A 55,706-nucleotide genomic window follows, 5' to 3' on the forward strand; every position below is an offset into this window, starting at 1 on the left:
TCAAGACCGGCACCCTCTACGACGAGGCAACCGCCTGGTCGCGTCACACCGAGTCGCTTGCTGCTTGACAACTAAAGCTCCTGGGATGTCTTTCCGGTGGCGGCAGACGTTGGGAGACGGGAGGTCTGCCGCCGGGGAGGACAGGCCGGTTCGGAGAGGAGACCGGCCGGTCCGCGATGGTCAGCGCTGGTTGACGGCCACGTTGCTCGGCAGCGGGATGTACGGGAACGCGGGCAGCGTCGGCTTGTCGTTGGCGTCCACCTTGTCCGTCAGGCCGGCCACCAGCTTGCCGGTCTGCGCGGCCCCGGCCACGGCCTGGAGCGAGATGTCCACGACGTCGTCGGTGAGCCGCCGGCCGTTCGGGAAGCCCTGGAGGTCGCCGCCGAGCACGCCGAGCCGGTTCGGGTCCTTGGCAGGCGGGATCGACATGTTGAGCCGGAGCATCTCCGCGGGCCGCAGCTTGCCGGCGTCCTTGTTGAGCACCTGCGAGTTGAGGTCGGCCTTGATGGGGCCGTTCTGCTTGGCGATGCCGGTCAGGAAGATCTCGACGAGGTCGGCGCGCGGGGTGGCGGGCGCCTTGATGCCGTAGACGGCCTGCAGCAGCCTGGCCGCCTCGGGGTCGGTGACGCGGTCCACGAGCGCCTTGACGCCCGCGTCCTTGGACGGGTCGAGCGCGTTGTAGGCGTCTTTCAGCCCGGCGGAGGCCACCAGCTCGTTGACCAGCGGGTTGCACAGGCGGGAGACCTGCACGTACGAGCTGCCGTTGTACTTGTCGGTGGTGGAGCAGACGCCGATCACGGGGTTGCGCTTGGGGTCGCCCTTGAGCGCGACCTCGGCGGCGGGGACCTGGACGGCCACGGTGTTGACGTTGTAGCCCTTGAGCGTGTCCTGACCGACGAGGGACAGGTTGCCCCCGTACAGGAAGTCGAACACGCGCAGGTCGAGGAAGAACGCCTCGTCCGACTGCCCGGCGAAGCTCTTGCCGCCGCCCGGCAGGGTCTTGACGGCCTGGTCGCGCAGGGCGCCGTAGTCGGGCATCGAGGCGCGGCCGACGTTGCTGGGGGCGACGACGCCGTCGGAGACCAGCGTCCTCGTGCCGCCCTGGGTGATCCGCTTGAGCGTGTAGCGCTGGCGGAAGAGCAGATTGGGGTCGTCGAGCGAGGTGACGGGGCCGTTGTTGTAGAGGAACGTGGTGGTGCCGCGTCTGTCCTCGTTGCGGAACGTCCATCGGTAGGTGATGTCCGTCTTGGCGTCACCGTCGTTGTCGATCTTTATGTTGTACCGGGACCTGGTGGCGAACGGGTAGAAGTTCGGGCCGCCGTTGGGCTCCTCGAACGGGATCCAGTTCGCCATCAGGGTCACGGTGCCGGCTTTGTCGGGGCTCACGAACGCGTACACGTCGGTGTTGTCGTGCTGAGGGTCCCCCGAGATCATCGGGGCTTCGCGGTGCGAGGAAGCGTCGCCGGAGTCGGTGCGGAACGCGGCCAGGGACGACGCGGCGACCGCTGCGGCGAGGCCAAGTCCGACTAGAGCGCGCCGGTTGATCCGGAGCTCCATGTTCGGTCCTTTCGAAGGGCTGATCGTGACGTACGAGGGATCCGGCCGGGTTCCTCGACGCCCTATTCGTCCGGCGGCGGCTGTTGGATGCAGGAGATTTCAGCTCCTCCTCAAGGAGGAGGAGTCAACCAAAGTTGACATACTCAGGTCGTCAATTTAGGTTGACCCGTGTCGGGGGTGCGGTTCGCGTGGTCCCGTTCGTTGGGCAAGTCGAGAAATGTCGTGAGAGGAGATGTGGTGGTCAAGGAGTTGCTCGCCTACCTGCGCCCGCACAGGAAGATCCTTCTTGCGGGCGGGCTGCTGGGCCTGATCGGCTCGGCGGCGGGCCTCGCGATGCCGTTGCTGGCGAAGTACGTCGTGGACGCCTTCGGCCAGAACGGCTCCCTGGCCGGGCCGTTACTCGGGCTGACCGTCGCGGTGCTGGTCGGCGCCGTGGTCTCGGCCGGAGGCGGTTACCTGATGGAACGTACGGGCGAGGGCATCGTGCTCGGCGCCCGTCGCAGGCTCGTGGACCGGATGTTGCGGCTCAGGGTGGCCGACGTGGACCGGCTCAAGCCCGGCGACCTGCTGTCGCGGGTGACCGGTGACACGACGTTGCTCCGCTCGGTGCTCACCAACGGCGTCGTGGACTCGGTCAGCTCGGTGTTCATGCTGGTCGGCGCCATCGTGCTGATGGCCGCCATGGACGGCGTGCTGCTGCTCGTCACCCTGCTCGTCGTGGTGGTGATCGGCGGGCTGGTCGCGCTCATCATGCCGCGCATCCAGCGGGCGCAGACCCAGGCCCAGGAGGCCGTGGGCGAGATGGGGGCCGTGCTGGACCGGGCGCTGCAGGCGTACCGGACGGTCAAGGCCAGCGGCGCGGAGGAGCGGGAGATCGCCGAGGTCGGCGTGGCCGCCACGCGCGCCCGCGACCGCGGGCTGCAGGTCGCCGGCTGGACGTCGCTCGCGGGGGTGGCGACGTGGATGGCGGTGCAGATCGCGTTCCTCGCCGTGCTGGGCGTCGGCGGCGCGCGGGTCTCGTCGGGCACGCTCGAGGTCTCGTCGCTGATCGCGTTCCTGCTCTACCTGTTCTACCTGGTGCCGCCGATCGGGCAGCTCGTGCAGGGCGGGGTGCAGCTCCAGCAGGGGCTGGCCGCGTTGCGGCGGATCAAGGAGGTCGAGGACCTGCCGGCCGAGCCCGCCGGCGTCGCCCCGCGCGAGGACGCCAGGCCGATCGGCGTGCAGTTCCGCGACGTCGTCTTCCGGTACGGCGACGACCGGCCCGTCGTGCACGACGGCGTCACCTTCGAGGTGTCGCCCGGCGGCCTGACCGCGCTGGTGGGCCCGTCGGGAGCGGGCAAGTCGACGGTGTTCGCGCTGCTCGAACGCTTCTACGAGCACCAGGGCGGGCAGATCCTGGTGGACGGCCGCGACATCCGCGACTGGCCGCTCGGCGAGCTGCGCGCCGCGCTCGGCTACGTCGAGCAGGACGCCCCCGTCCTGGCCGGCACGCTGCGGGAGAACCTGCTCTTCGCCGCACAGGACGCCACCGAGGAGGAGCTGCGGGCGGCGATCGCGCGTACCAGGCTGGACGACCTCGTCGCCCGGCTGCCCGACGGGCTGGAGACCCCGGTCGGCCACCGCGGCGTGCTGCTGTCGGGCGGCGAGCGGCAGCGCGTGGCCATCGCCAGGGCGCTGCTGCGCAAGCCCAGGCTGCTGCTGCTCGACGAGGCCACCTCCCAGCTCGACGCGGTCAACGAGCTGCGGCTGCGCGAGGTCATCGCCGAGGTCGCGGCGGAGACCACGGTGCTGGTCATCGCGCACCGCCTCTCGACGGTGACGGGCGCCGACCGGATCGTGGTGATGGAGGGCGGCGGCGTACGCGCGGTCGGCAGCCACGACGAGCTGGTCGGCTCCGACGAGCTGTACAGGGAGCTGGCTGCCACCCAGTTCCTGGTCGGCTGACGGCACCTGACCAGGGAAAACGTGACCTATGGGGAGTGGGTGCACGGGAGGGCGGGATGAGAACGGCGGGTCCCGTGCGTTGAGGGTGGCGTGGCGGACGGATATCACGGTGGGCTTGAGATGCTGCTGGATGGCCGGAGGCTGTCGCCCGTACAGCACAGGATCGCCGACTACCTCAGCGAGCACCTCGACGAGGCGATCTTCCTGTCGAGCGTCGAGCTGGCCGAACGGGCCGGGGTCAGCCAGCCCTCCGTGACCCGGTTCGCGATGGTGCTGGGCTTCACCGGCTACCCCGAGCTGCGCCAGGCGCTGCGCCCCCTCGTGCTCGGCGGGGGTGCGGAGTCGCCGCATGAGAGCCTGCTCCGCACCGCCATCGACTGCGAGATCCGCAACCTCGCCACGATGAGGGAGCGCCTGTCCCACTTCCCGCTCAAGGAGCTGGGCGAGCACCTCGCCGCCACCGAGCCGCTGCCGGTGCTGGGCCTGCGGGCCTCGTGCGGGCTGGCCACCACGTTCGCCTACTACGCCCGCCGCATCCACCCCGACGTGCGGCTGCTCGTCCACGGCGGCTCCGAGCTGGCCGAGGGCTTGCACGCCGCCCAGCGGGCGGGCGCCGAGTGGGTGGTGGCCGTGGTGCTGCCGCGCTATCCCGCCGAGACGTTGCAGGCCCTGGAGTACGCCACCAAGCTCGGCCTGCGGGTCGCCGCCATCACCGACAGGGTAGGGCTGCCCGCCGAGGTCGTGCTCGACGCGCCCGTGGGCGACGGCTTCGTCTTCAACTCCCACGCCGCGCCGCTGATGCTGGCCATGGCGCTGGTGGAGGCCATGGCCGAGGCCGTGCCGCTGCGGACGCGGGCCAGGCTGGAGGAGTACGAGCGGATGACCGAGGAGACCGGCACCTTCCTGACCGGCGACCCCGCCTGACCCGGCGGCGGACCGGACCTCAAGGCCCCGTGCCCAGCCCGCAGTGCCTCCGCGTGGCGCTCAAGGTCAATAAGCTGCCGCTATGACTGAACGACCGAAGGCGCTGGTCACCGGCGCCTCCCGAGGGGTGGGCGCGGCCGTCGCGCGGGCCCTGGCCCCCACCCACGACGTCCTGCTCGGCGGCCGTGACGAGCAGGCGCTGTCCGCGCTCGCCGCCGAGCTGCCCGGGGCGCGGCCCTGGCCGGTGGAGCTGACCGGGGTCACGCAGGCCGACGTCGCTGACATCGACCGGCTCGACGTGCTCGTCCACAGCGCCGGCGTGGCCACCCTCGGCCGCATCGCCGATCAGAGCGCCGACGTCTGGCGGCGCACGTACGAGGTCAACGTGGTCGCCGTCGCCGAGCTGACCAGGCTGCTGCTGCCCGCGCTCAGGCAGGCGGGCGGGCACGTCGTGTGCGTGAACTCGGGCTCCGGGCAGCGGGCCAACCCCGACTGGGGTGCGTACGCGGCCAGCAAGTTCGCCCTGAAGGCGTTCGCCGACGTGCTGCGGCTGGAGGAGCCCCTGCTCAGGGTCACCACCGTCTATCCCGGCAGGACGGCCACCGACATGCAGCGGGGCGTGCGGGCGTACGAGGGCGGGGAGTTCGAGCCCGAGCGCTACCTGCGGCCGGAGAGCGTGGCGCGGGCCGTCGTCGCGACGATCACGGCAGGGCCCGACGCGCACCTCACCGAGCTGACCCTGCGTCCCAGGGGCGGTCCGGTGAACTGAGTCCGCGCGCGCGGCCGTGGGGACGTAGGGTGGCCCCGGCGTCCCCTCCCGGCAGGGCCGGCCCGGCCCATCCCTCGTTCACCAGGGGTTTCAGCGCCCTCTCCTCCTTGAGGAGGACATCCAGAACCCTCCCGCAGACGTAGTGCTTTAGGGAATCTTTGCTTCTGGTCGGACGTTGGCCGGATATAGAACGCAGCTGCGGAACGAGGTGCCAGGGGATGGCAAGGCCTACGGGGAGTCGCACGCAGGAGCAGCACGTCGCCGAGCGCGATCTGCTGGGGACCTACCTGGCCGAGATCGGCCGGGTCCCGCTGCTCACGGCGGAGGAGGAAGTGGAGCTCGCCAAGCGGATCGAGGCGGGTCTGTTCGCCGAGCAGCTGCTCGACAGCGGGGGCACGGAGCCGCGCATCGGGGACGCGGCCGACGAGGAGCTTGAGCGGCTGGCCATTTCCGGCCGGCGGGCGAAGGAGGAGTTCATCCAGGCCAACCTGCGCCTGGTGGTGGCGGTGGCCAGGAAATACTCGGGCCGGGGCATGCCGCTGATCGACCTCGTCCAGGAGGGGAACCTGGGCCTGGTGCGGGCGGTGGAGAAGTTCGACTACCGGCGCGGTTACAAGTTCTCGACGTACGCGACGTGGTGGATCAGGCAGTCCGTCGGCCGGGCCATCCACGAGCAGGCCCGCCCGGTGCGGCTGCCCACCCACGCGGGGGAGCAGATGACCCGGCTCATGCGGGTCCGGCGCGACATGCTGGCCGAGTTCGACGCCGAGCCGACCGACGACGATCTCGCCGGCATCCTCGACCTGCCGATCGAGCGGGTGCGCGAGTTGCGCCGCTGGGCGTCCGACCCGGTGTCGTTGCAGCTCGGCGTGGGTGACGAGGACGAGACCGAGCTGGGCGACATGATCGCCGACGAGACGTGGGCCGATCCCGAGCAGCAGGCCATCGACATCCTGGAGCGTGAGCGGCTCGACCAGTGGCTCACCGGCCTTGAGGGGCCGACCAGCGAGATGCTGCGCTGGCGCTACGGGCTGGTCGACGGGCGCGAGCACACGCTGACGGAGGTGGGCGAGCGTTACGGCATCGGCCGCGACCGCGCCCGCCGCATCGAGCGCGACGCGTTGGCCCGCCTGCGCAAGATGGCCACGGCCGCCGCCTGACGACCGAGCTGACGACCGAGCTGACGACCGAGCTGAGGGCCCGCTGACGTCCCGGAGGGGGAGGCGCGTCGGCGGGCCCTAGGCTTTTGTGCATGCATGTGGAGATTCTGCGCCGCTATCCCGTGAAGTCGATGCTGGGCGAAGAGCTCGCCGAGAGCGTGGTGAGCGAGCGCGGGCTGGCCGGTGACCGGGCGCGGGCGGTGCTCGACGTGGCCACCGGGAAGATCGCCAGCGCCAAGAATCCACGGCTGTGGCGGCGGCTGCTCACCCTCGAAGGCGCTCGGGTGCCCGGTGACGCCGAGCTGTCGGAGCTGCTCGGGCGCGAGGTGCGGGTGATCGACGTGCCGCCGGAGGGGGCCGAGCTGGAGCGGTCGGTGCCGGAGCGGGTGCTGGCCGAAGGGATCGAGGCGGAGGTGCCGTACACGGTGGGGACGCTGGGGGCGGGCGCTCCCGCGGGCACGTTCTTCGACTTCGCGCCCCTCCACCTCATCACCACCTCCGCCCTCGGCGCGATCGGCGCGCACGGGCCGCGCGGGCGGGTCGAGGACGTGCGCTACCGCCCCAACCTGGTGATCGCCACCGAGGGGGAGGGGTTCGTCGAGAACGGCTGGGTGGACCGGCGGCTGCGCGTCGGCGACGAGGTGGAGCTGCACGTCATCGTGACCAGCCCGCGCTGCGCGGTGCCGACGCTGGAGCACGGCGCGCTGGCCCGCGACACCGACGCGCTGCGCACCGTGGCCAGGCACAACCGGGTGGCGGTGTTCGACATGGGGCCGCAGCCGTGCGCCGGGGTGTACGCGCGGGTGACCCGCCCCGGCCGCGTCAGGAAGGGCGACCAGGTCACCCTCATCTGAACGCCCGGCCCTCCGGCCGCCTCGAACGCTCGGCCCTCCGGCCGCCTCGAACGCCCGGCCTTCCGACCGCCCTCGAACGGCCGGGCCGCCTCCACCTTCGGGGTCACGCCAGCGGGGCGAGGTGCTTGTCGAGGTCGTCGAGGATCTTGCCGGCGGCGGTGACGCCGATGCCGGTCATCCAGATCTCGTCGTCCACGTTGTGGGCGTTGCCGGACTTGACCGCCCCGAGGTTCTTCCACAGGGGGCCGCCGGTGACCTCGGCCTGCGCCTTGGCGGCGTTCTCCCCGTACGCGCTGTAGAAGATCGCGTCACCGTCGGCCTTGGCGATGTTCTCCTGGCTCAGCTTGCCGAAGCGCCGGTCCTCCTGGTCGTTGAGCTGCTGCGCCTCGGGTCGCGGGATGCCGGCGTCGCCGACCACGATGCCGCTGAACGACTGCGGCCCGTACATCCTGATCTCGGTCGGCATGAACCGGACGATGCTGACCTGCAGCTTGGCGTACTTGGCGCCGACCTCCTTGGCGCGCGTCCCGTACGCCGTCAGCAGCTGCTGCGCCTGCTCCTTCTTGCCCAGCGCCTCGGCGTCGAGCAGGAAGTTCTCCTTCCAGGTGATGCCGACCCGCTCGGTGAACACGGTCGGGGCGATCTTGGAGAGCTTGTCGTAGAAGGCGGCCTGGCGGAACTTCGAGCCGAGGATGAGGTCGGGCTTGAGCGCGATGATGGCCTCGATGTTCGGCTGCTGGAGGGTGCCGACGGGCTTGGTGCCGGCCAGGGCGGAGCCGAGGTATTCGGGCCAGGTCTGGTTCTCCTGGGCCTGGGCGGCTCCGACGGGCGCGAGGCCGAGCGAGACCATGGAGTCGAGCTTGTCGGTGTCGAGCACGACAACCCGTTTCGGCGTCATGGGCACCTTCGTCTCACCCATGGCGTGCTTGACGGTACGGGTGGGGCCCGCGTCCTCGGCCGTGGTGGACGTGCCACAGGCGGCGAGGGCGAGAACGGGCAGCATGGCGGCGATGGCCAGGCGTAGGCGCATGGGCGTTCCTTGATCGTTAGGTAAGGCAAACCTAAGTATGGCACGGACGATATCGCCGTGCTCAAAAGCGTTCTGTGAGACGTCCGAAACGCGTGCGAAACACCTCTGCGCTGAGATTCACGAATGTGAAACACACCTGGTCGAGCCACGAAACTCCGGGCGAACACGCTGTGGCCACACGTCACATGTAAGGAGGGTCGCGTCGTGAAGATCGACAGCGGCACGACTGCCTGGATGCTCGCGGCCACCGCATTGGTGCTGTTGATGACACCGGGCCTCGCGCTTTTCTACGGGGGCATGACCAGGGCCAAGAGTGTCCTGAACATGATGATGATGTCGTTCGGCGCCATCGTCGTCGTGAGCATCACCTGGATGCTCTATGGCCACTCACTCGCTTTCACGGAAAACCCCAGTTCAGCGCTCAACGCCTTCGTCGGCGGCTTCGACGCCCTGGGCCTGCAGAGCCTGGTGGACACCGCGACCAGTGACGACGGCACCGGCATGCCGAGCCTCGTCTTCTCCGCCTTCCAGATGACGTTCGCCATCATCACCGTCGCGCTGATCAGCGGTGCCATCGCGGACCGCGCGAAGTTCGGCGCGTGGATGCTGTTCGGCGTCATCTGGGCCACGATCGTCTACTTCCCCGTCGCCCACTGGGTGTGGGGCGGCGGCTGGCTCAACTCGATGGGCATCGAGGACTTCGCGGGCGGCACGGTCGTCCACATCAACGCGGGAGCCGCGGCGCTCGCGCTGGCGCTGGTGCTGGGCAAGCGCCAGGGCTGGCGCAAGGAGCCGATGCGGCCGCACAACCTCACGCTGGTGCTGCTCGGCGCGGCCCTGCTGTGGTTCGGCTGGTTCGGCTTCAACGCAGGCTCCGAGCTGGTCGTCGACGGCATCGCCGGTCTGGCCTTCATGAACACGCAGGTCGCCACCGCGGTCGCGGTCGGCGCCTGGCTCACGGTGGAGAAGCTGCGTGACGGCCACGCCACCAGCCTCGGCGCGGCCTCCGGCGCGGTCGCCGGTCTGGTCGCCATCACCCCGGCCTGTGGTTTCGTCGACCCCTGGGCGGCCATGCTCATCGGCCTGCTCGCCGGCGCCGTCTGTGCCTACGCCGTGGGCCTGAAGTACAAGCTCGGCTACGACGACTCCCTCGACGTGGTCGGCGTGCACCTGGTCGGCGGCGTGATCGGCGCCGTCGCGCTCGGCTTCGTGGCCGCCTACCCCGCCACCGACGAGCAGAGCCAGGGCCTGTTCTACGGCGGCGGCTTCGGCCAGCTCGGGCTCCAGGTGCTCGGCCCGGTGGCCGTGGGCCTCTACTCCTTCGTCATCACGTGGATCATCGGCAAGATCATCGACAAGACGATGGGCTTCCGCATCAAGGCCGAGGACGAGGTCACCGGCATCGACATCACCACCCACGCCGAGACCGGCTACGACCTCGGCACCGTTCACGCCTCCGGCGTGAGCTCCCCCAACGGCCCCGTCACGGCTCCCGCCACGAAGAAGGTGGACGCATGAGGCTCATCACCGCGATCATCAAGCCCTTCAAGCTCGATGACGTGAAGGCCGCGCTCGAACAGTTCGGCATCAAAGGCATGACGGTCAGCGAGGCCAGCGGCTACGGCCGGCAGCGCGGCCACACCGAGGTCTACCGCGGCGCCGAGTACCAGGTCGACCTGGTGCCCAAGGTGCGCCTCGAGGTCCTCATCGAGGAGGACGACGCCGAGGACGTGATCGACGTCATCACCAAGGCGGCGCACACCGGCAAGATCGGCGACGGCAAGGTCTGGTCCGTCCCCGTCGACACCGTCATCCGGGTACGCACCGGCGAACGGGGTCCGGAAGCCCTGTGATGAAACCGCGGCGAAGCGCGGGCACCCTCCCGGGGGCGTCCGCGCGGAGCGAGGCCCGACCGGCCGACGACGTCCGGCGGGGGGTTCACAGGGGGAAGGACCCGAGGCGAAGCCCGGACGAGGGCGTCCGAGCGGAGCTCTGCAAGGGGGCACTGCAGTGAGGGGAGAGGCCCGTTCGTACGCCGCGGCCCGCAAGGAGCGGACCGCGGACACCGACCGCTGGCTCAAGGATCTCTTCCGCACGGCGAGCGACGGCGACCAGGTCTCCCTGGTCGCCGTCGGCAGCCTGGGAAGGGGGGAGCCGGCGCCGGGCAGCGACCTCGACCTGGTGCTGCTCCACACCGGCCGGGCCGACGTGGCGAGGATCGCCGACCGGATCTGGTATCCGATCTGGGACGCGGCGGTCGGTCTCGACCACTCCGTGCGCACGGTGGAAGAAGCGGTCTCGGTCGCCAGGCAGGACCTCAAGGCCGTGCTCGGCCTGATCCAGGCCAGGCACGTGGCCGGCGACCCCGACCTGACCAGGAAGGCCAGGGAGGCGGTGCTGGCCGAATGGCGGGCCGACTCGCGGCGCCGGCTCGGCGAGCTGCGGGAGGCCGCCGACCAGCGGGCGCAGGCCAGCGGGGAGCTGGCGTTCCTGCTGGAGCCCGATCTCAAGGACGGCCGTGGCGGGCTCCGCGACGTCCAGGCCATGCAGGCGGTGGCCGCCGCATGGGTCGCCTCGGCCCCCGGACCGCGGGCGCGCGAGGCGTACGAGTTCATCCTCGACGTGCGGCACGCGCTGCACGTCGTCACCGCCCGTGGCACCGACCGCCTGGTGCTCCAGGAGCAGGACGCGGTGGCCGGGCTGCTCGGCCTGCTCGACGCCGAGGCGCTGATGCGCCGGCTGGCCGAGGCGGGCCGCACGATCTCCCACGCCTTCGACGCGACCTGGCGCACCGTTGACAGGCTGGTGTCAGGCCCGGCTCCACGCGGGCGCCGCCCGCTGGCCGACGGCGTGGTGGAGCACGGCGGCGAGGTGGTGCTCGCCAGGGGCGTCGATCCGCGTAAGGATCCCGTCCTGGTGCTGCGCGCCGCGGCCGCCGCGGCCGACTCGGGGCTGCCGCTCGCGCCCGCGACCGTCTCCGTGCTCGCAGCTCAGTCGGCGCCGATGCCGGTGCCCTGGCCCGAGGAGGCCCGCGACGCGCTGGTGTCGATCCTCGGCGCGGGCCGCGCCGCCGTGCCCGTGTGGGAGGAGCTCGATCAGGCGGGCATCATTGTCAAGTTGCTTCCTGACTGGGAGCGCGTACGCCACCGCCCCCAGCGCAACCCGATCCACCGGTTCACGGTCGACCGTCACCTGATCGAGGCCGCGGCCAACGCCGCCAGCCACACCCGCGAGGTCTCCAGGCCCGACCTGCTGCTGATCGCGGCGCTGCTGCACGACGTCGGCAAGGGCTGGCCCGGCGACCATTCGGCGACCGGCGAGGTGGTGGTCCGCGACATCGCGACCCGCATCGGCCTGCCGTCCGCCGACGTCGAGACGCTGGCCACCGTCGTACGCCACCACCTGCTGCTGCCCGAGACCGCCACCCGCAGAGACCTCGACGACCCCGTCACGATCGAGAAGGTCGCGGGCACGGTCGGCTCGCGCGAGGTGCTCGACCTGCTGGCCGCGCTGGCTGTCGCCGACGGCATCGCGACCGGCCCGGCCGCCTGGAACTCGTGGAAGGCCGGCCTGGTGGCCGACCTCGTCCGCCGGGTGCGCTCGGTGCTGGCCGGCTCGCCCCCGCCCAAGCCGCCGACGCTCTCGCCCGAGCAGGCCGGTCTCGCCCGCCATGGAGGTGGGGCCGTCCGGGTGCACGGGGGAGCGGTCACGGTCGTCGCGCCCGACCGGGTGGGCCTGCTGTGGAGCGCCGCCGGCGTGCTGTCGGCGCACCGGCTCGTGGTGCGCTCGGCGTCGTCGGCGTCCGCCGGTTCGACGGCGGTGATCGAGTTCTCCGTCATCCCCGAGTACGGCTCCCCGCCGGACCCCGCGACCCTCGAAGCCGATCTCCGTCTCGTCCTTGCCGGCCGTCTTGACATAGAGCAACGACTGGCCCGCCGCGCGAGGGCCGTCAGGCCGCCTCGCGTACCGGTCGCTCCGCCCCGTGTGACCTTGGTGGATGACGCCTCGGCGACCGCCACGGTGGTCGAAGTCAGGGCCCATGACAGGCCGGGGCTCCTGTGGCGCATCGGGCGGGCGTTCGGTGAGTGCGGTCTTGACGTGAGGGCCGCTCGCGTGGAGACTCTCGGCGCGGAGGCGGTGGACGTCTTCTACGTTGTGGACCGCGCTGGTCGCCCCCTCAGCGACGACGCGCAAAGGGCCCAAGTCCGCGATCAAGTCCTTGCCGCACTGCGATAACCAACAACACACGACAACCGGTCACGTTTGTAACGATTGTGTCCGATATGCCTGTTAAGTCAGATGCTGCGGATACCTTGTGGTCGGTCTGACGACCCGTTGCGGACGGGACGATTGAGGGGTAGCGGGAGCGGTGACTACGGGGAATTCGGGCAGCGGCACGGCCGCGCAGCCAGGCCGCGCGAAGCGGCTGCTGCAGCGGCTCGGCCTGCGGAACTGGCGGGTGCGGTGGCGGCTCACCGCGCTCATCCTGGTGCCGACCATCGCCGCAGTCGTGCTCGGGGGAGCGCGTGTGGTGGGCTCGGTCCAGAGCATCGCCGTCTATGACCGCACGGCCACCGCCGCCGAGCAGGCCGGCCGCATCCGTGACCTGGTGCAGGCGCTGGGGCTGGAGCGCGACACAGGCGGCTGGGTCGGCGCGAGCCGGGCCATGCGCAAGAAGCTCGCCACGCCGCTCGCCCAGCGCAAGGCCGCCGTGGACACGCTGGTCAAGGCCGTCCGCGCGGACCTCGACACCATGGACGAGTCCTACGGTCCCCGCGTGGTCAAGGCCGTCGAGCAGGTCAGGTACGACCTCGGCCGGCTGCCCAAGATCAGGGAAGAGGGCCAGAGGAACACCATCCGCTACGACTTCCTCACCGACACCCTGATCAAGCTGCACGACGAGCTTTCGCTGATGTCGGACGACTCGCAGATCGTCGGCCAGTTCCGCGGCCTGAGCGCGCTCGTCGCGGCCAAGGAGGAGATCTCCCGCCAGCGCGTCCAGCTCCTGCAGGCGTCCTACGACGCCGCGAGCGTGGACGCCAAGGAGGTCGAGCAGTTCATCGCCTCCAACGCCCGCCAGCAGAGCGACATCGCCACCGTGGGCGCCGAGGCCGGCGTCGAGGTCGGCCTGGAACTGTCCAAGGCGCTGGCCTCCAAGCCCGAGTACGTCAACATCCAGCTCACCAAGTCCCGGGCGATCGCGCTGGTCAGCGGCAAGGAGCCGGGCGCCCGCATCGTCGACAACCTGATCTCGGCCAGGGCCGAGCGGCAGGAGTGGTTCGACAGCAACACCGCCGCCATCGACCTGCTGCACGGCATCGAGAAGGGCCTGGCGGACAAGGTGAACCTGCGCAGCCAGGAGCTGCGCTCGCAGGAGATCCGCAACGCGATCATCGCGGGGATCCTCATCCTCGCGCTGCTCGCGGTCGTGCTGCTGCTCACCGTGGCCATCGCCCGCTCGATGGTCGGCCCGCTGCGGCGGCTGCGCACCGAGGCGCTGGAGGTGGCCGGGTTCCGGCTGCCCGACGTGGTGCGCCAGCTGCGCGTCAGCGGCGACCCCGCCTCCGTGCGTGAGGTGCAGCCCATCGCCGTGGACGGCGACGACGAGATCGGCGAGGTGGCCAGGGCCTTCGACCAGGTGCACCGGCAGGCCGTCCGCCTGGCGGGCGAGGAGGCCGAGCTGCGCAGCAACATCAGCTCGATGTTCGTCAACCTCTCCCGCCGCACCCAGACCCTGGTCGAGCGGCAGATCTCGCTCATCGACGGCCTGGAGAAGGGCGAGCAGGACGGCGGCCGGCTGGCCGACCTGTTCAAGCTCGACCACCTGGCCACCCGCATGCGCCGCAACTCCGAGAACCTCCTGGTCCTCGCCGGCCACGACGCCACCCGCCGGCGCAGCCAGCCGGCCAAGCTGGTCGACGTCGTCCGCGCCGCGCTGTCGGAGGTCGAGGGCTACGAGCGCGTCCAGGTGCGGGTGCACCGCGCCACCTCCGTGCTCGGCAGCTGCGCCAACGACCTCGTCCACCTGGTCGCCGAGCTGGTCGAGAACGCCATCCAGTTCTCCCCGAGCAACTCCCAGGTCATCGTCACCAGCAGCCTCATCGAGGGCGGCGGCGCCCTGCTGTCGGTCACCGACAGCGGCATCAGCATGACCGAGGAGGAGCTGGCCGAGGCCAACCGCCGGCTGGCCGAGCCGCCCGTCGTGGACGTGTCGGTCTCCCGGCGCATGGGCCTGTTCGTGGTCGGCCGCCTGGCGCTGCGCCACGGCATCCGGGTGCAGCTGCGCAGGGGCGAGGGCAGCGGGCTGATCGCCATGGTGCTGCTGCCGCCGACGCTGATCGCCGACGGCACCCAGCAGCAGCCGCTGCCGCAGCGGCCCGCGTTCGGTGGCGGGACCGTGCCGTCGCAGGCGGGCGCGCCCGCGCAGAACGGGTCGTTCCGGTCGTTCGCCAGCTTCGACTCCTTCGACGCGGCGGGGCCACGCGCGGGTTCCTTCGACAACGGACACCGGCCTGGACCTGCCGCGTTCGACAGCGGCCCGGCGCGGCAGGGTCCCTCGACGTTCGACAGCGGTCCCGTGCGGCCCGGCGCCCCGGCGTTCGGCGGCGGTTCCGCGCCGCAGGGCCCGTCCGCGTTCGACAGCGGTTCCGCGCCGCAGGGTCCGTCCGCGTTCGACGGCGGGCCAGGCAGGCAGGGGCCTTCGTCCTTCGACGGCGCTCCCGGCCGTCCGGCCGAGGGCGGGCCGGCGCACCCCGTGAACGGGCCCGTCAACGGGCCCGTCAACGGTGGCCACGTCAGGCCGGGCGGCCTGCCCAGGCGCTCGCCCGGCTCGTTCGACGGCGCGCCTGGACAGGGGCCGAGGTCCTTCGACGGCGCGCCGCCGCAGGCTCCTCCGGCGAACGGCGGCCCTGCGGCCCCCCAGACCGGACCTCAGACCGGGCCTCAGACCGGGGCGCGGTCGTTCGACGGCGGGCCCTCGTACGGATCGTTCCCCTCCGACCCGGGCCGTGCCGGGGTCAACGGCTTCACCGCCGACACCGACGGCGGCGCCTACCGCAGGCATCAGGGGACGTACGACTCCGGCGCCTACCCCTCGTACCCCAGTGCTCCTCCCGGCGCATCTGGTAATGGCGCGTTCCAGACGCCGCAGCCCTCGTCCTACTCGACCAACGACGTGCGTACGCCCGACCCGGCCCCCTCGGCGGACACCCCGCCTGAGCAGGGGCGGGAGGACTACCTGCCGATCTTCGCCGCGGTGGAGTCGGCCTGGTTCCGCAGGCCGCCGGGCGAGGCGGCGGAGGGGCCGGGAGAGTCCACGGCCGCGCACGCCGTACCCTCTGGTGAGGAAGCGTGGCGGACGGCCGCGGACGCCGGCTGGCAAGCGGCGAAAGCGGCCGCCGAGCCAAGCCTCGGTGGCATCACCGCCGCCGGGCTCCCCAAGCGCACCCCCAAGGCCAACCTGGTGCCTGGCACGGCGAGCAGCCGGCCCGCGCAGGCACCGCAGCAGCAGGAGCAGCGGCAGGCACCGCCGCCGCCTCCGGTCTCCGCTGACCGGATCCGCAGCAGGCTGGCCAGCTTCCAGCAGGGTGTGCGCAGGGGTCGCCAGGAGATTCGTGGACAGGAGGACAAGAGTGAGTAAGCGTCCCGCCGGGGAGGATGCGTGACAACCCTTAGCAGTGAGGCCAACAGGTTCGACTGGCTGATCACCGACTTCGTCCGGCACACGCCCGGAGTGGCCCATGCCGTCGTCGTCTCGGCCGACGGGCTCTGCCTGGCCGCGTCCGAGGGGTTCCCGCCGGACCGGGCCGACCAGCTCGCCGCGGTCGCCGCGGGGCTGCTGAGCCTGACCGTGGGCGCGTCGCGGGTGTTCGAGGGTGGCGCGGTCACGCAGACCGTGGTCGAGATGCAGCGCGGTCTGCTGCTCGTCATGGCGATCAGTGACGGCTCGGTGCTCACGGTTCTGGCGGGTCCTGATTGTGACATGGGACTCGTGGCGTACCAGATGACGTTGCTGGTAGACAGGGCTGGACAGGCACTGACGCCGGCCCTGCGCGCGGAGCTGCAGGCCGCCAGGACCCGGTGATGTGATGGAACTGATGGGAGCGGGCCGTGTACGGCGCTGACGGAATCGGGGAAGAGGAGCCCCTGTTCCGTCCTTACGCGGTGACGGGCGGCAGGTCTGAGCCGCGCTACCACCTCGCGATGGAGACGTTGATCTCGTCGATGTCGATCCCGGACGACGAGATGGCCATGCTCACCCCCGAGCAGGAGGCCATCATGCAGCTGTGCAGGTCGTTCCGGTCGGTCGCCGAGATCTCGGCCCTGCTCCGCGTCCCGCTGGGCGTGGCCAGGGTGCTCGTGGCGGACATGTCAGATGAAGGGCTCGTCCGCCTGCACCAGCCACGCCTCAGCCAGGGACAGCCAGACCTCAACATGCTCGAAAGGGTGCTCAGTGGACTACGCAGGCTCTAGCCCCGGCCTCACGTCGACGAAGATCGTCGTCGCCGGTGGTTTCGGCGTCGGGAAGACGACTTTCGTGGGGGCGGTGTCCGAGATCCTCCCGCTCACCACGGAAGCGGTGATGACCGACGCGTCCGCGGGCATCGACGATCTCGGCCTGACCCCGAACAAGCAGACCACGACCGTGGCGATGGACTTCGGCCGGCTCTCACTCGACCGTGACCTGATCCTCTACCTGTTCGGCACGCCCGGGCAGCACCGGTTCTGGTTCATGTGGGACGACCTCGTCCGCGGCGCCATCGGCGCGGTGGTGCTGCTCGACACGCGCCGCCTGGCCGACAGCTTCCCCGCCATCGACTACTTCGAAGAGGCCAAGCTGCCCTTCGTGATCGGGGTCAACGGCTGGGACGGCCAGTTCCCGCACTCCGACGGCGAGGTGAGGGAGGCGCTGGCGCTGTCGCCGCAGGTGCCGATCGTGCGCACCGACGCGCGTAACCGCGAGTCGGTCAAGGCGACGCTGATCTCGCTGGTCGAGCACGTCGTCCGCCTGCGCGCCGCCCCCGCCGCCTACTGAGAGGCGGGAGGGCCGCACGCGCGGCCCGCTGAAGCCTGCATCGAGCCGGCGTGCTGGAGTCTCAGCCGCCGGTTCGCTGCTTCACCAGGGCCTCAATGCCGTCGAGCACGCGCTGGAGCCCGAACTCGAAGGCGTGCTCGGGGCTGTAGGCCGAGTTGAGCGCCTCGCCCGCCGCCTGCCCGACCCGGGAGGCGGTGGGGAAGCGCGCCGGGTCGGCGATGCGGCTGAGGAAGGGCGCGTGCGCGGCCCACCACTGCTCGTCGCTCAGCCCCGTCATGCTCTCGGCCTGCGCCGCCTCCACGGCGCCCCTGGCGGTGCCGTGCACGAAGCCGGTGATCAGGGTGATCACCGAGTCCATCTCGACGTCGGTCAGGCCGATGCCGTCGACCGCGCTCAGCTCGTGGTCGTACTTGGCCGTGAGGTTGGGGCCCAGCACCGGCCGGTTCGCCGCCACCTGCAGCAGCCAGGGGTGGCGCAGGTAGAGGGCCCAGTTCTCCCTGGCGATCTGCTCCAGCCTGCCCCGCCAGCCGCCCGGCACGTCCGCCGGTCTGGCGGTCTCGCCGTAGACCGTGTCGAGCATGAGGTCGAAGAGTTCCGGTTTGCCCGGCACGTACGTGTAGAGGGACATCGTCCCGACGCTCAGCCGCTCGGCCACCCGGCGCATCGACAGCGCCTGCAGTCCTTCGGCGTCGGCCACCTCGATGGCGGCGCGCACGATCCGCTCAACGCTCAGCTCCGGCTTGCCCTTGCGGCGGCCGGTGGGCTCGCTCGTGCGCCAGAGCAGCGCGAGGCTGCGCGCCGGGTCGCCCTTGCCCGAGTACTCAACGCTCACCTTCGTACGGTACACCGTACGGTTGCCGTCCCTTGCCGTATGGTGTACGGTACAGTGTACGGCAGTAAGGAGGCGGCATTTGACAGCGGTACGCGTACGGGGACTGCGCAAGACCTACGACGAGAAGGCGGCACTCGACGGCATCGACCTCGACGTGGCCCCCGGCACGGTCTGCGGGCTGCTCGGCCCCAACGGCGCCGGCAAGAGCACCACCGTGCGCATCCTCACCACGCTCCTGCGCCCCTCGGGCGGGCGCGCCGAGGTGGGCGGCTTCGACGTGGTCACCCAGCCCCGTCAGGTACGCCGCACGATCGGCCTGGTCGGCCAGCACGCGGCGGTGGACGAGTTGCTGACCGGGCGGCAGAACCTGGAGATGTTCGGCCGGCTGCACCACCTCGGCGGCAGGCAGGCCCGTGCCAGGGCGGCCGAGCTGCTGGAGCGCTTCGGTCTTGAGCACCCCGGGCCGGCCAAGGAGTACTCCGGCGGCATGCGCAGGCGGCTCGACCTGGCCGCCAGCATGATCCTGGCGCCGCCCGTGCTGTTCCTGGACGAGCCGACCACGGGGCTCGACCCGCGCAGCCGCACGGAGATCTGGCGGGCGGTGCGCGACCTGGTGGCGGGCGGCACCACGGTGCTGCTGACCACCCAATACCTGGAGGAGGCCGACCAGCTCGCCGACCGCATCGCGGTGATCGACACCGGGCGGGTGGTCGCCGAGGGCACGCCCGACGCGCTCAAGAGCAAGATCGGCGGTGACCGGCTCGACGTGGTCGTCCGCGACCCGCGGCGTCTGGCCGAGGCGGCCGCGATCATCGAGCGAGTGACCGGCGCCCCCGCCGAGCCGGACCGGGACACCGCCCGCCTGAGCGCCCCGGTGAGCGACCGCGTGCGCACGCTCACCGCAGCCTTGAACGCGCTGGCCGCGGCCGGCATCGAGGCGGAGGACGTCGCCCTCCGCCGTCCGACCCTCGACGAGGTCTTCCTGCAGCTCACCGGAGGTGACCGCCGATGACGGCGACAACGCTGCGCTGGGCGATCGTGGACGGGTGGACGATCGCCCGGCGCGATCTGATCCACTGGGCCAACCAGCCGATGACCGTGGTCTTCGGGGTGGCCTTCCCCATCGTCATCACCCTGGCCTTCGGCTACCTGTTCGGTGGTGCGGTGCAGGTGCCGGAGGGGGCCGGGTACTTCGCGTTCCTCATGCCCGGCATGTACGGCATGACGATGCTCTTCGGTCTCAGCTCCACGATGATCGCCGTCACCACCGACGCGGCCAAGGGCGTCACCGACCGGTTCAGGTCGCTGCCCATGGCGCCCTCCGCCGTGCTCACCGGCCGGGCCGTGGCCGACCTGCTGCACTCGGTCCTGATCCTGGCCGGCCTGCTGCTCTGCGGCCTGGCGGTCGGCTGGCGCCCGGAGACGCTCCCCGGCGCGGCGGGCGCGGTCGGCCTGCTGCTGCTCCTGCGCTTCTCGCTGCTGTGGGCGGGCGTCTACCTGGGGCTGCGCACCAAGGACCCGGGGGCGGCGGTGGCGATCCAGACCATGGAGTTCCCCATCGGCTTCCTGTCCAACGCCTTCGTAGCCCCCGCCACCATGCCGGGCTGGCTCGGCGCCGTCGCCGAGTGGAACCCGCTGTCGGCGACGGTGGCGGCGGCCAGGGAACTGTTCGGCAATCCGGGCTGGGGCGGCGACTCCTGGGTGGCTGAGCACGCCGTGCTGATGGCTCTCGTCTGGCCGGCCGTCATCACCGTCGTCTTCTTCACCCTGTCCGTCCGCCTCTACCAGCGGCTGGACAGGTGAGGTCAGCGGGCGCGGTAGAACTCCACCGGCTCGGGCGGTAGCGGGGTGTTGCCGAGGATGAGGTCGGCGGCCTTCTCGGCGAGCATCATCACGGGGGCGTAGATGTTGCCGTTGGTGACGTACGGCATGGCCGAGGCGTCCACCACGCGCAGCCCGTCGAGGCCGTGCACGCGCATGGTCTCGGGGTCCACGACCGACTGCTCGTCGGTGCCCATCTTGCAGGTGCACGACGGGTGCAGGGCCGTCTCGCCGTCCTTGGCGACCCAGGCCAGGATCTCCTCGTCGGTCTGCACCCGCGGGCCGGGGGAGATCTCGCCGCCGTCCAGGTCCGCCCAGGCGGGCTGGGAGAGGATCTTCCTGGCGTGCCTGATCGCCTCCACCCACTCACGGCGGTCCTGCTCGGTGGACAGGTAGTTGAAGCGCAGCGCGGGCTTGTGCCGGGGGTCGGTGGAGGTGATGCGGACGGAGCCGCGGGCGTCGGAGTACATCGGCCCGATGTGCACCTGGTAGCCGTGCCCGCCGGCCGGGGCCGTGCCGTCGTAGCGCACGGCGATGGGCAGGAAGTGGAACATCAGGTTGGGGTAGGCCACCGCGTCGTCGGAGCGGATGAAGCCCCCCGCCTCGAAGTGGTTGGTCGCGCCCGGCCCACCGCGCAGGAACAGCCAGTTGGCCCCGATGAACGGCCGCCGCCACATGGCAAGCGAGGGCTGCTGGGAGACCGGCTCGGTGCAGGCGTGCTGGACGTAGACCTCCAGGTGGTCCTGGAGGTTCTCGCCGACGCCCGGCAGGTCGTGCACGACCTCGACGCCGAGCGGTTCCAGCAGCGCGCGCGGCCCCACCCCCGACAGCTGGAGCAGCTGCGGGGTGTTGATGGCGCCGCCGCACAGGATGACCTCGCCGGCCTCGATGCGCTCGCCGTCGCACAGCACGCCGGTCGCGCGGGTGCCGTCGAAGAGCACCTTCTCCACGAAGGCGCGGGTCCTGACCTTGAGGTTCTTGCGCCCGCGTACGGGGTGCAGGTACGCGCGGGCGGCGCTGAGCCTGCGGCCCCGGTGGATGGTGCGGTCGAAGGCGGCGAAGCCCTCCTGGCGGTAGCCGTTGACGTCGTCGGTCAGGGGGTGCCCGGCCTGCTGCACGGCCGCGAAGAACGCCTCGAACAGCGGGCCGTGCGCCGGGCCGCGCTCCAGCTTGAGCGGCCCCTCGCCGCCGCGGAAGTCGGTGCCGGGGTCGGCCAGGCAGGTCTCCATGCGCTTGAAGTAGGGCAGGCAGTGGGCGTAGTCCCAGCTCTTCATGCCGGGGTCGGCGGCCCAGCGCTCGTAGTCGAGCGGGTTGCCGCGCTGGAAGATCATGCCGTTGATGCTGCTGGAGCCGCCCAGCACCTTGCCGCGGGCGTGGTAGATGCGCCGGCCGCCCATGTGCGGCTCCGGCTCGGACTCGTATCTCCAGTCGTAGAAGCGGTTGCCGATGGGGAACATCAACGCGGCCGGCATGTGGATGAAGACGTCCCACAGGTAGTCGGGACGCCCTGCCTCCAGCACCAGCACCGACGTCGAGGGGTCGGCGCTCAGCCGGTTGGCCAGGGCGCTTCCGGCGGAGCCGCCGCCCACGATGACGAAGTCGAACCTCAACGCGGAATCCAGTCCTTCCACACGATCTTGTTCTCTTGCACCCACCGCTCGGCAGCCTCTTCGGCGGTCATCCGCTCGTTGATCATGTCGCTCGCCACGGCGTTCTGGTCGTCGTTGGTCCAGGTGAAGTTGCGGACCAGCTCGTACGCCTGCCCGCCCGCCTCCGCGAACCGCCGGCTGACGATCTTGTCCAGCAGGTACGGCGGATAGTCGCAGGCGACCTTCGCCGGATCGCTGTCACAGCCGACGGCGTAGGGCGGCAGCGCGACCTTGACGAGTTTGATCTTGCTGAAGAGCCATTGCGGTTCGTAGAAATACATCAGCAGCGGCGTCCGGTTCTTCGTCGCCTCCTGCGCCGCCTTGATGAGCGCCGCCTCGCTGCCGGAGTAGACGACCTTGTAATTGAGCCCGAGATTCTTGACGAGAGCCTCGTCGTTGGTGACGAATGTCGGGTCTCCGTCGAGCACTTGTCCGGCATTTCCGGTTTTATCGGTTCGGAAGAGGGCGGCGTACTTATTGAGGTTTCGGTAGTCCGTAATGTCGGGATACTTCTTGGCCATCCACTCGGGCACGTACCACCCGATGACGCCTTTGTTGCCCGTCAGCCCCGCCGACAGCGCGACCTTCTTCTCCTCGATGTACTCCTTCTTCAGGTCGTTGTGACCCCAGCTCTCCACGATCACGTCGACCTTGCCCGACTCGAAATCCCGCCAGGACTGGTCCTCTTTCACGGCCCGCTTGTTCACCTTGTAGCCCAGCTCGTGCTCCAGCAGGTAGCCGAGCACGGCGGCCTGGGCCTCGTACCCCACCCAGCCGTGCACGTCGATGTTCACGGTTCCCTTGGCCTTGGCCGTGGTCTCGGGCTCACCGCTGGAGCAGGCGGTCAGCAGCAGGGCCGCGACGAGCGGGCCGGCGAGCGTCTTGATTCGGATCATGATGAGGTCTCCGGGAACCGCGCACCCGCCGGGGCGGGCGCGCGGTCATGGGGGGTCAGGAGGGGGTCACTGGGGGATCCAGGCCTGCCACTTGGCGGGGTTGGCCTCGACCCACTTCTTGGCGGCTTCCTCGCCGGTCATGCCACCGTTGGTCATGTCGTCGGCCACGGCGTTCTGGTCCTCGTTGGTCCAGGAGAAGTTCTTGATCAGCTCGTACGCCTTGCCGCCGGACTGCGCGAACTTCGTACTGACGATCTTGTCGAGGTCCATCTCCGGGTAGTCGCAGGCCACCTTCTTCGGGTCGGCGTCGCAGCCCTCGGTGTACGGCGGCAGGTTCACCCGGACCAGCTCGGTCTTGCTGAACAGCCAGTGCGGGTCCCAGAAGTAGAACAGCAGCGGCTTCTTCTGCTCCTGCGCCTGCTGGGCGCTCTTGATCAGGGCCGCCTCGCTGCCGCCGACCACGACCTTGTAGTCGAGCTTGAGGTTCTTGATCAGCGCATCCTCGTTGCTGACGTACGAGGGGTCGCCGAACAGCAGCTGGCCCTTGTCGCCCGACTCGGAGGTCTTGAACAGGTCGGCGTACTTGTTGAGGTTCTTGTAGTCGGTGATGCCGGGGTGCTCGTCGGCCATCCACTTGGGGATGTACCAGCCGATGACGCCCTTGTTGCCGGTCGAGCCGGCCTCCTGCGCGGTCTTCTTCTCCTCGATGAACTGCTTCTTCAGGTCGGGGTGACCCCAGTTCTCGATGATGACGTCGACGTCGCCGGTCTCGAAGCCCTCCCAGGCCAGCTGCTCCTTGATCTCGGGCAGCTCCACCTCGTAGTTCAGCTCGTTCTTCAGCAGGTACGCCACGACGTTCGCGCTGGCCTCGTACCCGACCCAGGGGTTGATGGCGATCTTCACGGTCCCGGCGGACCCGCCGGAGGCGCTGGCCCCGGCCGCCGGGGCGGAGGCGCTGGGTGAGGTCTCCACGGTGGCCCCGCCGCAACCGGCGGCCAGCCCCACGGCGAGCAGGCCTGCGAGCAGGCGAATCTTCATGTGAACTTCCTCTTTCGGGGGGACGGGCGCCTGGTGTCGGCGCCCTGCGTGATGCGGTCGAGCATGACGCCGAGCAGCACGGTCGCGATGCCGGCCACGAAGCCCATGCCGAAGTCGGTCCGCTGGGAGAAACCGGCGACCACGTCGTAGCCGAGGGCCCCCGCCCCGACCAGACCGCCGACGACGACCATGGCCAGCGTCATCACGATGCCCTGGTTGGCCGCGAGCAGGATGGCGCGCCTGGCCATCGGCAGCTGCACCTTCCACAGCAGCTGGCCGGAGGTGGAGCCGGCCGAGGCGGCGGCCTCGACGACGGTGGCGGGCACGCCCTTGATGCCGTCCTCGACCAGGCGCACCACCGGCGGCACCGCGTAGATGATGGACGCGAAGATCGCGGTGAACCGGGTGGTGCCGAACAACGCGAGCGCCGGCAGCAGGTACACGAACGCGGGCATGGTCTGGGCGGCGTCCAGCAGCGGGCGCTGGATGGCGGAGTAGCACGGCGAGCGGGCCGCCGCCACGCCGAGCAGCAGCCCGATGAGCAGCGTGACCAGCACCGCGACGGCGACCGTGGTCATCGTCTGCATGGTGTGCTCCCACACGCCGAGCAGCGCGATGCCGAGCAGGCAGGCCAGCGCGATGAGCGCCGGGCGCGTGCCGCTGACCCGCCAGGCGAGGCTCAGCACCGCGAGCGCGACCAGCCACCACGGCGCGGCGGTGAGCAGCGACTCCAGCGGGTTGAGCAGCGCGTGCGAGGTGACGTCCTTGATGAACGTGGTGACCGGGTACCAGCTCGTCTCGGCCCAGCTCACGGCCGCGTTGACCTCGGCCACGACGTTCACCGTCAGGCTCTCGGGCCAGATCGGCGGCAGCACGGGGATGAGCGCGAGCCCGGCGACGCCCAGCACGCCCGCGCCGACGAGGTCGGTCCTGCGCAGCTTGGCGTGCGCGTCGCGGCGGGCGACCGCCATCATCATCCGGTCCAGCATCACCGCCATGATCACGATGGCCACGCCGGCCGGGAGCATGATGCCGACCTGCGCCCTCGACAGGCCGCGGATGATGTCGCCACCCAGGCCGGGCGCCGAGATCAGGTTCGCGATGACCACCATTGACAGCGCCATCATGATGGTCTGGTTGATGGCCAGCGCCATCGTGGAGCGGGCCAGCGGCAGATAGACCTTGAACAGCGTCTGCCGCCTGGTGGCGCCCAGCGAGGTGGACGCCTCGACCGCCGTGGGGGAGACCGACGAGATCGCCAGCGCGGTGATGCGGATGGCGGGCGGGATCGCGTAGATCATCGTGGCGATGGCGCCCGCGGGCGCCCCGATGTGGAAGAACAGCGCGAGCGGCGCCAGATAGGCGAACGTCGGCATGATCTGCATGACGTCGAGCACGGGCGTGATCGCCCGCCGCGTCCGCGCGGACAGGCCCGCCCACACCCCGATCGGGATCCCGATCGCCAGCGACAGCAGCACCGCCACCCCGACCAGGGCCAGCGTGTCGACGCTCGACTCCCACAGCCCCAGCACGCCGAACGCGCTCACCCCGCCGACCGCGAGCAGCGCGATCCGCCAGCCGCCCGCCAGCCAGGCCAGGGCGCCCATGACGCCGGTGATGCCAGGCCAGCCGAGCGCGTACAGGGTGGTCTGGAACAGGGAGTAGAGCTGGCCCACGAAGAGCCTGATGTAGTTGAGGAAGTACAGGAAGAGCGGGTTGTCGTTGCGGTGGTCGTCGATCCACTCGCGCAGCTCGGTCACCGCGAGGAACTGCGGCGCCTCCTTGTCGTGCGGCAGCGTCCCCGAGCCACGGAAGACCAGGTACGCCGCCACGAACAGCACCGCCACCCCGGCGGGGGCCGCCCACCTCGGCAGGCCGAGCCTGGAGGGCGTGGTGACGGCCGTGCTGCTCATGCCGACGCCTTCACGGCGGGGTCCTGACCGGCCAGGAAGCCCAGTAAGTCGACCCGGTCCACGACCCCGACCAGCTCGTCGCCGTCCACGACCTTGATCGGGCGGGAGGAGCCCGACGCGACGCCGATGGCGTCCTTGATGACGGTGGTGACGGGAAGCTCGGGGCCGTCGAGCGGCTCGCCCGGCTCGGGGTCGCGGCAGATCCAGCGCAGGGTCAGCACGTGGCTGCGCGGCACGTCGCGGACGAAGTCGGCCACGTAGTCGTCGGCCGGCGCGCCCACGAGCTCCTCCGCCGTGCCGAGCTGCACGATCGAGCCCGCCCGCATGATCGCGATGCGCTCGCCGAGCTTGAGCGCCTCCGACAGGTCGTGTGTGATGAAGACCATGGTCTTGCCGACCTCGCGGTGCAGCCTGATCACCTCGGCCTGCATGTCGCGCCTGATCAGCGGGTCGAGCGCGCTGAACGGCTCGTCGAACAGCATCACCTGGGGCTCCACGGCCAGCGCCCTGGCCAGCCCGACACGCTGCTGCATGCCGCCGGAGAGCTGGTCGGGGTAGGCGTCGGCGTAGCCGTCGAGGCCGACGAGCGAGAGGATCTCGGCGGCCCGCGCGTGCCTGTCGGCCTTCGCGGCGCCCTGGATCTCCAGCCCGTACGCCACGTTGTCGATGACCTTGCGGTGCGGCAGCAGGCCGAAGTGCTGGAAGACCATGCTGACCTGGTGGCGGCGGATCTCGCGCAGGCGGGCGGGGGAGGCGGCGCCGATGTCCTCGCCGGCGATCGTCACCTGGCCGGCGGAGGGCTCGATGAGCCTGGTGAGGCAGCGGACGAGGGTGGACTTGCCGCTGCCCGACAGGCCCATGACGACGAAGACCTCGCCGGGGCGTACCTCGAAGCTCACGTCGCGGACGGCGGCGGTGCAGCCGGTCTTCTCCCTGAGCGCGGCTGGGTCCAGATGTCTGTCATCACTGTCCAGCACCTTTTGCGCCTTCGGCCCGAAGATCTTCCAAAGGCCCGCAACGGTGATTGCCGCGTTGCCGGGAGAATCTCCCACCCTCGCCTCCTCGTTTGACGTGGCTCAACATATGTGGTGAATAGCGTGATTCTCAACGGCGTGACCTTCCGGAGATCACTGCGCGCCGGTCGTGTTACGCGATTGGAACGAGCAAATCGCCCATAGGAGGACATTTATCGTGTTGTAGGTTTATTTCGTGCCGGGAGCACTTCCCGCATGGAGCGCCAGCTTCTATCCTCATGAGTCACGCAGACCATCATTTGTCGCGTTATGTTCGCTTGGCCACAAGCCATGCGATGTGTTCCAATTACCCGGCACTTGCTGATTTCCCCAGGGCACACGGCCCGCATATAGGCCGATTCGACGAGGTGCGTTCGGTGAGTACACAGGTGGGCGTCAGGCAGGCCAGCGAGGGTGGCTGGCGGCTGCGCAATTGGCGTGTCCGCGCGCGGCTCGTGGCCCTCATCCTGGTACCGACCGCCGCCGCCGTCCTGCTCGGCGGCGTCCAGGTGCTCAACTCGACCTCCGCCGCCTCCGACTACGCCAGGACGAACCAGTTCGCCCGACTGTCCGCCGAACTCGGCGAGTTCACCCACCTCGTCTCCACCGAGCGCGCCAGAACCGCCTGGTACATCGCCCGCGACCGGCCCGCCGACGCCTTCGCCGAGGTGCAGTCCCACATGGCGCAGGTCGACCTGTCCGCCAAGCAGGTACGCGACGTCGCCAGGGCCCTGCTCGCCGACGCCACCGGCCGCACCGCCGACCAGCTGGAGAACCTGCTCAACCGGCTCAACGACCTGACCTCCCTGCGCCGCCAGGCCCTCGACGCCAACCTGCTGCCAGGACCGGCCGTCGAGCTCTACACCGTGATCGTCAACGGCCTGCTGTCGGTGCACAACGAGCTGGTCAAGGGCAGCGTGGACGACGAGCTGTTCCGCCAGACGCGCATGCTCGACGCGCTCGCGCGCGCCAAGGAGAGCGTGTCGTACCAGCAGGCCCTCGTCATCGTGGCGCTGGTCGAGGGCGCGTTCGAGCCGGAATCGCTCAAGCGGCTGCTCGGCGAGCAGTCCAGGGAGGCCAACGAGCGCAGGGGCTTCGCCGCCGAGGCCACCGCGGAGGAGCGCCGCCTGTTCGACGAGACCGTCAACGGCCGCTCCGCCGACCGCATGCTGTTCCTGCGCGAGCTGGTGCTCATCAGGGCCACCACCGGGCTGCCGCTGCGCGGCCTCGACCTCGCCAGGAAGGACGACGCCAAGGAGTGGTTCGACGCGGCGAGCGTGGTCGTCGACTCCATGCGCAAGGTCGAGCAGCGCCAGGCCGGGGGCATCGTGCAGCGCAGCGAGGCGCTCAGCTCCGACGAGCGGCAGCGCGCCGTCATCACCGCCGCCGCCGTGCTCGCCCTGCTCGTGGCCGTGCTGCTGATCACGACCGGGGTGGCGCGCTCCCTCGTACGCCCCCTGCGCCGCCTGCGCGGCGAGGCCCTGGAGATCGCCGGCAGGCGGCTGCCCGACTTCGTCCAGCACCTGCGCGAGTCCCGCGACGGCGCGGTGAACGCCGAGGTGCCGCCCATCGGCATCTTCACCAAGGACGAGGTGGGCGAGGTCGCGCGGGCCTTCGACGAGGTGCACCGCGAGGCCGTGCGGCTGGCCGGCGACGAGGCCAAGCTGCGCTCCAACGTCAACGCCATGTTCGTCAACCTGTCCAGGCGCAGCCAGACCCTGGTCGAACGGCAGCTCACGCTGATCGAGAAGCTGGAGCGCGGCGAGCGCGACGACGCCAGGCTCGGCGACCTGTTCAAGCTCGACCACCTCGCCACCCGCATGCGGCGCAACAGCGAGAACCTGCTCGTCCTCGCCGGCCAGGAGGCCGCGCGCAAGTGGACGGAGCCGGTCGAGCTGATGGACATCGTCCGGGCCGCGCTGGGCGAGGTCGAGAGCTACGACCGGGTCAGCATCCAGGTCCAGTCGGACGTCGCCATCGCCGGGCAGGCCGTCACCGACGTGGTGCACCTGCTCGCGGAGCTGGTCGAGAACGCCGTGTCGTTCTCCTCCCGCGACACCAAGGTCATCATCTCCAGCAGCCGCATCGACGGCGGCAGCCTGCTGCTGTCGGTCACCGACCACGGCATCGGCATGACGCCCGACGAGCTGGCCGAGGCCAACTGGCGCCTGGCCAACCCGCCCGTCGTGGACGTGTCGGTGTCGCGGCGGATGGGCCTGTTCGTGGTCGGCCGGCTGGCGCTGCGGCACACCATAAGGGTGCAGCTGCGGCGGCAGGACATCGGCGGGCTGACCGCCATGGTGCTGGTCCCGCCCGCGCTGCTCACCGGCGTGCCGGGGCCGGTGCCGGGAGCGGGACAGCGGCACCGGGCACCCCGTCCGACCAGCGAGCCGGCCCACGGGCCGACCCACGGGCCGACCCACGGGCCGGCGAACGCGCCGCCGACGCACGCCCCGGCGCATGCGGCTCCTGCTCCCCGGTCCATGCCGCCGTTCTCCGGCGGACATCCGTCCTTCGACACCGTGGCCCCGCCGCCGTACGAGAGCGTCCCGTCCTACAACGCCCCTCCCCCCGCGAGCCAGGACGCGGCCGACTCGTCGTGGTTCAGCGTCACCCACACCCACTCGCACTCGGTGGAGCAGGACTCGGTGGAGCAGGCGGCGCCGGAGCCGGTGACGTCCTTCCCCGACCCGCTGAGCGCGCCCGCCGCCGAGCTGGGCATCGCCCCGCCGCAGGAACCACCAGCTCAGGAGCCTGCCGTCGAGGTGAGCAGCTGGTTCAGCGGGTCGGCGCCCACCGCCGACCACCGCGACCCGTCCTGGTCGTCCCCCGCCGACCAGGGCTGGCAGGCCGCGGGCGCCGCCGCCGAGCCGGCCAGGAACGGCACCACGAACTCCGGCTTGCCGAAGCGGACCCCGCGCGCGAACCTGGTACCGGGGACCGCGAACCCGCAACCTCCGCCCGTTCCCGCTCCTCCGGTGTCCCCTGACCGACTGCGCAGCCGGCTCGCCAGCTACCAGCAGGGCGTACGCAAGGGACGCGCCGAGCTCGAGGAGGACGCATGAAGGAGCTGAGCCAGGCCGCCAGAGACGTCAACTGGCTGGTCACCGCCTTCGTCGAAGAGATCCCCGGCGTGGCGCACGCGGTGGTGGTCTCGGCCGACGGGCTCCCCATGGCCTACTCCAGGGGCTTCCCCCAGGATCGCGCCGACCAGCTCGCCGCCATCGCGGCCGGACTGGTGAGCCTGACGGCGGGGTCGGCGCGGGTGTTCGGCGGTGGCGAGGTCACTCAGACCCTCGTGGAGATGCAACGCGGTCTGCTGCTGGTGATGGCGATCAGCGACGGATCCTGCCTCGCGGTGCTGGCCGCGCCCGACTGCGACATGGGCCTGGTCGCCTACCAGATGACGATCCTGGTCGAGCGCGCGGGGCAGGTGCTCACTCCTGCCGTGCGAGCGGAGCTGTCCTCCGTGCGCCCCTGGTGATGGGAGTGAACCTTGGCATCGTGGCACAACGGGGAAGAGGAGCCCGAACGCAGTTCGCTCGTCCGCATGTACGCCGTCACCGGCGGCCGCACCACGCCACGGACGAACCTCGCCATGGAGGCCCTCGTGTCGTCGGCCACCTCGGCGCAGCTGGGCATGACGTACACGCGGGAGTACCGTGCCATCAGCGAGCTGTGCCGCCAGGTGCGCTCGGTGGCGGAGATCTCGGCGCTGCTCAGCGTGCCCCTCGGGGTGGCGCGGGTGCTGGTCGCCGACATGGAGGCGGACGGGCTGGTCAAGGTGTACCAGCCTCAGCTTGAGGCGGGCCTGCCGGACAGGGGCCTGCTCGAAAGGGTGCTCAGTGGACTTCGAAGGCTCTAGCCGGCTCACCTCCACCAAGATCGTCGTGGCGGGCGGATTCGGCGTGGGCAAGACCACGTTCGTCGGCGCGGTGTCGGAGATCATGCCGCTCACGACCGAGGCCGTGATGACGGACGCCTCGACCGGCATCGACGACCTCGGCCACACGCCGGGCAAGACGACCACGACCGTCGCGATGGACTTCGGCCGGCTCTCGCTGGCCCAGGACCTCATTCTCTATTTGTTCGGCACGCCGGGGCAGCACCGGTTCTGGTTCATGTGGGACGACCTCGTGCGCGGCGCGATCGGGGCCGTCGTGCTGGTCGACTCGCGGCGGCTGGCCGACAGCTTCCCCGCCGTCGACTACTTCGAGAACTCCGGCATCCCGTTCATCATCGGGCTGAACGGCTGGGACGGCGAGTTCCCGCACGCCGAGCACGAGGTGCGGGAGGCGCTGACGATCTCCGGGCACGTGCCGATCGTGCGGACGGACGCGCGGGCCCGGCCCGCGGTCAAGCACACGCTGATCACGCTGGTGGAGCACGCGCTCACCGTACGGTCGGCATGAGGCCCCGCTACCGGAATCGTCGGCGGTGCTCCGGCGTTCAGGCCGGGGGTGAAGCCGGCCAGCCCGCGTAGCGGGGCGAGAACAGCCGTTTCGCCGCCGGGCGAAACGGTGTCCACCCAGCTCAGACGGGCCGGTTCTGTTGCTCGATGTACTGGCGCAGGACACTGATCGGAGCGCCGCCCACCGAGCCGGCGAAGTAGGAGCCCGACCACAGCTTGTTCGCCCGGTAGTAGTGGCGGGCCAGTTCGGGGAATTCCTGACGCATCCGGCGCGAGGACACGCCCTTGAGGCTGTTGACCAGCTTGGACAGGGCCACCTTGGGTGGGAAGTCGACCAGCAGGTGGACGTGGTTGTCCTCGCCGTTGAACTCGCGCAGCTCGGTTTCGAAGTCGGCGCACACGGATCTCATGATCTCTTGCAGCCGGGTCAGGTGCTTGCCGGTGAACACCCGATGCCGGAATTTCGTCACGAAAACCAAATGTGCGTGCAGCATGAAAACGCAATGCCTGCCGGTCCTGATATCGCTGTGATCGGCCATAGCCCAACTGTAAGATGATCGTGTGCAGTTGCGGTACTCCTTCCGGATCGATCCGACCCCCGGCCAGCGCATCGAGCTCGCGCGGGCGTTCGGATGCGCCCGGGTGGTGTTCAACGACGCGATCGCACGACGCAACCATGCCCACCAGCAGGGCTTGCCGTTCCTCACCGACACGGAACTGTCCCGCCTGGTGATCACCCAGGCGAAGCAGACACCGCAACGCTCCTGGCTGGGCAAGGTGTCGGCGGTGGTGCTCCAGCAGGCCCTGGCCGACGCCTGTGCGGCGTTCCGGAACTTCTTCGCCTCCAGGGCCGGGACCCGCAAGGGGCCCATGCTGGGGCCGCCGCGTTTCCGGTCCCGCAAGGACAACCGGCAGGCGATCCGCTTCACCCGTAACGCTCGTTTCGCCATCACCGCGGCCGGCAGGTTGCGGCTGCCGAAGATCGGCGATGTGGTGGTGCGCTGGTCACGGACTCTGCCGTCCGAGCCCTCTTCGGTCACCGTGGTCAAGGACGCGGCCGGGAGGTATTTCGCCTCGTTTGTCATCGAAGCCGCCGAAACCTCCTTGCCTCAGACCGAGACCGAAACCGGGACCGGGGCCGAGACCGGGATCGATCTCGGCCTGACGCACTTCGCGGTGTTGTCGGGCGGACGAAAGATCGACAGCCCGCGGTTCCTGCGCCGAGCGGAGAAGAAACTCAAGCGGGCGCAAAAGGCCCTGTCGCGTAAGGAGAAGGGCAGCAAGAACCGGGCCAAGGCCCGGACGAAGCTCGCCCGCCGGCATGTCAAGGTCGCCGACGCGCGGCGCGAGTTCCACCACCAGTTGTCCACGAAGCTGATCCGCGAAAATCAAGCGATCTATGTGGAGGACCTGGCGGTCAAGGGGCTGGCACGCACTCAGCTGGCCAAGAGCGTGCATGATGCGGGCTGGGCGTCGTTCATCGGCATGGTGGAGTACAAGGCGAAGCTGTACGGCCGGACGTTCGTGAAGATCGGCAGGTTCTTCCCCTCCTCCAGGCTCTGTTCGGCCTGCGGGGCGCTGGCCGGGCAGATGCCGCTGGCCGTACGACGGTGGACCTGCCCGTGTGGGGTCACCCACGACCGGGATGTCAACGCCGAGATCAACATCCGGGCCGAAGGGCGCCGGATCGTCGCCGCTGGACGGAAACCCGTGCCTGAGATGGGCGGGAAGCGGAGACGGAAAACGCCTGCGGAGACCGGTAAGACCCCTCCGCCCGCTCCCCGGGGCGAGCGCGGGGGCACGGTCGATGAAACAGGAAGCCACAGAAGTGCCGCGTGACACCACACGGCACAGGCTGAATCCCCGGCGTTCACGCCGGGGAGCGCGTCAATGCGCCGACCACCAGTAGGCCGCCACCAGCTCGGCCACCAGCGTCTCCGTGAGCAGCGCGACGTCGGGGTCGTCGTCGTGGACGTAGCGGATGGCCGTGGCGGCGTCCTTCACCTCGCCGCCCACGGTGACCACCGTCGAGCCGCGCTCGCGTACCCAGTCCATGGCCTGCTCGTCGTAGCGGGAACCGGGGAAGAGCAGGGCGCGGTAGTCGAGCGTCTTGGTGAGGTAGACGTCCACGTGCGACCAGTCGCCGCTCTCGCAGGCGTCGGCCGGGCGGCGCGGGCCCTCCCTCAGCATCAGCGCCGACTGCTCGGCCGACGACAGGCGTTCGGCGGGGGCGATCGTGTAGACGCCGTGCGGGCCGTCGAGCAGCTCCATGGTCAGTGGCAGCCACTCGTCCCTGCGCTCCAGCAGGTCGGCGGTGGCCTCGGCGGCCCGCTCGACCAGGGCGGGCAGGTCGTGCGCGCGGCCGGTGAGCCGGCTCTCCAGGGCGAGCAGCAGGGCCAGCGTGTGCTGGAACGTACGGCAGGCGACGCCGCCGCGCTCCTCGCCCGCCCGCATCTCCACCACCAGGTCGGCGCCCCGCGTGATCGGGGAGCCCGGCTGGTTGGTGAGCGCCGCGACGAAGGAGGGGCCGCCCGTGTACGCCCCGATCGCGTCGAGCGTCTCGCGGCTGCCGCCGGTGGCCGAGATCGGCACGACCAGGGTGCCCTTGGCCGGTGGGAGCGCGGTGGCGGCGGAGGCGTACTCGGCGAAGGCGGACACCCCGGCGGCGCGCAGGCGTCGTGCGGCCACGCCCGCCGCGTAACGGGAGCTGCCCATGCCGAGGAACAGCACCCGGTCGACGCCCCGCGGCAGCCCGGCCCAGGGGTCGGCCGTCCTGAGCGCGGCGGCCAGGTCGGCCAGCGCCTGCGGCTTGGACTCCAGGTCGGTCAGGTAGAGCTCGGATTTCACGCGATGTTCTCCTCAGGTTTCCGCGCCGGGTTCGGCACGGAGGTCGCCGCGGGGGTGGCTGCGGACGTCTTTCGGGCGTCGTACCAGGTGTGCAGGACGCCCATGGGGGCGTAGCGCCAGCGGGGGAGATGGCGGGCGGCGTAGATCAGCTCGCGGCACTCCTGCTCCACCTCGAACGGCCGGATCAGCCCCTCGTCCAGCAGGTCGGGCCGGTGCCGCGCGGCCAGCCGGTCGCGGTAGGCGGCGAGCAGCTCGGCGCGGGCGCGGCGGGCCCACGCGGCGGCCTGGTCAGGAGGGGCGCCGCGGCGCTTGATCGCGACCTGGGCCACGTGTTCCAGACTGGTGGTGAGCTGCGCCACGTCGCGGGCGGCCGGCTGGCGGGGGTCGGCGTCGGACACGGTGGGGTTGCCGTCGAAGTCGATGACCGCATAGCCGTCGCGCCACTGGAGGATCTGCCCGACGTGCAGGTCCCCGTGAATCCTGATCAGCGGCGTGGTGACGGGTGCGGTCAGGGCGTCCAACTCCTGCCGCATGACCTCGGCCCGCTCGGCAAGCCAGATCCCGTCCTCGCCGTCGGTCACCGCCAGCGCCTCGGACAGCGCCGCCTCCGCCCGCTCCGCGAGCCTCGCCCCGAGCGGGGCCGGCAGCCCCGTGGCGGTCCCCTCCGCCGGTGCCGTCGCAGGGGAGTGGGGGAGGGTGGAGAGGGCGAGGTGGAGGTCGGCGGTGAGGCGGCCGACGGCGGCGGCGAACGCGGTGGTGCCGGCGACGGCCTCGTCCACGCACCACTCCCAGCCGTCCCTGGCGTCCGGCAGGTAACCGGTCACCAGGGCGAGGAGGTGTTCGCGGCCGTCCACCACGCCGGTCAGAGCCGCGTAAGGAGGGGCGGTGTCGTTGAATCCGGCCTCAACCAGATGGGCGAGGATGTCGGGGGTGGGATGCGGCAGCGGCGCGGGAGGGGTGAGCCACTTCACCACGACGCGCTCGTCCACGATCACCGAGTGGTTCGTCTGGTCCACGTGCGCTCCGAAATCCCGCTCACCTGGGACCCCAGTGTGGAGATCTGCAGAGCCGTACGAGAGGGTGGGCAACGGCAGAAACCGTCGTACGGACAGCGGCTCCGGCGCCTCCTCCCCGAGGTGCGCCACGAGAGCGGCGCTGAGCCCGCGATCTCGTGGGGTGAGCGGCCTCTCACCGAGCGAGATCACTCGCCGGTGTATTGAATCCCAATTCAACTCGTGGACCAAACTTCCAGGTAGCAATGTCATGAAAAGTCTTGCTCATGTTGATTTCTGCTGCAACACTCCTGCTCTGGTCGGCTGTGTCCGGTAAGGTCGCGCGACCCCTCTTACATCTCAATTTCAGAAGGAGTAGCGGCCGTGTCCCGTTCCCGGTTCACCCGTCGTCTCCCGGCCACCGTCGCGGTGGTCGGCCTCGCGCTTGCCGTCGCGGCGTGCGGCGGTGGGGCCTCGTCAAGTTCACAGGAGACGACGGGGGCGGCGGCCGAGCTCAAGCCCAACGCGGACCTGACGAAGCAGTCGTTGCAGGTCACGGTCTGGGACGGTTACCTGCCCAAGGAGCTGGCCGACAGGGTCAAGTCGACCCTCAAGGTCAAGGACATCAAGATCCAGCTGCACGACACCAACGAGACGGCGATGACCAAGCTCACCGCCCCCGGTGACAGCGGCATCGACGTGGCGTTCGTGTCCGGCCAGTACGCCCAGGCGCTCAACGCCATGGGCCTGCTGGAGCCGATCCACCCCGAGCTGATCCCCAACCTGGCCAACCTCTACCCCGAGGCCACCCAGCTGTCCTACGACAAGGGCAACAAGTACTCCGTGCCCTACACCTGGGGCACCACCGGCATCTGCTACCGCAAGGACCTCGTGAAGAAGGTCCCGGACAGTTGGAACGATATTCTCAAGCCCCCGGCCTGGGCCGAGAAGAAGGTCACCATGATGACCACCGAGCGCTGGCTGGCCCTGCCCGCGCTCAAGGCCCTCGGCTACTCGGTCAACACCGACAAGGACGAGGAGATCGAGAAGGCCCGCGAGCTGCTGGAGGAGCAGAAGCCGCACCTGCTCACCTACGACGACACCACCTTCGGTGACCGCCTGGTCAACGGCGAGGCCGTCATGGTCGAGGCGTGGGACGGCTGGTGCCCGACCACCGACCCCAAGGGCAACATCGGCTTCGCGAACCCGAAGGAGGGCAGCGACCTCTGGGTGGACACCATGGTGATCCTGAAGTCCTCCAAGAACAAGGAGGCCGCGCACGCCCTGATCAACTACATCCTGAGCCCCGAGGTGCACAGCTGGGCGGCCGTGAACATCAACTACAAGGTCCCCAACAAGGCGGCCATGGAGCAGGTGAAGATCCCCAAGGGTTCGCTGCTCGGCATCGCGCCGGACAAGCTGCTCGACGGTGAGTCGATCATCGACCTGGGCCAGGCGTCCACCAAGTACACCCGCCTGTCCGCCGACATCCAGGCGAAGTAGTTGTCGTTGTAGTGAAGTCAGAGGTCAAGGCCCGGCCGGCGTCCCGTTCCCGAGGGCGTCGGCTGGGCGCGTTCGTGTTCCTGACACCCGGGCTCGCCTACCTGCTGGTGCTGCTGCTGGTGCCGCTGGCGCTGGTGCTCAGCTACACGGTGTTCCAGCGGGGGCGCTTCGGCGGCGTCGTCTACGAGTTCACCACCGAGAACTTCAGCCGGCTGATCGACCCGCTCTACTTCGGCGTGGTGCTGCAGTCGCTGAAGATCGCGGCGGTGACGACCGTGATCGCGTTGCTGATCGGCTATCCGACGGCGTACCTGATCGCGCAGCTGCCGCGCAAGTGGAAGACCATCGCGCTGGTCGCCGTCGTGCTGCCGTTCTGGACGAACTTCATCATCCGCGTCTACGCGTGGATCATCCTGCTGAGCGGCCCGGGGTTGATCAACAGCGCGCTGAACGTCTTCGGCATCGAGCCCTTGGAGCTGCTCTACAACGAGGGCGCGATCGTGACGGGGCTGCTGTACTCGTACCTGCCGCTCATGGTGCTGCCGCTGTACGCCGCGATCGAGCGGCTCGACCCGCAGCTGCGGGAGGCGTCGGCCAACCTGGGCGCCTCGGCGTTCACCACGTTCAGGAAGGTCACGCTGCCGCTGACCATCCCCGGCGTGCTGACCGGAAGCATGTTCGTGTTCGTGCCGAGCCTGGGCAACTTCGTCATCCCCGAGCTGCTCGGGGGCAGCAAGTCGATCATGGTGGGCAACCTCATCAGGCAGCAGTTCCTGACCGCGCGCGACTGGCCGTTCGGCTCGACGCTGGCGCTGGCGGTGATCGCGATGCTGATCGTGCTGCTCATGATCCAGGCCTGGGTGACGCGCCGTGCGTAGGTCAAAGCTCCTGTACGTGCCGTTCTGGGCCACGTACGTCTTCCTCTACCTCCCGATCGCCGTCCTGGTCGTGATGTCGTTCAACGCGGGCGACTCGGCGTACAGCTTCGACGGCTTCAGCCTCAAGTGGTACGGCGAGCTGGCCCGCGACGACCGGGCCCTGTCCGGCGTGGTGAACACGCTGATCGTGGCCGCCGGCTCCACGGTGATCGCCACCGTGCTCGGCACGCTGCTGGCCGTCGGCCTGGTCCGGCACACCAGGTCCAAGGTGCTGGAAGCGGTCGCGCTGATGCCCGCCGTGCTGCCCGACCTGGTGATCGCCATCGGCCTGCTGATCCTGTACGGGACGATCCAGCTCACGCTCGGCCTGTACTCGGTCGTGCTGGCTCACGGCGTGTTCGCGATGGCGTTCGTGGCGGCGGTGGTGCGCACCCGGCTGACGGGCGCGGACACCTCGCTGGAGGAGGCGTCACGCGACCTCGGCGCGGGACCGGTCACCACGTTCATGAAGATCACGCTGCCGCAGCTGATGCCGGGCATCGTGGCCGGCGCGCTGCTGGCGTTCACGCTGTCGCTGGACGAGTTCGTGATCGCGTTCTTCACGATCGGCAACAGCGAGCAGACGCTGCCGATCGTCATCTACTCCATGATCCGATTCGGGGTCACTCCGAAGATCAATGCGCTGGCCGCGATCGTGCTGCTGGTGAGCTTCACGGCCGTGATCGCCGGGCAGCGCCTGACCAAGATCGGGGAATCGCGTGCTCGAGATTGACGGGATCACCCGGAAGTTCGGCAGTGTCACCGCGCTGGACGACGTCTCGCTGGAGATCGAGCAGGGGGAGTTCTTCGCCCTGCTCGGGCCCTCCGGCTGTGGGAAGACCACGCTGCTGCGCATCATCGCCGGGTTCGAGACGCCCGACGCGGGCGGTGTCACGCTCGACGGGGAGGACCTGCTGGCCAAGCCGCCGAACCGGCGGCCGATCAGCCTGATGTTCCAGTCGTACGCGCTGTTCCCGCACATGACCGTGGCGAAGAACGTCGCGTACGGGCTGGAGCGGGAGAAGCTGCCCCGCCAGGAGGTCAAGCAGCGCGTCGGCGAGGTGCTGGAGACGGTGGGCCTGTCGGCGCACGCGGGGCGCAAGCCCGCGCAGCTGTCCGGCGGCCAGCGGCAGCGCGTGGCGCTGGCCCGTTCCATCGTCAAGCGGCCCCGGCTGCTGCTGCTCGACGAGCCGCTGTCGGCCCTGGACAAGAAGGTCCGCGCCGACATGCAGCTGGAGCTCAAGCGGCTGCAGCACGAGGTGGGCATCACGTTCGTGGTCGTCACGCACGACCAGGAGGAGGCCATGTCGCTGGCCGACCGCATCGCGGTCTTCGACAGCGGCCGGGTCTGCCAGGTGGACGAGCCCATCGCCCTCTACGAGCGGCCCCGCTCGCCCTTCGTGGCCGACTTCGTCGGCGCCAACAACCTGTTCACCGGCACCGCGAGCGGCCTTGAGGGCATCAAGAGCACGACGTTCGGCATGCTCGCCGGCACGCCGCTGGACGAGCTGAAGGCGGGCGCGGAGGCGCTGCTGGCGGTCCGGCCCGAGAAGATCGAGCTGGCCGAGGAGAGCGCCACCAGGGGGCTGCCGGGCACCGTGCTCGACGTCAGCTTCTTCGGCGGCGTCTCGCACCTGTCGGTGCAGGTTCAGGGCCAGGACAAGCCGGTGCTGGCCGCCGTCCAGGGCGCCGGCACGATCAAGGCGGGCGCCAAGGTCAAGGTGCGCTGGAACGCCGAGGACGCGGTCATCATGGCGGCCGGTCAATGAGCCAGGTCGTTGCCCGTCGCCGCGCGGGCGTAGGACAGGATCAGCCCGGCAGCCTCGGCCGGGCCGATCAGGGGATGCCTGGCGGTGATGCGGTAGCCGTAGGCGTCCTCCAGGGCCACCAGGTTGCGGGCGATCGTCACCGAGTCGGCGCTCAGCCTGAAGACGCCCAGCGCGGCCCCGGTGTCCAGGATCGCCTGGTACATCGAGACCTGCCGGTCGTACAGGGAGGTGAGCAGCACGCCGTAGACCCGGTTGCGGCCCGCGGCCCCGCCCAGCTCGTTGAGCAGGCGCACGTCGGGGTCGAGCGGCCCGGTGGGCAGCCCCGACCTGATCGTGACGACCAGCTTCTCGACCGGGTCGGTGATCGTGGCGAGCCGGCGCAGCCGCTGCTCGTAGAAGCGCTCCATGCCCGCCTGCTGCGCCTCGACCAGCAGCTCGCTGAGGTCGGGGTAGTGGTAGAGCACGGCGCCGGAGGTCAGCCCGGCCTCCTCGGCGACGTGCGAGAGCTGTACACCGTCGATGCCATGGCGGATGATGGCCCTGCGTGCGGCTTCGATCAAGTCGATGCGCCGGTCACTGCGGCTCTTGCGCTGAGCCACCCTCACCACCTTCACTCCTTAGGCCACTGTTCAGTTGGCCGTTGACCATAGTGCCCTTAACTTGACCTTCACGCTAGATCCGTTTTTGAATTCACCTTCAAAATGACGAGTTCTCCCGGAGTCTCGATGTCTCTCACCTTCCTGTTCATGCCGGAAAGCGCGTACGGACCGACCAACAACTCCATCGGCATCGGCGACATCCTGCGCAAGCGCGGCCACCGCGTCGTCTTCGCCGCCGAGGCCTCGTGGAAGGGCAAGCTCGAAGCGCTCGGCTTCGAGGAGGACCTCGTCGACCTGGCCCCGCCGTCCGAGGAGGAGCAGGACCCCGGCCAGTTCTGGAAGGACTTCATCCGCGAGACCGCGCCGGAGTACCGCAAGAGCACGCGCGAGCAGCTCGAGACCGTCACCAAGCCCATCTGGGCCGAGCTCATCGACGGAGCGAAGTACTGCGAGCCGCAGCTCAAGGCCATCATCGAGCGGGTGAACCCGGACGTGATCATCGAGGACAACGTGCTCACGTTCCCGGCCCTCATCACCGCCGGCAAGAAGTTCGTGCGCATCGTCTCCTGCCAGCCGCTGGAGGTGCGCGGCCCGAACATCCCGCCGGTCTTCTCCGGCCTGCCCGCGAACGACCGCTCCGAGTGGGACGCCTTCCGCGCCGAGTACGAGCGCACCCACCGCGAGCTGTGGACCGCCTACAACGCGTGGTGCGTCGAGCAGGGCACGCCGCCGCTGCCCGACCTCGACTTCATCCACGAGGGCGACCTGAACCTCTACGTCTACCCGGAGATCCTCGACTACGTCGCCGAGCGCCCTCTGGGCCCGGCGTGGCACCGGCTCGACTCCTCGGTGCGTGAGACCGAGCAGGACTTCGAGCTGCCCTTCGAGCGCAACGAGCACGCGCTGATCTACTTCTCGCTCGGCTCGCTCGGCTCCGCCGACGTGGGCCTCATGCAGCGGGTGATCGACGTGCTGGGCACCACCCCGCACCAGTACGTCGTCTCCAAGGGCCCGCTGCACGAGGAGATCAAGCTGCACGACAACATGTGGGGCGAGGAGTTCCTCCCGCAGACTAAGATCATCCCACTGTGTGACTTGGTCATCACCCATGGCGGCAACAACACGACCACCGAGGCGCTGCACTTCGGCAAGCCGATGATCCTGCTGCCGCTCTTCTGGGACCAGTACGACAACGCCCAGAGGGTCGATGAGCTCGGCTACGGTGTCAGGCTCTCCACCTACACCTTCACCGACGAAGAGCTCACAGGGGCGATCGCGAAGCTGCTCGGCGACACCGAGCTGCGGGCGCGGCTCGCCGCCTCGGGCGAGGAGATCAGGCGCCGCGACGGCCTGCGCAAGGCCGCCGACCTGATCGAGCAGCTCGGCCAGTAGCACGACCCGAAAGTTGAAGTCTTCCTGATGCGCGAACTGATCAACCCCGCCACCGGCCTGCCCTTCGCCGAGGTCCCCGACACGCCTGTCGAGGAGGTCGCGAAGGCGGTCTCGGCCGCGCGCGCGGCGTACGAGGAGTGGTCGCAGGCCACTCCCGGCGAGCGCGCCCGGGTGCTGCTGCGCCTGGCCGACCTGGTGGAGGCCGAGGCCGAGGAGCTGACCAGGCTGGAGGTCGAGGAGACGGGCAAGCCGGCGGCGGTCTTCCGCGACGGTGAGCTGCCCTTCGCCGCCGACAACCTGCGCTTCTTCGCCGGGGCCGCCCGGTCGCTGGAGGGCACCGGGGCCGGGGTGTTCAGCGCCGGCTACACCTCGGTCCTGCTGCGCCGTCCCGTCGGGGTGGTGGGGTCGATCGCGCCGTGGAACTTCCCGTTCGTGATGGCGGTCTGGAAGGTCGGTCCCGCGGTGGCCGCGGGCAACGCCGTGGTGATCAAGCCGGCTCCCCAGACCCCGCGTACGACGCTGCGCCTGGCCGAGCTGTTCGGCGCGGCGGGCGCACCCGATGGCCTGGTGCAGGCGGTGACCGGCGGCGCCGAGGTCGGCCAGGCCCTGGTCACCGACCCCGGCGTGGACATGGTGAGCGTCACCGGCTCGACCGAGACCGGCCGCGCCGTCATGACCGGCGCGGCCGCCACGCTCAAGCGGGTTCACCTCGAGCTCGGCGGCAAGGCGCCCGCCCTGGTGTTCGAGGACGCCGATCTGGCGGAGATGGCCCGGGGCGTCGCCATGGGGGCGACGTACAACACCGGCCAGGACTGCACCGCGGCCACCCGCGTCTACGTCGCCAGGGAGGTCTACGGCGACGCGGTGGAGGCGATCAAGGAGACGCTGGCCGGCATCACCGCCGGCGACCCCTGGGACCCGGCGACGGACATCGGCCCGCTGATCTCCGCCGCGCACCGCGACCGCGTGCACGGCTTCGTGGAGCGGGCCGGAGGGCGCGTTCCGCACGGAGGCTCCCCGATCGGGGGCTCCGGCTTTTTCTATCCACCCACGCTTGTGACTGATGTCGCACAGACCAGCGAGATCGTCCAAGGTGAGCTGTTTGGACCGGTCCTGGTCGCGCTCCCGTTCGATGGCGAGGACGAAGCGGTCCGGCTGGCCAACGACACTAGATACGGTCTCGCCTCGTCGGTGTGGTCGCGTGACGTGGCTCGCGCGATGCGCGTATCACACCGGCTGGACGTGGGAGTGACCTGGGTCAACGACCACCTGCCCATCGCCAGCGAGGCTCCGCACGGCGGGGTGAAGGGCAGTGGGTTCGGCAAGGACATGAGCCAGGAGGCGGTGCAGGAGTACTCGGTGACGCGGCACCTGATGGTGAAGCATGCGGCACCGGCCGAGCGGGATTCGTTCCGCCCTGCCTGAAAACGTGGTGGCGCTATCGTGCCCAAAGTGCCTCTTTGGGCGCATGTGATGGGATATGTTCGGTTGGCCGATCTGGTACGGGTTGTGTTCCAATTACCCGGCCGGACAGAATCCCATGCGCCACACGCGTGTCTGATTTTCTTCGAGCACGTACCGGCGAGAGGTTGCGAGACTCAGTGAGGACGAAAGACCCCAGGCACACCCGGTCAGGGGAGTACACAGGCGGACGGTTCCGGCTGGCGAACTGGCGTGTGCGCTCAAGGCTGGTCGCGCTGATCCTCATCCCCACCGTCGTGGGTGTGCTGCTCGCCGGCGTCCAGCTGGCCAACGCCATCGGCACCAGCGCCGAATACCAGCGGCTCACCCAGGTGGCCGAGCTGGTGCAGCGCGTCGGCGGCCTCAACCACGAGCTGGCCAGGGAGCGCACGCTCACCGCCTGGTACGTCGCCGACCGCCGCAGGGGCGGCCGCCTGGTGCAGCTCAAGACCCAGCGGCAGGCCACCGACAAGGCCAAGCAGCAGGTGCTGTCGGCCGCCGCGGCCATCGACGCCTCCCACTCCACCCGCGTGCTCGACGGTGTCAGGAACATGCGCCGCTGGCTCGAGGGTCTCGACAGCCTCCGGGAGTCGATGACGGGCAGCGTCCCCGCCCGAGCCGTCGTCGGCACGTACAGCACGATGATCGAGACGTTCTCCACGCTCCAGAGCGACCTCGGCGACGGTGTCAGCGACGACGCCCTCCAGGGTGACGTGGCCGCGCTCGGCTCGCTGCAGCGGATGAAGGAGGAGGCCGCGCGCCAGCAGATCCTGCTCATCAACATGCAGCTGCAGCGCGGGACCAAGGTCGACAGCTCCGACTGGTCGGACTTCCTCGGCTCCTGGGACAAGCAGCAGACCGAGCAGACCTCGTTCGAGCTGGAGGCCGCCGCCCAGGACCTCAAGACCTACCAGGACACCGTCAAGGGCCCGCAGGTCGACCTCGCCGACGCCATGCGGCAGCGCGCGCTCGCTCAGGTGAGCGCCACCAACCGCATCCGCGACCTCGACGTCACCACCAACCGCGACCTCAACGAGTGGTACGAGAGCACCACCACCGTCGCCAACGCGATGCGCAAGGTCGAGGACGGCCTGGCCACGAAGATCGTGACGACGACCCGCGACCTGAGCGCGACCGAGCAGCGCAACGCCATCATCTCCGGTGCGCTGATCCTGGTCCTGCTGCTCCTGGTCCTCATCATCACCACCCGCGTGGCCGGCTCGCTGGTCCGCCCGCTGCGCCGGCTGCGTGCCGAGGCGCTGCAGGTCGCCACGACCCGGCTGCCCGAGACCGTCCGCGTGCTGCGCGAGTCGGGTGAGGGCGCGCAGGTGCCAGAGGTGCCGTCGGTCGGCGTCAACACCCGTGACGAGATCGGTGAAGTGGCGCGGGCGTTCGACGAGGTCCACCGCGAGGCGATCCGGCTGGCGGGCGACGAGGCCAAGCTGCGCGCCAACGTCAACTCGATGTTCGTCAACCTCTCCCGCCGCAGCCAGACGCTGGTCGAGCGCCAGCTGCAGCTCATCGAGGGCCTGGAGCAGGGTGAGGAGGACGAGCAGCGGCTCGCCAACCTCTTCCGCCTCGACCACCTGGCCACCCGCATGCGGCGCAACAGCGAGAACCTCCTGGTCCTCGCCGGCCAGGAGGCCGCGCGCAAGTGGAGCGAGCCGGTGCCGCTGGTCGACATCGCCCGCGCCTCGCTGTCGGAGGTCGAGGGCTACGAGCGGGTCCAGATCCAGATCCCGTCCGGCACCCAGATCGTCGGCCCCGCCGTCACCGACGCCGTCCACCTGCTCGCCGAGCTGATCGAGAACGCCATCTCCTTCTCCCCGCGCGAGAGCAAGGTCACCGTCACCAGCACCCCCGCCGAGGGCGGCGTGCTGGTCACGATCAACGACCAGGGCATCGGCATGAGCCAGGAGGAGCTGGCCGAGGCCAACTGGCGCCTGGCCAACCCGCCGGTCGTGGACGTGTCCGTCTCCCGCCGCATGGGCCTGTTCGTGGTCGGCCGCCTGGCCCTGCGCCACGGCGTCCGCGTCCAGCTCAGCATGCGCGAGCACGGCGGCCTGAGCGCCCTGGTGATGATGCCCGACATGCTCATCAGCAACGGGCAGGGCAGCCAGCAGGGCCAGTACGAGGCGTTCACCACGTTCGACCCGAGCTCGCTCGGCCAGCCGTCGCGCAACGGTCACCCGTCGTTCGACGACATGCCCGACCAGGTGATGGACACGCAGTGGCCGGGCTCGCTGCCCGCGCCGGGCACCGGCAACTGGCCGTCGTTCGGCGAGCAGCCGCCGTCCTTCCCCGACCCGGCGCCGGCCTTCCCCGACCCGGCTCCGTCCGCGTTCGGCGACCAGCCGTCGGTCTTCGGCGGCGACCAGCCGCCCGCGTTCGGTGAGCCGCCGCGGGCCGAGGAGCCGCGCTGGCCGTCGTTCGCCGAGGAGACGCCCGCTCCGCAGAACAACGTCCCCCAGCAGCCCCTGGGCGAGCAGCGCTGGCCGTCCTTCACCGACGAGCAGCCGCCCGCGGCCGAGCCGAAGCCGTTCGCGGAGAACCGGTGGCCGTCGTTCGCCGAGCAGCCGCCGCCCCTGCAGAGCGACGAGCCGCAGTGGCCGTCCTTCGCCACCGAGCCGCCCCAGCAGCAGCCGCAGCAGGAGGAGCCGCGCTGGTCGTCGTTCGCCGACCCGGCGCCCCGAAGGTCGCTGTTCGAGTCGGATGACCGGGTCAGGCCCCAGTTCGGCGACGGCTACCGCTCGCCGTTCGCCGACGAGCCCAAGCCGGCCGACCAGTTCGAGCAGAACGGGCACTCCGCCTACAACCCGTTCGGCCCCGGCGACTACTCCTCCCAGGACATGACCGGTCCGCTCCCCGCGGTGCGCAACTCGCCGATGGAGGAGCAGAACGAGGAGTTCCTGCCGATCTTCTCCTCGGTCGGGTCGGACTGGTTCCGCCGTCCCGACCCTGAGGTGCTCAAGCCGCGCCACGAGATCGAGCCCGAGTCCGAGCACGAGATCACCGCGGTGCACCCGCCGGTGACCGACGGGCCGCCGCCGCAGGCGGCCGCTCAGGGCGGCCCGAGCCAGAGCCCGGCTCAGGGCGGCCTGAGCAGGTCCGGGCTCCCGCAGCGCAAGCCGGGAGCGTCGGGTGTGAGCGCGTCCTGGTCGTCGCCCGCCGACTCCGGTTTCCAGGCGGCACAGGCCGCGGTCCAGCCGCAGCAGGGCGGCACGACGCAGTCGGGCCTGCCGCGCCGCGTTCCCAAGGCCAACCTGGTGCCCGGTACGGCCAGCCTGGCCGAGCCCCAGGCGACCTCACCAGCACCGCAGATCTCACCCGAGCGGTTGCGCAGCCGGCTCTCCAGCTTCCAGCAGGGTGTCCGGCAAGGCCGGGCGTTCACCCGCGGAGAAGAGAATGAGGAGGACAAATGAGAGAAATGAGCCAGGGAGCGCGTGGCATCAGCTGGCTGATCACGGACTTCGTGAACAACGTGCCAGGCGTCGCCCACACGGTCGTGGTGTCGTCTGACGGGTTGCCGCTGGCCTTCTCCGAGGGTTTTCCCAAGGACCGGGCCGACCAGCTGGCCGCCGTGGCCTCCGGCGTGATCTCCTTGACCCAAGGCGCCGCGCGGGTTTTCGAGGGCGGTATGGTGACCCAGACCGTTATCGAAATGCAGCGTGGGCTCTTGATGATCATGTCGATCAGTGATGGATCCTGCTTGGCCGTCCTGGCGGCTCCCGACTGCGACATGGGTCTGGTCGCGTACCAGATGACGTTGCTGGTCGAGCGGGCCGGTCAGGTGCTGACGCCGGCCGTACGCGCTGAGCTGCAAGCGGCCCGCCCCCGCTGAATCGGGCGGTGACAGGAGAACATGGTGTCAGGTCAGCAGGGTTGGGCTGGTGATAGCACTCCGCCGCATCCGGCGGCTCCCCGTCCGCAGAAGCCGAGCTCCTTGGTACGGCCCTATGCCGTGACAGGGGGGCGCACGGCGCCGCGGATGAAGTTCGCCATGGAGGCACTTGTGTCCTCCGTGACGTCTGAATACCAAGACATTTCCCTACTAAGTCCGGAGTATCAGGCGATCATTCAGCTGACTCGGAACGTCCGGTCGGTTGCCGAGATCTCCGCCCTTTTACGCCAGCCTCTTGGCGTGGTCCGGGTGCTGATCGCCGACATGGCGTCGGAAGGCCTGATCCGCGTGCACCAGCCTGCGCTGGACGCGGGAAAGCCGGACCTCAACTTGCTCGAAAGGGTGCTCAGTGGACTTCGCAGGCTCTAGCCCCGGCCTAACCTCGACGAAGATCGTCGTGGCCGGGGGCTTCGGCGTGGGGAAGACGACATTCGTGGGTGCGGTCTCGGAGATTCTGCCGCTCACCACGGAGGCGGTCATGACGGACGCCTCGGCGCACGTCGACGACGTCTCGCTCACGCCGAACAAGACGACCACGACCGTCGCGATGGACTTCGGCCGGGTCTCGCTCGACCGCGACCTGATCCTGTACCTGTTCGGCACGCCCGGGCAGCACCGGTTCTGGTTCATGTGGGACGACCTCGTCCGCGGCGCCATCGGCGCGGTCGTCCTCGTGGACACCCGCAGGCTCGCCGACAGCTTCCCGGCCATCGACTACTTCGAAGAGGCCAAGCTGCCCTTCGTGATCGGCATCAACGGCTGGGACGGCCAGTTCGCGCACGCCGAGGACGAGATCAGAGAGGCGCTGTCGATCGGCGACCACATCCCGATCGTGCGGCTCGACGCCCGGCAGCGCGAGTCGGTCAAGTCCACCTTGATCACCTTGGTGGAGCACGCTCTGACCCGCCACATGCACTCGCCGGTCTGACGACACGACAGGGTGCCGCCCGATCGCCGGGCGGCACCCTGTCGCGTCGTGAGCGGCTAGACCGTGGCGTGGCCGCGGACGAGCCGGCCGACCTCGGCGCGCAGGTGCACGAAGTCGGGGTGCTCGCGGGTGCTGATCTGGTCGCGCGGGGCGGGCAGGTCCACCTTGAGGTCGCCCACGACGTGCGCCGGCGCCTTCGACAGCACGACCACCCGGTCGCCCACGTAGACGCTCTCGTCGATGTCGTGGGTGATGAGCACGATCGTCATCTGGTGGTGGCCGCGCACCTTCAGCACCAGGTCTTCGAGGTCCTCCCTGGTCTGGGCGTCCACCGAGCCGAACGGCTCGTCCATGAGCATCAGCGTGGGCCGGTAGGCCAGCGCCCGCGCGATGGCGACGCGTTGCTGCATGCCGCCGGAGAGCTGGAACGGGTATTTGCGCCCCGCGCCCTCCAGGCCCACCGACTCCAGCGCCTCCTGGGCGGCTTCGCGCCGCTGGCGCTTGTCCATGTTCTTGCGGCGCAGCGGCAGCGCCACGTTGTCGGCGACCGACATCCAGGGGAACAACGAGCGGCTGTAGTCCTGGAAGACCACGGCGAGGTTGTCGGGCGTCTGGCGGACCAGGTTGCCCTCGACCTTGACCTGCCCGCCCGTCGGGGTGATCAGGCCGGCGATGGAGCGCAGCAGCGTGGACTTCCCGCAGCCCGACGGGCCGACGATGCAGAGCAGTTCGCCCTCGGCGACGCTCAGGTTGAGTCCTTCGATGGCGTGGTGCGCGTTGGGAGTACCGCCGCCGTACACATGGGAAAGGTTCTCTATCTCGAGCAATGGAATTCCTAGGGGGGCGAGACCGCGGGCAGTGCGGCAACTCTTTCAGAGTCGGAAATGACTCTAGCGGAGCGGTAAATGGGGGACATGTCAGTCAGGTGAACCTAATCAGGGCGTGATCTTACTCTTGCCGGAACGTCACTGCTATCAGCCGTTCACACACTCCAGCTCTCCCTTTCGTTGAGGGCGCGCACGTCCGCGTCGGAGATGCGCCGCTGCGCGCCCGCCATGGCGGCCAGCTCCTCCTCGGCCAGCACGTCGCCGATCTCGGTGAACCCGCCGGGCGCCCGCTCGGTCACCAGCGTGACCGTCTCGTCGACGGGCAGCGCCCGGTGCGCCAGCACCAGCTCCGACGTGGCCGGGCGGCGCTCCTCCTCGTACGCCGCGAGCGCGCTTTCCGGGTCGTCGTACGTCGCCAGGCACCGGGCCAGCACCCGCGCGTCGAGCACCGCCTGGGACCCGCCGTTGGAGCCGATCGGGTACATCGGATGGGCGGCGTCGCCGAGCAGCGTCACCCGTCCGCGCCCCCATTGCGGCAGCGGATCACGATCGACCATCGGATATTCGAGTATCCGGTCGGTGGCGGAGAGCAAAGCATGGATGTCGGCGGGGCGGTACTTCCATGACGAGAAATGCGCCAGCACCTCCGCCAATCTTCCCTCGCGGTACCAGTCGGCCCCGGGAACGGCTCCTGGCTCGCCCACCTTCACCTCGGCCACCCAGTTGATCAGCCGCGGATTACGCGCCGAGATGTGATAAGTGACGAATTTCCCGGCCCGGTTGGAGCCGCCCACCAGGACGGTGGCGCCGTCCATGATGGGCTCGCCCTCGGCCACCCCGCGCCACATCCGGATCCCCGACCACAGCAGCGGGCCGCCCTGCGGCCAGATCCGCGCCCGCACCGCCGACTGCACGCCGTCGGCGCCGACCAGCACGTCGGCCCGCTCCTCGACCACCCGGCCGCCCTCGCGCAGCGTGACGCGCACGCCGTCGCCGTCCTGCGCGAGGTCCTCGAACCTGACGCCCGTGCGCACCGGCACGCCCCGCTCCTCGACCGCCGCGAGCAGCGCGAGCTGCAGCTCGCCGCGGTGCACGCTGTATTGGGGCCACCGGTAACCCGCCGCCCTGCCGCGCGGCAGGGCCAGGATGACGTTGCCATGCCGGTCGGCGAAGGTCATGAAGGCCGTCTCCACGCCCAGCTCCGCCAGCGCGCCGCCGAGACCCAGCTCGGTCAGCTCGCGTACGGCGTGGGGCTGCAGATTGATGCCCACGCCGAGCGGCCGCAGCGAGCGGGCCGCCTCCACCACCACACAGTCGAGCCCGGCGGCGTGCAGGCTCAGCGCCGTGCTGAGCCCCCCGATGCCGCCGCCCACGATCATCGTCCGCACCTCAGGGACTCTAACCGACGAGGTCCCTGGCGGCGTGGTGCCAGGCGAGCACGCGCCGCTCGACGACCAGGAACAGCTCGTTGAGCAAGTAGCCGAGGATGCCGAGCAGCACGATCCCGGCCCACATGGCGGGCAGGTCGAACGTCGAGTACGCGTCGGTGAGCTGGAAGCCGATGCCGTTGGTGGTGCCGGGCAGCAGCTCGGAGAAGACCATGACGATCAGCGACAGCGACAGGGCCAGCCGCAGCCCGGCGAACGTCTTGGGCAGCGCGGAGGGCACCACCACCCGCAGCAGCCGCTCGGCCCGCGACAGCCGGAACGCCTGGCAGGTCTGCAGGTGCAGCGGCTCCACCGAGCGGGCCCCGTCGGCGGTGTTGAGCAGCACCGGCCAGACGATGCTGAAGACGATGAACGCCAGCTGCATCCGCATCCCGAAGCCGAACACCACGAGGAACACCGTCACCAGCGCGGGCGGCGGGATCGCGCGCAGGAACTGCAGCACGCCGTCGAGGTAGTCGTACACCCGGGCCGACAGGCCGATCGCGAGGCCGAGCAGCACCCCGGCGAGCGCGCCGCCGGCGAAGCCCAGCGCCATCCTGCCCAGGCTGGGCAGGATGTTGCCGATGGCGGCGTCGGTCAGGAAGAGCGTGGCGGGCGAGCCGGAGAACCACATGGCGTGCATCCGGGTCACGATCGTGCTCGGCGTCGGGAAGAACGGGCTGGCGGCCAGCAGCGTGGCCACCTCCCACACCGCGATCAGCCCGGCCAGCACGAGGACGCGGAAGACGGCCGTACGCATGCCTCTCCTCCTCATGCGCGCTCCCCGAGCTGCTCGTGGTGCCAGCGGAAGGCGCGCCGCTCCACCCAGACCAGCAGGGCGTTGACGGCGACCCCGAACAGGCCCACCCAGAACACCCCGGCCAGGATGTCGGTCATGCGGGCGGGCACCGCGATGCCGGCGAAGAAGATGAACACGCCGATGCCCTCGCCGCGGCCCGCCACGATCTCGGTGCTCACGGTGAGGATGAGCGCCACCCCCGCGGCCAGCCTGACGCCCGTCAGGATGAAGGGCGCCGAGCTCGGCAGGCTGACGCGCAGCAGCACCGACAGGGGGCCGAAGCCGTACGAGCGCAGCGACTCCTTGGCCAGGGGGTCGACGCCGCGCAGGCCGTACATGGTGTTGTAGAGGATCGGCCAGAGCGAGGCGTAGACGACGAGCGCGACACGGTGCTGCAGCCCCGTGCCGATCACCAGCGCCACCAGCGGGATCAGCGCGACCGACGGGATCGGACGCAGGAACTCCACCACCGAGCGGGTGGCCGCGTCGATGATCGGCACGCTGCCCAGCAGCAGGCCGAGCGGCACCGCGAGCACGGCCGCCAGGCACAGCCCGATCGCCCAGGCGAGCGCGCTGGTCAGGGCGTGGGCCTGGAAGGCGGAGTCGGCCAGCAGCGTGACCGCGCGGACGACGATCTCGCTGGCGGGCGGCAGGAACTCGGGGTCGGCGAGCCCTGTCCTGCTGAGCAGCTCGATCAGCGCGGCGAAGGCGAGCGCCCCGGCCGCCCGGCGCGACCACCGGGTGGCCGGCGACGCCGGGCGGACGGGGGACAGGGTCTGGGCGCTCACCCGGACGTGGTGGGCGACATGAGCGTCTTGACGTCGATGGCCTTCGTCAGCCACTTGGCCTCCAGCATCCAGTCGGCCACCCGCTGGAGGCGGACCGGGTTGTCGTTGCTGGAGAAGTAGGGGAAGGTCACCGTGGCGGCCGTGGCCGCGTCGATCTGCGTGAAGTTGGGCAGCACCTTGGCCACGACCTCGCGGTTGTTGGCCATGAGTTTGCCCGCGTTGTGGATGGCCCGCTGGAAGGCCGCGGCGGTCTTCGGGTTCTCGTCGTACCACTCCTGGGTGCCGACGTAGCCGGAGATGGGGAACTCGGCCGCGGGACCAGAGGCCGGGTCGAGGATCTTGCGGGCGCCCATGGTGGCCGTGGCGGCGGTGACCATCGGCTCGCCGAGGTAGGCGGCGTCGATCTGGCCGCCCTTCCACGAGGGCATGATGTTCTGGAACGTCACCTGGACGTACTTGATGGTGGCGGGGTCGACGTTGTTGGCCTTGAGCACCTGGGTCAGGGCCAGCTCCTGGAAGTTGTGCAGGACGTTGACGTTGATCGTCTTGCCCTCCAGGTCTTTAGGCGTCTTGATGGGCGAGTCGGGCAACGCCATGATGCTGAGCGAGTCGGGGGCCGCGCGAGAGCCCTCGGCCAGGATGCGCAGCTTCAGCGCCTGCTTGTCATGGGCGGCGAACATCGACACGTAGTTGCCGAACATCGCGTCGATCTCACCCTTGACCAGCATGGGAATGGCCTCGGGAGCGGCCTGGACGACCTGTGGCGTCACCTCCAGGCCCTCCTTCTCGAACAGGCCCTGGTCGATGGCCACGTAGATGGCGGCGCTGTCGATCGCCGGCAGCGTGGCGATCTTGAGCTGGGTCTTCTCGAGCCCACCCGCCGCGTCCGCGGACGGAGGGGCGCTGGTGTTCGGGTCGCCGCCCGAGCTGCACGCCACGGCGCCGAGCGTCAAAGCGAAGCCGATGATGGCGGCCCTGGCGGAACGGCCAAACCTCATGTCAGGGACTCCCTTCGGATGGAGCCAGGGGGGAACCGGGCGGCTTTCTGCTCCCGGGGACTGTGTGCCTGACGCACAACAGAGATCGACGGTAGCACCAATTGCCGGTCATTTATCGGAAAGCAGACACTTGAGGTTGCAATGTCTGTTTGCCGCTCTATCGTGAAATTTTGGCGGCCGTACGAGATCTTGACGTTTGTCTGTTTTGGGAAAGGGGTGTCAGCCGGGACTTCCGTTACTCATGATGCCGGTCGTTCGATCTCTGTCCGCGAGTCGGGAGGTGGCTCGTGGAACGATCTCCTCTTGCCTGTTTCCGCTGGTCGTAGGTGGTCTACCGATTCTGTCATATTTTCTGGACATCTAGGGACAAACACCTCATCGGGGCACTAGTAGTGGTTGGCCCTTCCCCACCCGTGTGCTCAAATGACGCTTATCTCGATATGTCGCCGTACGAAATGTGCCCCACCTGCAATACCGCTGGTCCACCCGAGAATTTCCCTCAAAGGGCGAGAGGTTGCGAAGGCAAGTGAGAACGCAGAACGCTGAAGCTTCCGCTGACCGCGAGCCGCACGGCCATCAGAAGCGACGGCTGTCCAAACCTTCCTCCGGCAGGTTCGGACTGGGGAACTGGCATGTCCGGTCGCGCCTCATCGCGCTGATCGTCGTGCCCACCGCCGTCGCCGTCGGCCTGGGCGGGCTGAACGTCATCACCTCGCTCAGCGATGCCCGCACCTACCAGACCCTCAGAGAGGTCGCCGAGCTCAGCCAGCAGCTCGGGGCCGTCACCCACGAGCTCGGCTTCGAACGCGACGAGACCGCCCTCTACATCGCCCAGGGCCGGCCCGAGAACCGCGAGGCACAGCTGCGCACCACCTACAGCCAGGTGAACGGCCTCATCGACGAGGCCAAGCAGCAGGCCAACGCACTCGGCGACAGCCACGGCGAGGCCGTGCGCCCGGTGCTGCGCCGCCTGGAGGAGATCCCGACGCTGCGCGAGACCGCGGTCAACGGCAAGATCCAGCCGCTGCCCATGATCAGGAAGTACTCGGAGATCATCTCGGCGCTCCTGCAGTTCCACGACCAGGTGGGCCAGGTGGCGGTGGACGACGAGGTGGCCGACTCCGCCAGCGCGATGGCGGCCATCTCCAGGGCCAAGGAGCAGGCGTCCAAGCAGCGTGGCATCCTCGCCGGCGCGCTGGACAAGAAGGGCTTCGACAGCGGCGAGCTGGACGCGCTCACCGACGCCAAGTCGCGCGAGGAGAGCGAGGAGACGCTCTTCGCCACGCTGGCCACCCTCGACCAGCTCGAGCTCTACCGCAACACCGTCGTCGGCAGGGACGTCGACCAGACCGACCTGTTCCGGCTGCGCGCGATGGCGCAGGCGGCGGAGGGCAGCGATGAGCTGAGCATCAGCGGCCGCGCCGACCGCGACGTGGCGACCTGGGTGGACGTCAGCACCGGCAAGATCGACGCGCTGCGTACCGTGGAGCGGGAGCTGTCGTCCTCGGTCATCCTGCGGGCCAGGGGCCTGGAGGAGGGCGCCAACCGCTCGGCGATGATCTCCGGCGGGCTCATCCTGCTGCTGCTGATCGTGGTCATCGCGATCATCTCGCTCATCGCCCGCTCGCTCATCAGGCCGCTGCGCCGGCTGCGCCGCGAGGCGCTCGACATCGCCGGGCAGCGCCTGCCGGAGACCGTACGGCAGCTGCGCGAGAGCAGCGACGGCACGATCGGCCCCGTCGCGCCCATCGGGGTGGACACCCACGACGAGATCGGCGAGGTCGCGCGGGCCTTCGACGAGGTGCACCGGGAGGCGGTCCGGCTGGCGGGGGAGGAGGCGCGGCTGCGCAGCAACGTCAACGCGATGTTCGTCAACCTGTCGCGCCGCAGCCAGACGCTGGTGGAGCGGCAGATCACCCTCATCGACGGCCTGGAGCAGGGCGAGCAGGACGAGCAGCGGCTCGGCAACCTGTTCAAGCTGGACCACCTGGCCACCCGCATGCGGCGCAACAGCGAGAACCTGCTCGTGCTGGCGGGCCAGGACCCGCCGCGCCGCTGGAGCCAGCCGGTCAAGATCGTGGACGTGGCCCGCGCCTCCCTGTCGGAGGTCGAGAGCTACGAGCGGGTCGTGCTCCAGGTGCCCGACGGCGTGTCGGTGGCCGGCCAGGCCGTCAACGACGTCATCCACCTGCTCGCCGAGCTGGTCGAGAACGCGCTGTCGTTCTCGCCGCGCGAGACCAGGGTGACGGTGTCCGGCAGCAGGATCGACGGCGGCGGCGTGATGCTCTCCATCACCGACTCCGGCATCGGCATGACCCAGGAGGAGCTGGTCGCCGCCAACGAGCGGCTGATGGAGGCGCCCAGCGTGGACGTCTCCGTCTCCCGCCGGATGGGCCTGTTCGTGGTCGCGAGGCTGGCGCACCGCCACGGCATCCGCGTCCAGCTCCGCCCGCACAGCTCGGGCGGCCTGACCGCGATGGTGCTCATCCCCGAGAACATGCTCGGCTCCCAGGCGCCGAACTTCAGCGGCATGCCGTCCTTCTCCGGCAACCAGCCGCCGGCCCTGGCGGGCGCGGCGAGCGGCGGACCGCGAGGGGACGAGCCGTACTCGGGGCCGCACCCCGCGCCGCCCGCCACGGACTGGCCGCAGCCACCCGCGGTGCAGTACGGCCCCGGGCATCCGTCCTTCCCGTCGAGCCCGGAGTTCGGCTCCGGCTGGCCGTCGCCCAACCCGGAGGGCTCGGCCAGCTGGAGCCCGCCCCCGCAGGGCCAGGACGCCGGATGGAGCGCTCCGCCCGGCCAGGACGCCGGCGCGGGATGGGGCTCGCCCCCGTCGGGAGCGCCGGGCCAGGACCCCGCCTGGGGCGCCGGCCCGCCGGTCAAGGACGGCGCAGGCTCGTGGGGCACGCCCCCGGCGTCCGGCCAGGACTCAGGCGGCGCGTGGGGCTCGCCCTCGTGGCAGCCCGACCCCACCGCCTGGCCCGCCGAGCCGCACGCGGGCGACGTGTGGACGCCGCCGCGCAACGCGTGGAACGGCGAGAACGGCCTGCCCAGGCGGCCCACGCCCGAGGCGCCGCCCGGCGGCTGGGGCAAGGACACCATGCCGCCGCAGCGGCCCGGCTTCGAGTACCAGTCGGAGCCTGGACTCGGCGGCGACCCGCCGCCGCGCACCGACGACCACCTGCCGATCTACTCGGCGGTGGAGTCGGCCTGGTTCGGCGCCAACGGCGCGAGCTGGGGCTCCTCCAAGGCGGACGCCGCATGGAGCGCGGCGGAGGCGGCCGCCCGCGAGCCCACCCGCGACGGCGCCACGGTGAACGGCCTGCCCAAGCGGGTCCCCAAGGCGAACCTGGTGCCCGGCTCCGCCGACACCGCCGCCTCGCCCAAGGGCGTCTCGCCGATGCCGACCGTCTCGCCCGACCGGGTGCGCAACCGGCTGTCGAGCTTCCAGCAGGGCTTCAGAGCAGCACGTGACGACATCACCGAGGGCAGGGCGTTCCCCTCTGGTCCCTCAGGCCCTAAGGAGAACGAAAGGGAGGAGGACGCATGAACGATCTCAGCCACGCGGCGCGTGGAGTCGACTGGCTGATCACCGACTTCGTCAACACGGTCCCCGGCGTCGCGCACGCGGTGGTGGTCTCGTCCGATGGTCTGCCGTTGGCGGCGTCGGCGGGTTTTCCTGCTGATCGTGCTGATCAGCTGGCTGCGATCGC

Annotated in this window: 48 protein-coding genes; 31 read left to right on the top strand and 17 right to left on the bottom strand. The window is 70.1% G+C overall.

What is annotated here, in order from left to right; translation table 11 throughout:
• Positions 1-180 precede the first annotated feature (180 nt).
• A complete protein-coding gene (locus AB0K28_RS48355) occupies positions 181-1,557 on the bottom strand; it encodes a DUF4331 domain-containing protein (protein ID WP_364384516.1) in 1,377 nt (458 codons plus the stop codon).
• 237 nt (positions 1,558-1,794) lie between these two features.
• On the opposite strand from AB0K28_RS48355, the gene AB0K28_RS48360 reads away from it, so the two are divergent.
• The 5 genes from AB0K28_RS48360 to AB0K28_RS48380 all read left to right on the top strand — a co-directional run bounded on the left by AB0K28_RS48360 (position 1,795) and on the right by AB0K28_RS48380 (position 7,208).
• The gene (locus AB0K28_RS48360; RefSeq protein WP_364384519.1) at positions 1,795-3,501 is read left to right on the top strand and encodes an ABC transporter ATP-binding protein; all 1,707 of its coding nucleotides are present in this window, start codon (positions 1,795-1,797) and stop codon (positions 3,499-3,501) included.
• Positions 3,502-3,621: 120 nt separating this feature from the next.
• Positions 3,622-4,425 (top strand): MurR/RpiR family transcriptional regulator, encoded by an 804-nt coding sequence (locus tag AB0K28_RS48365; RefSeq protein WP_345397836.1) that lies wholly within the window; start codon positions 3,622-3,624, stop codon positions 4,423-4,425.
• Between the two features lie 82 nt (positions 4,426-4,507).
• A complete protein-coding gene (locus AB0K28_RS48370) occupies positions 4,508-5,194 on the top strand; it encodes an SDR family oxidoreductase (protein ID WP_364384523.1) in 687 nt (228 codons plus the stop codon).
• A gap of 218 nt (positions 5,195-5,412) precedes the next feature.
• Entirely contained in the window at positions 5,413-6,354 is a 942-nt protein-coding gene (locus AB0K28_RS48375; protein WP_345397839.1) for a sigma-70 family RNA polymerase sigma factor, read from the top strand.
• Positions 6,355-6,446: 92 nt separating this feature from the next.
• Entirely contained in the window at positions 6,447-7,208 is a 762-nt protein-coding gene (locus AB0K28_RS48380; protein WP_364384526.1) for an MOSC domain-containing protein, read from the top strand.
• Between the two features lie 103 nt (positions 7,209-7,311).
• On the opposite strand, the gene AB0K28_RS48385 is transcribed toward AB0K28_RS48380, so the two are convergent.
• Positions 7,312-8,238, bottom strand: coding sequence for an iron-siderophore ABC transporter substrate-binding protein (locus AB0K28_RS48385; RefSeq protein WP_364384529.1), 927 nt, complete (start codon positions 8,236-8,238; stop codon positions 7,312-7,314).
• A 204-nt stretch (positions 8,239-8,442) separates the two neighbouring features.
• Between AB0K28_RS48385 and AB0K28_RS48390 the strand changes: the two genes are divergently transcribed.
• The 7 genes from AB0K28_RS48390 (at position 8,443) to AB0K28_RS48420 (ending at position 17,272) form a co-directional block, all read left to right on the top strand.
• On the top strand, positions 8,443-9,756 hold the full coding sequence (locus AB0K28_RS48390; protein ID WP_364384532.1) for an ammonium transporter: 1,314 nt from the start codon (positions 8,443-8,445) through the stop codon (positions 9,754-9,756).
• Positions 9,753-10,091, top strand: coding sequence for a P-II family nitrogen regulator (locus tag AB0K28_RS48395; protein ID WP_345397847.1), 339 nt, complete (start codon positions 9,753-9,755; stop codon positions 10,089-10,091). Before AB0K28_RS48390 ends, AB0K28_RS48395 begins: the two co-directional genes overlap by 4 nt.
• Positions 10,092-10,248: 157 nt before the next feature.
• A complete protein-coding gene (locus tag AB0K28_RS48400) occupies positions 10,249-12,474 on the top strand; it encodes a [protein-PII] uridylyltransferase (protein WP_364384537.1) in 2,226 nt (741 codons plus the stop codon).
• Positions 12,475-12,607: 133 nt separating this feature from the next.
• The gene (locus AB0K28_RS48405; protein ID WP_364384540.1) at positions 12,608-15,877 is read left to right on the top strand and encodes a nitrate- and nitrite sensing domain-containing protein; all 3,270 of its coding nucleotides are present in this window, start codon (positions 12,608-12,610) and stop codon (positions 15,875-15,877) included.
• Positions 15,878-15,898: 21 nt separating this feature from the next.
• Entirely contained in the window at positions 15,899-16,321 is a 423-nt protein-coding gene (locus AB0K28_RS48410) for a roadblock/LC7 domain-containing protein (protein WP_345397856.1), read from the top strand.
• 26 nt (positions 16,322-16,347) lie between these two features.
• The gene (locus AB0K28_RS48415; RefSeq protein WP_345397859.1) at positions 16,348-16,710 is read left to right on the top strand and encodes a DUF742 domain-containing protein; all 363 of its coding nucleotides are present in this window, start codon (positions 16,348-16,350) and stop codon (positions 16,708-16,710) included.
• Positions 16,691-17,272 carry an ATP/GTP-binding protein gene (locus tag AB0K28_RS48420; protein WP_364384545.1) on the top strand — a complete coding sequence of 194 codons (582 nt, stop codon included), beginning with the start codon at positions 16,691-16,693 and terminating at the stop codon, positions 17,270-17,272. The genes AB0K28_RS48415 and AB0K28_RS48420 overlap by 20 nt, the downstream gene beginning before the upstream one ends.
• Positions 17,273-17,333: 61 nt before the next feature.
• Here the strand turns inward: AB0K28_RS48420 and AB0K28_RS48425 are convergent, their stop codons facing one another.
• A complete protein-coding gene (locus tag AB0K28_RS48425) occupies positions 17,334-18,104 on the bottom strand; it encodes a TetR/AcrR family transcriptional regulator (protein WP_345397862.1) in 771 nt (256 codons plus the stop codon).
• Positions 18,105-18,183: 79 nt separating this feature from the next.
• Here AB0K28_RS48425 and AB0K28_RS48430 point away from each other — a divergent pair, with 79 nt between their 5' ends.
• Complete coding sequence (locus AB0K28_RS48430) at positions 18,184-19,116, top strand: ATP-binding cassette domain-containing protein (RefSeq protein WP_364384549.1); 933 nt, start codon at positions 18,184-18,186, stop codon at positions 19,114-19,116.
• Positions 19,113-19,907 carry an ABC transporter permease gene (locus AB0K28_RS48435; RefSeq protein WP_364384552.1) on the top strand — a complete coding sequence of 265 codons (795 nt, stop codon included), beginning with the start codon at positions 19,113-19,115 and terminating at the stop codon, positions 19,905-19,907. The genes AB0K28_RS48430 and AB0K28_RS48435 overlap by 4 nt, the downstream gene beginning before the upstream one ends.
• A gap of 2 nt (positions 19,908-19,909) precedes the next feature.
• Here the strand turns inward: AB0K28_RS48435 and betA are convergent, their stop codons facing one another.
• From betA to AB0K28_RS48460, 5 genes are all read right to left on the bottom strand, one after another.
• Positions 19,910-21,535, bottom strand: a complete 1,626-nt coding sequence (betA, locus tag AB0K28_RS48440; RefSeq protein ID WP_364384555.1) for a choline dehydrogenase — start codon at positions 21,533-21,535, stop codon at positions 19,910-19,912.
• Entirely contained in the window at positions 21,532-22,470 is a 939-nt protein-coding gene (locus AB0K28_RS48445; RefSeq protein ID WP_364384558.1) for an ABC transporter substrate-binding protein, read from the bottom strand. The genes betA and AB0K28_RS48445 overlap by 4 nt, the downstream gene beginning before the upstream one ends.
• A 66-nt stretch (positions 22,471-22,536) precedes the next feature.
• A complete protein-coding gene (locus AB0K28_RS48450; RefSeq protein ID WP_364384561.1) occupies positions 22,537-23,508 on the bottom strand; it encodes an ABC transporter substrate-binding protein in 972 nt (323 codons plus the stop codon).
• Positions 23,505-25,421, bottom strand: coding sequence for an ABC transporter permease subunit (locus tag AB0K28_RS48455; RefSeq protein WP_364384564.1), 1,917 nt, complete (start codon positions 25,419-25,421; stop codon positions 23,505-23,507). The genes AB0K28_RS48450 and AB0K28_RS48455 overlap by 4 nt, the downstream gene beginning before the upstream one ends.
• Positions 25,418-26,473 (bottom strand): glycine betaine/L-proline ABC transporter ATP-binding protein, encoded by a 1,056-nt coding sequence (locus AB0K28_RS48460; RefSeq protein ID WP_364384567.1) that lies wholly within the window; start codon positions 26,471-26,473, stop codon positions 25,418-25,420. Before AB0K28_RS48460 ends, AB0K28_RS48455 begins: the two co-directional genes overlap by 4 nt.
• Positions 26,474-26,811: 338 nt before the next feature.
• On the opposite strand from AB0K28_RS48460, the gene AB0K28_RS48465 reads away from it, so the two are divergent.
• The 4 genes from AB0K28_RS48465 to AB0K28_RS48480 all read left to right on the top strand — a co-directional run bounded on the left by AB0K28_RS48465 (position 26,812) and on the right by AB0K28_RS48480 (position 30,846).
• The gene (locus AB0K28_RS48465; RefSeq protein ID WP_364384570.1) at positions 26,812-29,499 is read left to right on the top strand and encodes a nitrate- and nitrite sensing domain-containing protein; all 2,688 of its coding nucleotides are present in this window, start codon (positions 26,812-26,814) and stop codon (positions 29,497-29,499) included.
• A complete protein-coding gene (locus AB0K28_RS48470; RefSeq protein WP_345397892.1) occupies positions 29,496-29,918 on the top strand; it encodes a roadblock/LC7 domain-containing protein in 423 nt (140 codons plus the stop codon). The genes AB0K28_RS48465 and AB0K28_RS48470 overlap by 4 nt, the downstream gene beginning before the upstream one ends.
• A gap of 66 nt (positions 29,919-29,984) precedes the next feature.
• A complete protein-coding gene (locus AB0K28_RS48475) occupies positions 29,985-30,299 on the top strand; it encodes a DUF742 domain-containing protein (RefSeq protein ID WP_345409593.1) in 315 nt (104 codons plus the stop codon).
• Entirely contained in the window at positions 30,280-30,846 is a 567-nt protein-coding gene (locus tag AB0K28_RS48480) for an ATP/GTP-binding protein (protein ID WP_345397895.1), read from the top strand. The genes AB0K28_RS48475 and AB0K28_RS48480 overlap by 20 nt, the downstream gene beginning before the upstream one ends.
• Positions 30,847-30,967: 121 nt before the next feature.
• Here AB0K28_RS48480 and tnpA read toward each other — a convergent pair whose 3' ends face one another.
• Entirely contained in the window at positions 30,968-31,384 is a 417-nt protein-coding gene (gene tnpA / locus AB0K28_RS48485; RefSeq protein WP_364384575.1) for an IS200/IS605 family transposase, read from the bottom strand.
• A gap of 22 nt (positions 31,385-31,406) precedes the next feature.
• Between tnpA and AB0K28_RS48490 the strand changes: the two genes are divergently transcribed.
• Entirely contained in the window at positions 31,407-32,684 is a 1,278-nt protein-coding gene (locus tag AB0K28_RS48490) for a transposase (RefSeq protein WP_364384578.1), read from the top strand.
• 48 nt (positions 32,685-32,732) lie between these two features.
• Here the strand turns inward: AB0K28_RS48490 and AB0K28_RS48495 are convergent, their stop codons facing one another.
• Both AB0K28_RS48495 and AB0K28_RS48500 read right to left on the bottom strand, forming a co-directional pair.
• The gene (locus AB0K28_RS48495) at positions 32,733-33,692 is read right to left on the bottom strand and encodes an SIS domain-containing protein (RefSeq protein WP_364384581.1); all 960 of its coding nucleotides are present in this window, start codon (positions 33,690-33,692) and stop codon (positions 32,733-32,735) included.
• Positions 33,689-34,708 carry a hypothetical protein gene (locus tag AB0K28_RS48500; protein ID WP_364384584.1) on the bottom strand — a complete coding sequence of 340 codons (1,020 nt, stop codon included), beginning with the start codon at positions 34,706-34,708 and terminating at the stop codon, positions 33,689-33,691. The genes AB0K28_RS48495 and AB0K28_RS48500 overlap by 4 nt, the downstream gene beginning before the upstream one ends.
• Before the next feature lie 360 nt (positions 34,709-35,068).
• On the opposite strand from AB0K28_RS48500, the gene AB0K28_RS48505 reads away from it, so the two are divergent.
• The 4 genes from AB0K28_RS48505 (at position 35,069) to AB0K28_RS48520 (ending at position 38,873) form a co-directional block, all read left to right on the top strand.
• The gene (locus tag AB0K28_RS48505; protein WP_364384587.1) at positions 35,069-36,187 is read left to right on the top strand and encodes a spermidine/putrescine ABC transporter substrate-binding protein; all 1,119 of its coding nucleotides are present in this window, start codon (positions 35,069-35,071) and stop codon (positions 36,185-36,187) included.
• A gap of 74 nt (positions 36,188-36,261) precedes the next feature.
• Positions 36,262-37,065 (top strand): ABC transporter permease, encoded by an 804-nt coding sequence (locus AB0K28_RS48510; RefSeq protein ID WP_364384590.1) that lies wholly within the window; start codon positions 36,262-36,264, stop codon positions 37,063-37,065.
• A complete protein-coding gene (locus AB0K28_RS48515; protein ID WP_364384593.1) occupies positions 37,058-37,837 on the top strand; it encodes an ABC transporter permease in 780 nt (259 codons plus the stop codon). The genes AB0K28_RS48510 and AB0K28_RS48515 overlap by 8 nt, the downstream gene beginning before the upstream one ends.
• Positions 37,824-38,873 (top strand): ABC transporter ATP-binding protein, encoded by a 1,050-nt coding sequence (locus AB0K28_RS48520; RefSeq protein WP_364384596.1) that lies wholly within the window; start codon positions 37,824-37,826, stop codon positions 38,871-38,873. The genes AB0K28_RS48515 and AB0K28_RS48520 overlap by 14 nt, the downstream gene beginning before the upstream one ends.
• Here the strand turns inward: AB0K28_RS48520 and AB0K28_RS48525 are convergent.
• A complete protein-coding gene (locus tag AB0K28_RS48525) occupies positions 38,867-39,481 on the bottom strand; it encodes a TetR family transcriptional regulator (RefSeq protein WP_345397921.1) in 615 nt (204 codons plus the stop codon). The genes AB0K28_RS48520 and AB0K28_RS48525 overlap by 7 nt on opposite strands.
• 117 nt (positions 39,482-39,598) lie before the next feature.
• On the opposite strand from AB0K28_RS48525, the gene AB0K28_RS48530 reads away from it, so the two are divergent.
• The 6 genes from AB0K28_RS48530 (at position 39,599) to AB0K28_RS48555 (ending at position 47,154) form a co-directional block, all read left to right on the top strand.
• A complete protein-coding gene (locus tag AB0K28_RS48530; RefSeq protein ID WP_345397923.1) occupies positions 39,599-40,864 on the top strand; it encodes a glycosyltransferase in 1,266 nt (421 codons plus the stop codon).
• A 27-nt stretch (positions 40,865-40,891) separates the two neighbouring features.
• A complete protein-coding gene (locus AB0K28_RS48535; RefSeq protein ID WP_364384601.1) occupies positions 40,892-42,289 on the top strand; it encodes an aminobutyraldehyde dehydrogenase in 1,398 nt (465 codons plus the stop codon).
• A gap of 251 nt (positions 42,290-42,540) precedes the next feature.
• Positions 42,541-45,747 carry a nitrate- and nitrite sensing domain-containing protein gene (locus AB0K28_RS48540; RefSeq protein WP_364384604.1) on the top strand — a complete coding sequence of 1,069 codons (3,207 nt, stop codon included), beginning with the start codon at positions 42,541-42,543 and terminating at the stop codon, positions 45,745-45,747.
• Between the two features lie 5 nt (positions 45,748-45,752).
• Positions 45,753-46,166 (top strand): roadblock/LC7 domain-containing protein, encoded by a 414-nt coding sequence (locus AB0K28_RS48545; RefSeq protein ID WP_201760494.1) that lies wholly within the window; start codon positions 45,753-45,755, stop codon positions 46,164-46,166.
• A gap of 21 nt (positions 46,167-46,187) precedes the next feature.
• Positions 46,188-46,595 (top strand): DUF742 domain-containing protein, encoded by a 408-nt coding sequence (locus AB0K28_RS48550; RefSeq protein ID WP_245956307.1) that lies wholly within the window; start codon positions 46,188-46,190, stop codon positions 46,593-46,595.
• The gene (locus tag AB0K28_RS48555) at positions 46,576-47,154 is read left to right on the top strand and encodes an ATP/GTP-binding protein (protein WP_355421430.1); all 579 of its coding nucleotides are present in this window, start codon (positions 46,576-46,578) and stop codon (positions 47,152-47,154) included. The genes AB0K28_RS48550 and AB0K28_RS48555 overlap by 20 nt, the downstream gene beginning before the upstream one ends.
• Before the next feature lie 56 nt (positions 47,155-47,210).
• Here AB0K28_RS48555 and AB0K28_RS48560 read toward each other — a convergent pair whose 3' ends face one another.
• The 5 genes from AB0K28_RS48560 to AB0K28_RS48580 form a co-directional block, all read right to left on the bottom strand.
• A complete protein-coding gene (locus AB0K28_RS48560; RefSeq protein ID WP_345397938.1) occupies positions 47,211-47,954 on the bottom strand; it encodes an ABC transporter ATP-binding protein in 744 nt (247 codons plus the stop codon).
• 182 nt (positions 47,955-48,136) lie between these two features.
• Positions 48,137-49,360, bottom strand: a complete 1,224-nt coding sequence (locus AB0K28_RS48565; protein ID WP_364384617.1) for a flavin-dependent oxidoreductase — start codon at positions 49,358-49,360, stop codon at positions 48,137-48,139.
• Between the two features lie 19 nt (positions 49,361-49,379).
• The gene (locus AB0K28_RS48570; protein ID WP_364384608.1) at positions 49,380-50,168 is read right to left on the bottom strand and encodes an ABC transporter permease; all 789 of its coding nucleotides are present in this window, start codon (positions 50,166-50,168) and stop codon (positions 49,380-49,382) included.
• Between the two features lie 11 nt (positions 50,169-50,179).
• Positions 50,180-50,995: an ABC transporter permease gene (locus tag AB0K28_RS48575; protein ID WP_364384611.1), complete on the bottom strand. Its 816-nt coding sequence runs from the start codon at positions 50,993-50,995 to the stop codon at positions 50,180-50,182.
• Positions 50,992-51,993 (bottom strand): ABC transporter substrate-binding protein, encoded by a 1,002-nt coding sequence (locus AB0K28_RS48580; RefSeq protein WP_364384613.1) that lies wholly within the window; start codon positions 51,991-51,993, stop codon positions 50,992-50,994. The genes AB0K28_RS48575 and AB0K28_RS48580 overlap by 4 nt, the downstream gene beginning before the upstream one ends.
• A 664-nt stretch (positions 51,994-52,657) precedes the next feature.
• On the opposite strand from AB0K28_RS48580, the gene AB0K28_RS48585 reads away from it, so the two are divergent.
• Entirely contained in the window at positions 52,658-55,543 is a 2,886-nt protein-coding gene (locus AB0K28_RS48585; RefSeq protein ID WP_364384615.1) for a nitrate- and nitrite sensing domain-containing protein, read from the top strand.
• A partial coding sequence (locus tag AB0K28_RS48590; RefSeq protein WP_364384619.1) for a roadblock/LC7 domain-containing protein occupies positions 55,540-55,706 on the top strand: 167 nt, incomplete at its 3' end. The genes AB0K28_RS48585 and AB0K28_RS48590, both read left to right, overlap by 4 nt.

The organism is Nonomuraea sp. NPDC049504, from assembly GCF_040676845.1.
Lineage (GTDB): Bacteria > Actinomycetota > Actinomycetes > Streptosporangiales > Streptosporangiaceae > Nonomuraea > Nonomuraea salmonea.

What these genes read in the sequence shown, in the direction of transcription:
- AB0K28_RS48355 (WP_364384516.1), bottom strand. Translation starts at nt 1,557, where the DNA reads ATGGAGCTCCGGATCAACCGGCGCGCTCTAGTCGGACTTGGCCTCGCC.
- AB0K28_RS48365 (WP_345397836.1), top strand. Translation starts at nt 3,622, where the DNA reads ATGCTGCTGGATGGCCGGAGGCTGTCGCCCGTACAGCACAGGATCGCC.
- AB0K28_RS48370 (WP_364384523.1), top strand. Translation starts at nt 4,508, where the DNA reads ATGACTGAACGACCGAAGGCGCTGGTCACCGGCGCCTCCCGAGGGGTG.
- AB0K28_RS48375 (WP_345397839.1), top strand. Translation starts at nt 5,413, where the DNA reads ATGGCAAGGCCTACGGGGAGTCGCACGCAGGAGCAGCACGTCGCCGAG.
- AB0K28_RS48380 (WP_364384526.1), top strand. Translation starts at nt 6,447, where the DNA reads ATGCATGTGGAGATTCTGCGCCGCTATCCCGTGAAGTCGATGCTGGGC.
- AB0K28_RS48385 (WP_364384529.1), bottom strand. Translation starts at nt 8,238, where the DNA reads ATGCGCCTACGCCTGGCCATCGCCGCCATGCTGCCCGTTCTCGCCCTC.
- AB0K28_RS48395 (WP_345397847.1), top strand. Translation starts at nt 9,753, where the DNA reads ATGAGGCTCATCACCGCGATCATCAAGCCCTTCAAGCTCGATGACGTG.
- AB0K28_RS48435 (WP_364384552.1), top strand. Translation starts at nt 19,113, where the DNA reads ATGACGGCGACAACGCTGCGCTGGGCGATCGTGGACGGGTGGACGATC.
- AB0K28_RS48445 (WP_364384558.1), bottom strand. Translation starts at nt 22,470, where the DNA reads ATGATCCGAATCAAGACGCTCGCCGGCCCGCTCGTCGCGGCCCTGCTG.
- AB0K28_RS48450 (WP_364384561.1), bottom strand. Translation starts at nt 23,508, where the DNA reads ATGAAGATTCGCCTGCTCGCAGGCCTGCTCGCCGTGGGGCTGGCCGCC.
- AB0K28_RS48455 (WP_364384564.1), bottom strand. Translation starts at nt 25,421, where the DNA reads ATGAGCAGCACGGCCGTCACCACGCCCTCCAGGCTCGGCCTGCCGAGG.
- AB0K28_RS48470 (WP_345397892.1), top strand. Translation starts at nt 29,496, where the DNA reads ATGAAGGAGCTGAGCCAGGCCGCCAGAGACGTCAACTGGCTGGTCACC.
- AB0K28_RS48475 (WP_345409593.1), top strand. Translation starts at nt 29,985, where the DNA reads ATGTACGCCGTCACCGGCGGCCGCACCACGCCACGGACGAACCTCGCC.
- tnpA (WP_364384575.1), bottom strand. Translation starts at nt 31,384, where the DNA reads ATGGCCGATCACAGCGATATCAGGACCGGCAGGCATTGCGTTTTCATG.
- AB0K28_RS48530 (WP_345397923.1), top strand. Translation starts at nt 39,599, where the DNA reads ATGTCTCTCACCTTCCTGTTCATGCCGGAAAGCGCGTACGGACCGACC.
- AB0K28_RS48535 (WP_364384601.1), top strand. Translation starts at nt 40,892, where the DNA reads ATGCGCGAACTGATCAACCCCGCCACCGGCCTGCCCTTCGCCGAGGTC.
- AB0K28_RS48545 (WP_201760494.1), top strand. Translation starts at nt 45,753, where the DNA reads ATGAGCCAGGGAGCGCGTGGCATCAGCTGGCTGATCACGGACTTCGTG.
- AB0K28_RS48550 (WP_245956307.1), top strand. Translation starts at nt 46,188, where the DNA reads ATGGTGTCAGGTCAGCAGGGTTGGGCTGGTGATAGCACTCCGCCGCAT.
- AB0K28_RS48565 (WP_364384617.1), bottom strand. Translation starts at nt 49,360, where the DNA reads ATGATCGTGGGCGGCGGCATCGGGGGGCTCAGCACGGCGCTGAGCCTG.
- AB0K28_RS48570 (WP_364384608.1), bottom strand. Translation starts at nt 50,168, where the DNA reads ATGCGTACGGCCGTCTTCCGCGTCCTCGTGCTGGCCGGGCTGATCGCG.
- AB0K28_RS48580 (WP_364384613.1), bottom strand. Translation starts at nt 51,993, where the DNA reads ATGAGGTTTGGCCGTTCCGCCAGGGCCGCCATCATCGGCTTCGCTTTG.